Annotated in this window: 57 protein-coding genes, 5 pseudogenes and 1 other annotated feature (2 of these 63 cut by a window edge); of the genes and pseudogenes, 13 read left to right on the top strand and 49 right to left on the bottom strand. The window is 65.3% G+C overall.

Annotated features, from left to right (window positions below):
- On the bottom strand, positions 1 to 961 hold the beginning of the coding sequence (locus AC3B5T_RS20570; protein WP_068970440.1) for a DEAD/DEAH box helicase. 1,100 nt of this gene lie to the left of the window's left edge; only the first 961 of its 2,061 coding nucleotides appear in the window; it begins with the start codon at positions 959 to 961; its stop codon lies off the left edge, out of view.
- A 298-nt stretch (positions 962 to 1,259) separates the two neighbouring features.
- On the opposite strand from AC3B5T_RS20570, the gene AC3B5T_RS20565 reads away from it, so the two are divergent.
- Together AC3B5T_RS20565 and AC3B5T_RS20560 are read left to right on the top strand one after the other, a co-directional pair.
- Positions 1,260 to 2,276 carry a reprolysin-like metallopeptidase gene (locus tag AC3B5T_RS20565; protein WP_165630005.1) on the top strand — a complete coding sequence of 339 codons (1,017 nt, stop codon included), beginning with the start codon at positions 1,260 to 1,262 and terminating at the stop codon, positions 2,274 to 2,276.
- Positions 2,276 to 2,938: a hypothetical protein gene (locus AC3B5T_RS20560; protein WP_055477302.1), complete on the top strand. Its 663-nt coding sequence runs from the start codon at positions 2,276 to 2,278 to the stop codon at positions 2,936 to 2,938. Before AC3B5T_RS20565 ends, AC3B5T_RS20560 begins: the two co-directional genes overlap by 1 nt.
- A gap of 52 nt (positions 2,939 to 2,990) precedes the next feature.
- On the opposite strand, the gene AC3B5T_RS20555 is transcribed toward AC3B5T_RS20560, so the two are convergent.
- From AC3B5T_RS20555 to AC3B5T_RS20540, 4 genes are all read right to left on the bottom strand, one after another.
- A protein-coding gene (locus AC3B5T_RS20555) for an IS3 family transposase (RefSeq protein ID WP_137811086.1) occupies positions 2,991 to 4,243 on the bottom strand; the annotation gives its coding sequence in 2 pieces (ribosomal slippage) (positions 2,991 to 3,949 and positions 3,949 to 4,243; 1,254 coding nt in all).
- Positions 3,828 to 3,959: a sequence feature (AL1L pseudoknot), on the bottom strand. It overlaps the preceding gene by 132 nt.
- Positions 4,244 to 4,410: 167 nt before the next feature.
- Positions 4,411 to 4,761: a hypothetical protein gene (locus tag AC3B5T_RS20550; RefSeq protein ID WP_223258969.1), complete on the bottom strand. Its 351-nt coding sequence runs from the start codon at positions 4,759 to 4,761 to the stop codon at positions 4,411 to 4,413.
- Positions 4,746 to 4,943 carry a hypothetical protein gene (locus tag AC3B5T_RS20545; protein WP_055476435.1) on the bottom strand — a complete coding sequence of 66 codons (198 nt, stop codon included), beginning with the start codon at positions 4,941 to 4,943 and terminating at the stop codon, positions 4,746 to 4,748. Before AC3B5T_RS20545 ends, AC3B5T_RS20550 begins: the two co-directional genes overlap by 16 nt.
- A gap of 190 nt (positions 4,944 to 5,133) precedes the next feature.
- Positions 5,134 to 5,805 carry an 8-oxoguanine DNA glycosylase OGG fold protein gene (locus AC3B5T_RS20540; protein WP_055476436.1) on the bottom strand — a complete coding sequence of 224 codons (672 nt, stop codon included), beginning with the start codon at positions 5,803 to 5,805 and terminating at the stop codon, positions 5,134 to 5,136.
- Between the two features lie 192 nt (positions 5,806 to 5,997).
- Between AC3B5T_RS20540 and AC3B5T_RS20535 the strand changes: the two genes are divergently transcribed.
- Together AC3B5T_RS20535 and AC3B5T_RS20530 are read left to right on the top strand one after the other, a co-directional pair.
- Positions 5,998 to 6,429, top strand: coding sequence for an STAS domain-containing protein (locus tag AC3B5T_RS20535; RefSeq protein WP_055476437.1), 432 nt, complete (start codon positions 5,998 to 6,000; stop codon positions 6,427 to 6,429).
- A gap of 10 nt (positions 6,430 to 6,439) precedes the next feature.
- Positions 6,440 to 6,874 (top strand): ATP-binding protein, encoded by a 435-nt coding sequence (locus AC3B5T_RS20530; protein ID WP_055476438.1) that lies wholly within the window; start codon positions 6,440 to 6,442, stop codon positions 6,872 to 6,874.
- A gap of 67 nt (positions 6,875 to 6,941) precedes the next feature.
- Here AC3B5T_RS20530 and AC3B5T_RS20525 read toward each other — a convergent pair whose 3' ends face one another.
- From AC3B5T_RS20525 to phnC, 6 genes are all read right to left on the bottom strand, one after another.
- Positions 6,942 to 7,502, bottom strand: a complete 561-nt coding sequence (locus AC3B5T_RS20525; RefSeq protein ID WP_171011585.1) for a hypothetical protein — start codon at positions 7,500 to 7,502, stop codon at positions 6,942 to 6,944.
- A 234-nt stretch (positions 7,503 to 7,736) separates the two neighbouring features.
- Positions 7,737 to 8,495: a GntR family transcriptional regulator gene (locus AC3B5T_RS20520; RefSeq protein ID WP_055476439.1), complete on the bottom strand. Its 759-nt coding sequence runs from the start codon at positions 8,493 to 8,495 to the stop codon at positions 7,737 to 7,739.
- On the bottom strand, positions 8,492 to 9,526 hold the full coding sequence (locus AC3B5T_RS20515) for a phosphonate dehydrogenase (RefSeq protein ID WP_055476440.1): 1,035 nt from the start codon (positions 9,524 to 9,526) through the stop codon (positions 8,492 to 8,494). The genes AC3B5T_RS20520 and AC3B5T_RS20515 overlap by 4 nt, the downstream gene beginning before the upstream one ends.
- Complete coding sequence (gene phnE, locus AC3B5T_RS20510; RefSeq protein ID WP_055476441.1) at positions 9,523 to 10,359, bottom strand: phosphonate ABC transporter, permease protein PhnE; 837 nt, start codon at positions 10,357 to 10,359, stop codon at positions 9,523 to 9,525. The genes AC3B5T_RS20515 and phnE overlap by 4 nt, the downstream gene beginning before the upstream one ends.
- Positions 10,356 to 11,264, bottom strand: coding sequence for a phosphate/phosphite/phosphonate ABC transporter substrate-binding protein (phnD, locus tag AC3B5T_RS20505; protein ID WP_055476442.1), 909 nt, complete (start codon positions 11,262 to 11,264; stop codon positions 10,356 to 10,358). The genes phnE and phnD overlap by 4 nt, the downstream gene beginning before the upstream one ends.
- 56 nt (positions 11,265 to 11,320) lie before the next feature.
- The gene (gene phnC / locus AC3B5T_RS20500) at positions 11,321 to 12,130 is read right to left on the bottom strand and encodes a phosphonate ABC transporter ATP-binding protein (RefSeq protein ID WP_055476443.1); all 810 of its coding nucleotides are present in this window, start codon (positions 12,128 to 12,130) and stop codon (positions 11,321 to 11,323) included.
- Positions 12,131 to 12,306: 176 nt separating this feature from the next.
- On the opposite strand from phnC, the gene AC3B5T_RS20495 reads away from it, so the two are divergent.
- Positions 12,307 to 13,551 carry an alpha-D-ribose 1-methylphosphonate 5-triphosphate diphosphatase gene (locus AC3B5T_RS20495; protein ID WP_055476444.1) on the top strand — a complete coding sequence of 415 codons (1,245 nt, stop codon included), beginning with the start codon at positions 12,307 to 12,309 and terminating at the stop codon, positions 13,549 to 13,551.
- A gap of 307 nt (positions 13,552 to 13,858) precedes the next feature.
- On the opposite strand, the gene AC3B5T_RS20490 is transcribed toward AC3B5T_RS20495, so the two are convergent.
- Positions 13,859 to 14,818, bottom strand: coding sequence for a TIR domain-containing protein (locus AC3B5T_RS20490; protein WP_083229418.1), 960 nt, complete (start codon positions 14,816 to 14,818; stop codon positions 13,859 to 13,861).
- Between the two features lie 205 nt (positions 14,819 to 15,023).
- Here AC3B5T_RS20490 and AC3B5T_RS20485 point away from each other — a divergent pair, with 205 nt between their 5' ends.
- Complete coding sequence (locus tag AC3B5T_RS20485) at positions 15,024 to 15,800, top strand: recombinase family protein (protein WP_020171242.1); 777 nt, start codon at positions 15,024 to 15,026, stop codon at positions 15,798 to 15,800.
- Between the two features lie 368 nt (positions 15,801 to 16,168).
- Here the strand turns inward: AC3B5T_RS20485 and pcaDC are convergent, their stop codons facing one another.
- From pcaDC to pcaH, 4 genes are read right to left on the bottom strand one after another with little or no spacing between them, the layout of a single operon-like run.
- Positions 16,169 to 17,368: a bifunctional 3-oxoadipate enol-lactonase/4-carboxymuconolactone decarboxylase PcaDC gene (pcaDC, locus tag AC3B5T_RS20480; RefSeq protein WP_016895384.1), complete on the bottom strand. Its 1,200-nt coding sequence runs from the start codon at positions 17,366 to 17,368 to the stop codon at positions 16,169 to 16,171.
- Positions 17,365 to 18,609, bottom strand: coding sequence for a lyase family protein (locus tag AC3B5T_RS20475; RefSeq protein WP_016895385.1), 1,245 nt, complete (start codon positions 18,607 to 18,609; stop codon positions 17,365 to 17,367). The genes pcaDC and AC3B5T_RS20475 overlap by 4 nt, the downstream gene beginning before the upstream one ends.
- Positions 18,610 to 18,614: 5 nt before the next feature.
- Positions 18,615 to 19,184 carry a protocatechuate 3,4-dioxygenase subunit alpha gene (gene pcaG / locus AC3B5T_RS20470; protein WP_006898355.1) on the bottom strand — a complete coding sequence of 190 codons (570 nt, stop codon included), beginning with the start codon at positions 19,182 to 19,184 and terminating at the stop codon, positions 18,615 to 18,617.
- Positions 19,181 to 19,948 carry a protocatechuate 3,4-dioxygenase subunit beta gene (gene pcaH / locus AC3B5T_RS20465; RefSeq protein ID WP_006898356.1) on the bottom strand — a complete coding sequence of 256 codons (768 nt, stop codon included), beginning with the start codon at positions 19,946 to 19,948 and terminating at the stop codon, positions 19,181 to 19,183. The genes pcaG and pcaH overlap by 4 nt, the downstream gene beginning before the upstream one ends.
- 69 nt (positions 19,949 to 20,017) lie before the next feature.
- Here pcaH and AC3B5T_RS20460 point away from each other — a divergent pair, with 69 nt between their 5' ends.
- Both AC3B5T_RS20460 and AC3B5T_RS20455 read left to right on the top strand, forming a co-directional pair.
- Positions 20,018 to 20,773, top strand: a complete 756-nt coding sequence (locus AC3B5T_RS20460; RefSeq protein WP_016895386.1) for an IclR family transcriptional regulator — start codon at positions 20,018 to 20,020, stop codon at positions 20,771 to 20,773.
- A gap of 335 nt (positions 20,774 to 21,108) precedes the next feature.
- Positions 21,109 to 22,215, top strand: a complete 1,107-nt coding sequence (locus AC3B5T_RS20455) for an MFS transporter (RefSeq protein ID WP_327037320.1) — start codon at positions 21,109 to 21,111, stop codon at positions 22,213 to 22,215.
- A 98-nt stretch (positions 22,216 to 22,313) separates the two neighbouring features.
- Here the strand turns inward: AC3B5T_RS20455 and AC3B5T_RS20450 are convergent, their stop codons facing one another.
- The 11 genes from AC3B5T_RS20450 to AC3B5T_RS20400 form a co-directional block, all read right to left on the bottom strand.
- Entirely contained in the window at positions 22,314 to 23,717 is a 1,404-nt protein-coding gene (locus tag AC3B5T_RS20450; RefSeq protein WP_006897051.1) for an IS1380 family transposase, read from the bottom strand.
- Between the two features lie 292 nt (positions 23,718 to 24,009).
- On the bottom strand, positions 24,010 to 24,810 hold the full coding sequence (locus AC3B5T_RS20445; protein WP_016895390.1) for an IclR family transcriptional regulator: 801 nt from the start codon (positions 24,808 to 24,810) through the stop codon (positions 24,010 to 24,012).
- A 46-nt stretch (positions 24,811 to 24,856) separates the two neighbouring features.
- Positions 24,857 to 25,606: a 3,4-dihydroxyphthalate decarboxylase gene (phtC, locus tag AC3B5T_RS20440; protein WP_006897053.1), complete on the bottom strand. Its 750-nt coding sequence runs from the start codon at positions 25,604 to 25,606 to the stop codon at positions 24,857 to 24,859.
- A complete protein-coding gene (locus AC3B5T_RS20435) occupies positions 25,603 to 26,838 on the bottom strand; it encodes an NAD(P)/FAD-dependent oxidoreductase (protein WP_006897054.1) in 1,236 nt (411 codons plus the stop codon). Before AC3B5T_RS20435 ends, phtC begins: the two co-directional genes overlap by 4 nt.
- Positions 26,835 to 27,032: a ferredoxin gene (locus AC3B5T_RS20430; RefSeq protein ID WP_006897055.1), complete on the bottom strand. Its 198-nt coding sequence runs from the start codon at positions 27,030 to 27,032 to the stop codon at positions 26,835 to 26,837. The genes AC3B5T_RS20435 and AC3B5T_RS20430 overlap by 4 nt, the downstream gene beginning before the upstream one ends.
- Before the next feature lie 48 nt (positions 27,033 to 27,080).
- Entirely contained in the window at positions 27,081 to 27,386 is a 306-nt protein-coding gene (locus AC3B5T_RS20425) for a hypothetical protein (protein WP_006897056.1), read from the bottom strand.
- The gene (locus tag AC3B5T_RS20420) at positions 27,383 to 27,994 is read right to left on the bottom strand and encodes a 3-phenylpropionate/cinnamic acid dioxygenase subunit beta (protein WP_006897057.1); all 612 of its coding nucleotides are present in this window, start codon (positions 27,992 to 27,994) and stop codon (positions 27,383 to 27,385) included. The genes AC3B5T_RS20425 and AC3B5T_RS20420 overlap by 4 nt, the downstream gene beginning before the upstream one ends.
- 2 nt (positions 27,995 to 27,996) lie before the next feature.
- Complete coding sequence (locus tag AC3B5T_RS20415) at positions 27,997 to 29,460, bottom strand: aromatic-ring-hydroxylating dioxygenase subunit alpha (RefSeq protein WP_006897058.1); 1,464 nt, start codon at positions 29,458 to 29,460, stop codon at positions 27,997 to 27,999.
- Between the two features lie 138 nt (positions 29,461 to 29,598).
- The gene (locus tag AC3B5T_RS20410; protein WP_006897059.1) at positions 29,599 to 30,465 is read right to left on the bottom strand and encodes an aldo/keto reductase; all 867 of its coding nucleotides are present in this window, start codon (positions 30,463 to 30,465) and stop codon (positions 29,599 to 29,601) included.
- A gap of 75 nt (positions 30,466 to 30,540) precedes the next feature.
- The gene (locus tag AC3B5T_RS20405; RefSeq protein WP_182374543.1) at positions 30,541 to 31,698 is read right to left on the bottom strand and encodes an MFS transporter; all 1,158 of its coding nucleotides are present in this window, start codon (positions 31,696 to 31,698) and stop codon (positions 30,541 to 30,543) included.
- Between the two features lie 101 nt (positions 31,699 to 31,799).
- Positions 31,800 to 32,456 carry an N-carbamoylsarcosine amidohydrolase gene (locus tag AC3B5T_RS20400; protein WP_055476446.1) on the bottom strand — a complete coding sequence of 219 codons (657 nt, stop codon included), beginning with the start codon at positions 32,454 to 32,456 and terminating at the stop codon, positions 31,800 to 31,802.
- A gap of 28 nt (positions 32,457 to 32,484) precedes the next feature.
- Here AC3B5T_RS20400 and AC3B5T_RS20395 point away from each other — a divergent pair.
- Positions 32,485 to 33,258 (top strand): annotated as a pseudogene (locus AC3B5T_RS20395) (IS630 family transposase); the annotation flags it as partial.
- Here the strand turns inward: AC3B5T_RS20395 and AC3B5T_RS20390 are convergent.
- From AC3B5T_RS20390 to AC3B5T_RS20335, 12 genes and pseudogenes are all read right to left on the bottom strand, one after another.
- A complete protein-coding gene (locus AC3B5T_RS20390; RefSeq protein ID WP_231632758.1) occupies positions 33,255 to 34,037 on the bottom strand; it encodes a polysaccharide deacetylase family protein in 783 nt (260 codons plus the stop codon). The pseudogene AC3B5T_RS20395 and the gene AC3B5T_RS20390 overlap by 4 nt on opposite strands.
- Positions 34,038 to 34,211: 174 nt before the next feature.
- Positions 34,212 to 35,126, bottom strand: coding sequence for an alpha/beta fold hydrolase (locus AC3B5T_RS20385; RefSeq protein ID WP_231632759.1), 915 nt, complete (start codon positions 35,124 to 35,126; stop codon positions 34,212 to 34,214).
- Between the two features lie 134 nt (positions 35,127 to 35,260).
- Positions 35,261 to 35,962: pseudogene (locus tag AC3B5T_RS20380) on the bottom strand (ISL3 family transposase); the annotation flags it as partial.
- Positions 35,962 to 36,468 (bottom strand): annotated as a pseudogene (locus tag AC3B5T_RS20375) (helix-turn-helix domain-containing protein); the annotation flags it as partial. The pseudogenes AC3B5T_RS20375 and AC3B5T_RS20380, both read right to left, overlap by 1 nt.
- A 483-nt stretch (positions 36,469 to 36,951) precedes the next feature.
- The gene (locus AC3B5T_RS20370) at positions 36,952 to 37,197 is read right to left on the bottom strand and encodes a ferredoxin (protein ID WP_006897064.1); all 246 of its coding nucleotides are present in this window, start codon (positions 37,195 to 37,197) and stop codon (positions 36,952 to 36,954) included.
- Complete coding sequence (locus AC3B5T_RS20365) at positions 37,194 to 37,466, bottom strand: hypothetical protein (protein ID WP_006897065.1); 273 nt, start codon at positions 37,464 to 37,466, stop codon at positions 37,194 to 37,196. Before AC3B5T_RS20365 ends, AC3B5T_RS20370 begins: the two co-directional genes overlap by 4 nt.
- Positions 37,463 to 38,335, bottom strand: a complete 873-nt coding sequence (locus AC3B5T_RS20360; RefSeq protein WP_006897066.1) for a DODA-type extradiol aromatic ring-opening family dioxygenase — start codon at positions 38,333 to 38,335, stop codon at positions 37,463 to 37,465. Before AC3B5T_RS20360 ends, AC3B5T_RS20365 begins: the two co-directional genes overlap by 4 nt.
- Positions 38,335 to 39,321, bottom strand: coding sequence for an alpha/beta fold hydrolase (locus tag AC3B5T_RS20355; RefSeq protein WP_137809379.1), 987 nt, complete (start codon positions 39,319 to 39,321; stop codon positions 38,335 to 38,337). The genes AC3B5T_RS20360 and AC3B5T_RS20355 overlap by 1 nt, the downstream gene beginning before the upstream one ends.
- A gap of 48 nt (positions 39,322 to 39,369) precedes the next feature.
- Positions 39,370 to 39,681, bottom strand: coding sequence for a hypothetical protein (locus tag AC3B5T_RS20350; RefSeq protein WP_006897068.1), 312 nt, complete (start codon positions 39,679 to 39,681; stop codon positions 39,370 to 39,372).
- Positions 39,659 to 40,162 carry an aromatic-ring-hydroxylating dioxygenase subunit beta gene (locus tag AC3B5T_RS20345; protein WP_006897069.1) on the bottom strand — a complete coding sequence of 168 codons (504 nt, stop codon included), beginning with the start codon at positions 40,160 to 40,162 and terminating at the stop codon, positions 39,659 to 39,661. The genes AC3B5T_RS20350 and AC3B5T_RS20345 overlap by 23 nt, the downstream gene beginning before the upstream one ends.
- Positions 40,159 to 41,490: an aromatic ring-hydroxylating dioxygenase subunit alpha gene (locus AC3B5T_RS20340; protein ID WP_006897070.1), complete on the bottom strand. Its 1,332-nt coding sequence runs from the start codon at positions 41,488 to 41,490 to the stop codon at positions 40,159 to 40,161. Before AC3B5T_RS20340 ends, AC3B5T_RS20345 begins: the two co-directional genes overlap by 4 nt.
- Before the next feature lie 99 nt (positions 41,491 to 41,589).
- Positions 41,590 to 42,639: an SDR family NAD(P)-dependent oxidoreductase gene (locus AC3B5T_RS20335; RefSeq protein WP_020674403.1), complete on the bottom strand. Its 1,050-nt coding sequence runs from the start codon at positions 42,637 to 42,639 to the stop codon at positions 41,590 to 41,592.
- A gap of 151 nt (positions 42,640 to 42,790) precedes the next feature.
- On the opposite strand from AC3B5T_RS20335, the gene AC3B5T_RS20330 reads away from it, so the two are divergent.
- Positions 42,791 to 43,705 carry a LysR family transcriptional regulator gene (locus AC3B5T_RS20330; protein WP_006897072.1) on the top strand — a complete coding sequence of 305 codons (915 nt, stop codon included), beginning with the start codon at positions 42,791 to 42,793 and terminating at the stop codon, positions 43,703 to 43,705.
- A gap of 31 nt (positions 43,706 to 43,736) precedes the next feature.
- Here AC3B5T_RS20330 and AC3B5T_RS20325 read toward each other — a convergent pair.
- Positions 43,737 to 43,961: pseudogene (locus AC3B5T_RS20325) on the bottom strand (IclR family transcriptional regulator domain-containing protein); the annotation flags it as partial.
- A 17-nt stretch (positions 43,962 to 43,978) separates the two neighbouring features.
- Between AC3B5T_RS20325 and AC3B5T_RS20320 the strand changes: the two are divergent.
- Positions 43,979 to 44,200 (top strand): annotated as a pseudogene (locus AC3B5T_RS20320) (ATP-binding protein); the annotation flags it as partial.
- A gap of 419 nt (positions 44,201 to 44,619) precedes the next feature.
- Here AC3B5T_RS20320 and AC3B5T_RS20315 read toward each other — a convergent pair.
- From AC3B5T_RS20315 to AC3B5T_RS20275, 9 genes are all read right to left on the bottom strand, one after another.
- The gene (locus tag AC3B5T_RS20315; RefSeq protein WP_006897076.1) at positions 44,620 to 44,961 is read right to left on the bottom strand and encodes a helix-turn-helix domain-containing protein; all 342 of its coding nucleotides are present in this window, start codon (positions 44,959 to 44,961) and stop codon (positions 44,620 to 44,622) included.
- Entirely contained in the window at positions 44,958 to 45,863 is a 906-nt protein-coding gene (locus AC3B5T_RS20310; RefSeq protein ID WP_006897077.1) for a tyrosine-type recombinase/integrase, read from the bottom strand. Before AC3B5T_RS20310 ends, AC3B5T_RS20315 begins: the two co-directional genes overlap by 4 nt.
- Positions 45,800 to 46,087 (bottom strand): hypothetical protein, encoded by a 288-nt coding sequence (locus AC3B5T_RS20305; RefSeq protein ID WP_006897078.1) that lies wholly within the window; start codon positions 46,085 to 46,087, stop codon positions 45,800 to 45,802. Before AC3B5T_RS20305 ends, AC3B5T_RS20310 begins: the two co-directional genes overlap by 64 nt.
- A 521-nt stretch (positions 46,088 to 46,608) precedes the next feature.
- On the bottom strand, positions 46,609 to 47,094 hold the full coding sequence (locus tag AC3B5T_RS20300; RefSeq protein ID WP_055476448.1) for a MaoC/PaaZ C-terminal domain-containing protein: 486 nt from the start codon (positions 47,092 to 47,094) through the stop codon (positions 46,609 to 46,611).
- Positions 47,091 to 48,254, bottom strand: coding sequence for an acyl-CoA dehydrogenase family protein (locus tag AC3B5T_RS20295; RefSeq protein WP_008382198.1), 1,164 nt, complete (start codon positions 48,252 to 48,254; stop codon positions 47,091 to 47,093). The genes AC3B5T_RS20300 and AC3B5T_RS20295 overlap by 4 nt, the downstream gene beginning before the upstream one ends.
- Positions 48,255 to 48,277: 23 nt before the next feature.
- Positions 48,278 to 49,075: an enoyl-CoA hydratase/isomerase family protein gene (locus AC3B5T_RS20290; RefSeq protein WP_008382197.1), complete on the bottom strand. Its 798-nt coding sequence runs from the start codon at positions 49,073 to 49,075 to the stop codon at positions 48,278 to 48,280.
- Positions 49,072 to 50,745, bottom strand: coding sequence for a long-chain-fatty-acid--CoA ligase (locus tag AC3B5T_RS20285; RefSeq protein ID WP_006897082.1), 1,674 nt, complete (start codon positions 50,743 to 50,745; stop codon positions 49,072 to 49,074). The genes AC3B5T_RS20290 and AC3B5T_RS20285 overlap by 4 nt, the downstream gene beginning before the upstream one ends.
- Positions 50,746 to 50,797: 52 nt before the next feature.
- Positions 50,798 to 52,003 (bottom strand): thiolase family protein, encoded by a 1,206-nt coding sequence (locus AC3B5T_RS20280; protein ID WP_055476449.1) that lies wholly within the window; start codon positions 52,001 to 52,003, stop codon positions 50,798 to 50,800.
- A 23-nt stretch (positions 52,004 to 52,026) separates the two neighbouring features.
- The gene (locus AC3B5T_RS20275) at positions 52,027 to 52,914 is read right to left on the bottom strand and encodes a CoA transferase (RefSeq protein ID WP_055476450.1); all 888 of its coding nucleotides are present in this window, start codon (positions 52,912 to 52,914) and stop codon (positions 52,027 to 52,029) included.
- A gap of 98 nt (positions 52,915 to 53,012) precedes the next feature.
- Between AC3B5T_RS20275 and AC3B5T_RS20270 the strand changes: the two genes are divergently transcribed.
- On the top strand, positions 53,013 to 53,651 hold the full coding sequence (locus AC3B5T_RS20270) for a TetR/AcrR family transcriptional regulator (RefSeq protein ID WP_055476451.1): 639 nt from the start codon (positions 53,013 to 53,015) through the stop codon (positions 53,649 to 53,651).
- A gap of 115 nt (positions 53,652 to 53,766) precedes the next feature.
- Positions 53,767 to 54,847 carry the 5' portion of an acyl-CoA synthetase gene (locus tag AC3B5T_RS20265; RefSeq protein WP_055476452.1) on the top strand. Its footprint extends 455 nt past the window's final position, so the window shows 1,081 of its 1,536 coding nt (coding positions 1–1,081); it begins with the start codon at positions 53,767 to 53,769; the stop codon falls past the right edge of the window.

Raw genomic sequence — 54,847 nt, 5'->3', positions numbered from 1 at the left:
CGCCGCGGCGGAACCAGGCCTCCTCGCGCAGTTCCAGGACTTCGTCGAGGGTGTGGCGGCGGGTGTCGTCACGGTAGGTGAAGTACAGCTCGGCGGGGGCGACGTTGCGGGAGTGGATCTGCTTGATGTAGCCGGTGATCATCGCCCGGGTGAACGGGTACCGGTAGACGATGTCGCCGTGCAGCTGCTGCTGGTCGGAGCGAAACGGGGTGGCGGTCAGGCTGACGACCTTGGCATTGGGGAAGCGCCGGAACACCTTCTGCCAGCTTTCGGCGGCAGCGTGATGGCCCTCATCGACCAGGATCATGTCAAAAAAGTCCTCCGGGAACTGCGGAAGCCACCGGTCGGCCTGGCTGGCCAGCTGCTGGATGTTGCAGACCACGAAGTCACTTTCGATCGCGTCGTGGACGTTGGCGTTTGGCCCGTCCAGGACGGCCATCCACGGCCCTGCGGTGAAATCCGACAACACCCGACACTTGGTCCAGAAACACTGCGGGCTGGTGATGTCCACGGCATCGGCGACCCCCTTACGGATCGTCAAGTTCGGCGTGATCACCAGCGTGCGACCACGGGCGATGCCGAAGGGCAGAGTCGCCATGATGCCGGTCTTGCCGCACCCGACTGGAATCTGCACGATCGCCGGGGTGGCGTTCTCAGCGAAGTGCTCGCGCACAGCACGGTGGGCCTCGCGCTGTGGCTCCCGCAACGCCGCGTTGGCCTCGACGTCCGCGTTGGCGGTGACGAACACACTGCTGTTGGCGCCAGCCGCGGCGGCCTCCTGGGCACGGCGATACTCCAGCCGGAACGGCTCCAGGTCGGCGCGCCGGTAATACCGGTAATCACTGCCGGGGCGCCGCAGCGCAGGCAAGGTGCCGTCACGATCCCATCGCCGCAGCGTCTGGGCGGACACCCCGAGATAAGCAGCCGCCTCCGCGACTCGCAGAAAACCTTGTTCAGCCATGATTAAAACTATACAACATTATACAACTCTAACAAGTATCCACTGCGTATATTGCCGCGCGCAAATGAGCTTCAACCTCGACACACTCTCCCGCTCACACGTCAGGTCACCTGGACGGGCCGGGCCCTCGAGGCCGACAAAGTCACCACAGCGTCCCGCTACATCAGTCGGGCAGGTAGGTGCGAGGCAGGAGTGCCGAAGTGATCTGCGGTACCCGATTTTCGTTGACGTAGATCACACATTGCAGATAGCGTGTCCACCACTTGCTGGTCTTGGGGGGCGAGTGAAGGTGGTGACGGTGCGTAGGTTTGGTATTGCCCTGGCCTCGTTAGTAATTGCCGCATTAATGTGGATCGGCGCAGGCGCGGTACGCGCGGACGTCTTCCATGGTTACTGGATCTACGGGAAGATCCACGAGGAATACGAACAAGCCGGTGGTTACAACTTCTTCGGCAACGCCACCATCCCCGAGTCAAACACCCAGAACGGCGGCAAGTTTCAGAAGTTCGTCAAGAACAGCTCGATCTACTGGCACTCCGCCGTGGCCGGCGGGCATGCCAACCAGATCGGTGGACTTATTCGCGATGCGTGGGGCCGAGTAGGTTGGGAGACTGGGTATCTGGGCTATCCGATCACCCGCGAGTTCGGCGTCAACGGCGGGCGCGCGAATCACATGGTGGCCGGGTCGATCTACTACTCGGCCACGACCGGAGCTAAAAACGTGTGGCTGGGAATCCGCGACGTCTGGGCCGATTCAGGCTGGGAGAACGGGCGATTCAAGTTTCCCACTGAAGACACCCGCACCACCACCTGCTCGGTCTGGGCGCAAGACTTCCAGGGCGGCACTGTGCTCTACAAGGACACGGGCGTCGGCGGCTACTTCCTACCCAACAACGACGTCGATGGGCAGCGCCTCGCCTACAGCACCGGCGGCGGTTTCCTCTACGGCGCCGAGCTGCAATCTGCGGTGAACTCCTGGAACCAACTCAGTCCTATCACGGTCGCGCCGGTAGGTGTGTTCGAGGTTGCCGATGTGGCGATCTCGACGGAAAACCGATCCGATGTGAGCTGGTCTGGGCTGCACACGCGCTACAACGCGCCGCTGACCAGCACTATCCAGATCAACATGCACTACGTGCAGGGCTACTCATCGGCGAGGAGAGCGGGGGTGATCGCCCACGAGATTGGGCACGCACTGGGACTGTTCCACACCTGCTCCAACGACCTGATGGCAGATAATGACGGGGCCCGCGGAACGTCCTACACGCCCACTGGGCTCACCCGCGACCTCTACCACAACAAGTGGGGATTCTGATGACCACCAACCACCGAGCAACACGACCGGCGGCCCTCACGCTCGGCATCGTCGGCATCTTCGCCGCTGCCACCCTGGCCGCGTGCGGCGAACAAACCGTCAATGAGGGCATCCCTCCCCTCGAATCGGCCACGGCCACCTCGACCGCCCATGCGGACTCGATCACCGACACCTCTGACCTACGCAACCTGATGGCGATCTCGACGCACGTCTTCACCGGCCGCGTCGAATCAGCCGCCGGCACCAAGGCACTCGGGCCACTCCCCGAAACTCAGTACAGCGTGCTCACCAAAACGGCGATCAAAGGTGAAGTCCCCGAGAGCGTGGTAGTCAACCAGCAAGGCGGAGTCAAAGACGGTGTCTACATTTCCGTCAACGGCGACAGACCTCTCAAGGTCGGCCAGTGGTACCTGTTCGCCACCCGCTACCTCGAGTCAGAGAAGTGGTACACCCTCGTCCCTGTCGACGGCCGCAAGCCTGTGACTGAACAACAAGCCCGCGACAGAGCCTCCGCGCCCCTAGCCGCAGCTGAGGCCGCGTTGCGCGCCAACCCCCAAAACCGGCTCGCACCACCGGCCCCACCGAGCCCGTCGATGACCTTTCCGATACCCCAACCCGGCGACCGCAACCCGCCACCACCCTCACCGGCGCCAACCGGTTAATCATCCGGTGGTCAGGGTGTATGAACCGTCCTGGATCGGATGGAGACCTCGTTTAGGCCACCGCCATCTCGGAGGTGGCTGTCTCACGGTAGCGCCTCTCGTACTCAATGGGCGGGCAGTAGCCGATCGATGAGTGCAGCCGCTCGGTGTTGTACCAGTGCACCCAGGCGGCGGTCTCGCGCTCGACTTCTGCGCGCCCGGTCCACGATCGCTGGCGCTCGATCAGTTCGGTCTTGTACAACCCGATGGCTGATTCCATCAACGCATTGTCGAGTGCATCGCCGACCGACCCGATCGATCCGGCCAAGCCGGAGTCGCGTAATGCTTCGGTGAACGCCAGCGCTGTGTACTGACTTCCGGCATCGCTGTGATGAATCAAACCTGTTGCAGTGAACGAGAAGTCGGTTCTACGTCGGGTGAACAAGGCCTGTTCGAGAACGCTGGTCACCAACGGTGTCGACTTGCTCGTCATCACCCGCCACCCGAGGATTCGACGCGAGTACACATCGACGAGAAACGCGGTGTAAACGAACCCTGCCAGGGTCCAGCAGTAGGTGAAATCAGCCACCCACCACTGATCTGGCCTGGCCGGCAATGACCACTTGCGCTCCACCAGATCAGGATGCCGCGGCGCGCGATCATCGCGCTGGGTCGTGATCGTGCGATGTTTTCCGCGGGTGACTCCGGCGATCCCGCAGATCCCCATCAGTCGGCCCACCTGATCACGGCCCATCTCACGGCCCTCGCGGCGCATCGTGTGCCAGATTTTGCGGACGCCGTACACGCCACGATTGCGATGAAACGCCTGGTAGACCGCGTGAGCGTCGTACGCCTCGGCCAATCGTGTCACCGAGACCGGACCCGCTTGCGTGCGGGCGTAGTAGGTGGACGGGGCGATCTGCACGCCGTGCTCAGTGAGCACTCGGCAGATCGGGGCGACCCCGAACCGACCCTTGTGAGCGTCGATGTAATCAACGATCACCGCAGTCGGCGGTCGACCTCCGCCGCGGCGAAAAACGCCGACGCTGTCTTCAAAATCTCATTGGCCCTTCGCAATTCAGCGTTCTCCTTGCGAAGCGCCGCCAACTCGGCGTCCTGCTCGCCCACCGTCATCGTTCCCCGCGCAGTCACGATCGGCCGGTCCTTCTCGATCCAGTTCCGCAACGTCGCCTGGTTGATATCGAGCAATGCGCCCACGTGTTTCCGGGCGGCGAGCTTTCCGCCGCCATGCTCGGCGAGGTGGTCGTGATACATCCTCACAGCCCGCTCACGCGTCTCTGGATCAAACTTCCTCAGTGCACCCATACCGGCATTCTCCTGGTGAGATCACGGTCTCCACCAGACCCAGGACGGTTCAGTAGAACCTGGCGTGCGGCCCGGTCGGTTATGGCCGTACCACAGGTCGTTGACCCTTTCGATCAAACGCTCATGCACGACCAGGGCGAGTTGACGACGGGCGCCCGCTCACTGTCTCAGGCACTTCTCGCGGTCGCCCGCAGCGACAATCCCTGGTCGAAGGGGCCCCACTCTAAGTCGGGTTCGGCGTTCAGGCCATCGTCCTCGGAGCCGCGGGACAGGGTGTCGATCTTGATGATCGCTGGGCTGGGGGCGTCGACCAGGTACACCATGATGTCGCCGGCAGCATACGTTCGTGGGGTCAGCCAGACGAGATCGTCAACATCCGGGTCGTCGTCGTCGCCAGGGAAGAAGCTATTTACGGCTTGCCGCCACGGCTGAAGCAGGCATAACTGCACTCGTCGGCCGTCCGCATTGCCGGTGCCGGCGACCCGTGGGGTTCTCCTGCGGGCTACGATTCGGCCCATTCAGCGAATTCCTTCCACGAGATCGGAATACGCTTCTGCCCGTGCTTGGGTCGCCACTGCAGATTGCCCTCAGAAACGTAAAGGGTGCCGAGAGTTCTCCCGTCGATCGCGACATCGAACTCGAAGTCGATGCCAGCAACGCGCACCCTACTGGCGCTGAATCGCACGTCGTGATCAGCCACGATGATCCTCCCAACAACGGCACAGTCTGGTGTCGATCCCTCTCGCGAACGTAGCGAACGACCATGTCTCGGGCAATGATCTGCCCGGAACCGATGCCAGCTCACCGGGCCAGCGATCGCCGGTTGCTTCCAGACCTGACCAGACCCCCCGGGGCGGATTGCTCATGTAAAAGGAGTGCGGTGAGGGCTGTCAGCGGCCGAACAGTGCTCGTTCGATCACATCCGGGGTGGTGTCGAAGTCGTGGGCCCACTCCGCAGCCAAATCAAGGTAACGGCCGTACATGTCAGCCGGGCCGTCGATCTCCCACTCTTCGGTGGTCACTCGACGCAGACTGTCTACAACCCTGCTGTCATAGATCAGTGGGCGGCCTGTCAACGCATTGGCGTCGTACCCGCCGAAGTAGAGGAACTTGGTGAAGAAGCCCGCCGCCAGTCCGGTGATTTTCAACCGGTTGCGCCCGCTGAGGGCTTTGTAGGCGCTGACCGGCCCCTCGGTCCGCACGACAGCCAGAGCCTTGGCGAGCTTCTCCGCGGCGTCGGGCTGGCTGAGGGGACGCAGCGCCCGCACCATCGTCAGGCCCGGACTCGTACCCCACACCACACACGCCACGTGCAGTTGCGCCGCTACGATCGGCGACCCGTCCTGCACCGCTCGGGCTGCGACCTCAAAGACATCGCGGCGCGAAACCACTCGATAGCGACCACTGCCCGCCGACACACTGTCGAGCTCGTCAGGCCACATCGCAGCATCCGGCAAGCGTGCGCGCACCGCAGCCGGATCGAACCGAATTGACTGGCCCAAGACCCATTCGCGATCGGGAACAGAACCGTCGGGAAACAAGGTAGTCAACGCGATCGGCATTCCTTCACGCTACCGGCAGATAACCGGAGGTACGCGAACGATGTGTGACATAAGGTCACTTCACCCTTCGCGCGCCGTCGGTGGCGGCGGACTAGGTTTGGATGGCGTTGAGATAGCCGTGATCATGTAGTCGGTCGGGACCGGGTCACTCAGCAAGTCGTGTGACCCCCTTCCGTGAAAGTGAGAGTCACCGTGCAGCCAGACAACCCCGATGCCGTGTTCGTTGACGACAGCGGAGACACCGCCGGCCGGGCATTGATGACCATCGTCTCCGCGCAGCACGAAGAACTGGTGATCCTGACCGTCCAAGGCAGCATCGACGTTCTCACCGCACCACAACTGTCCGAGGAGGTGACGAACGCGCTGCACGGACAACCACGAGGCCTGATCATCGATCTGACCACCACCGACTTCCTGGCCTCGGCCGGCATGGCCGCACTCGTCGCCGCCCACGAGGCGATCGCACCGACCGGACTGTTCGGAGTCGTGGCCGCCGCACCCGCAACGTCGCGGCCGCTGACGCTCATGGGCCTGGACCAGACAATCGTCCTCTACCCCACCCTCGCCCACGCCGTCACCGCCATGACCAGACCCACCGGAATGAGCGGCAGCCCGACTGGGTAAACACGACGGCGTGGACTCATCACAGCACCTCGATGGCGACTCCACCGGTGACTTCGAACGATCGGTCGAGGCCACCGCCGAGGCCGCCCACAGACTGCGCGAACTGTTCACCGTGTGGGTGACAGCAACCGTCGAGGCCGACACCGAACGCCGCGCCGACATCGTCTTGGCCGTCTACGAAGCGATTGCCAACGCCACCGAACACGCCTACAAAGACGCTCGAGAGCCAGGCGCGGTCACCGTGCGCAGCCGCCGCCGCCCCAGCGGCACCCTCGAAATCACTGTCACCGACACCGGCACCTGGGACCTCAGCCCCGCACAGCGCTTCCGCGGCCGCGGACTCGCACTCATCACTGCGCTCAGCGACACCCATGCGCTTACCACCGGACCCGACGGCACCACCGTCACCATGTGCTGGCAGCCGACGCCCGTCCTGACGACATGATATCTAGTATCAGATTTCGAAACTACCTGCGGCAGAATCGAATTAGACGATACTCGCCCGGCAGCACTCACGTGCGGTCTTTCCAGCGCTCGTTGGCTGATTGTCGGGTCATGCCGGTCGCCGCGCCGATGTCGGCCCACGAGCGACCCAGCCGGCGGGCCTTGGCCACCGCGGCGTCGAGCAGTGCGTCGGCGTCCCTGCGGGCCTCCACGGCCGCCCGGATCTCGTCGTCGATGTCGATCGAATCGAGATGCTCACGCCGCCACAATGCTTGGGCGGCCGCCGCGACATCGGGCCGCACGTTGACGTCGAGGTCGATGTCGGGGGCGAACACCTGGTGGCGGGCCAGGTCCTCGAGGGACGCTGAGGGCACCCGCGTCCACTGGACGGGATCGGTCCAGGTCGACACATCAGAGCTGGTTCGCCGGGCGCAATTGCAGGACAACAGCCAGCCGACGATCTCGGCCGACGGCCGCCGACGATCCTCGTCCGGGTGCCGGCCGGTCCCGACGATCTCGTAGTCAACGCCGTCGACCATGGTCGACCCGTGGCTCTCGGCCCCGTCCTCGAAGAACGGCACCAACGCCGCCTCGTGCAAGTGCGTGGCGCTCTCGTGTACCCAGCCCATGCCGATAGGGTAGACCCGCTGTGTCAGGATAACCAGACACAAGAGTCGGGTCGCGTCAGGAGTACCTGACATAACGCAACATTATCGGCGTTAACATGACGGAAGTATCAGTAGCTGCGGTTACTGCCGTTTACCTGCGATAATTCCGCGGGTGTGGCGCGACGGTGAGGTCGTCCTGCTCCGCGCTGAGGACCTGGCGGCTATTCGGGGCGGGCGATGGGTTTGTCGTCCTGATTAGGTGGTGTCGAAGTCGACCTCGACTCGGAACACGTCGGCTCGAAGCCAGGAGATCGTGAGTTCCACGGGGCGGTGGTTGCGTGCGGCGGCATCGGTGCGGGACCGGATAGAGATGACCGGTGGGCGGCCGCTCAGTTCGAGGTGCTCGGCGACGTGGGGTGGCGCGGGGTCGATGGAGACGCCGAACCATCCGCGCTCGGGTTCCAGTTTGTAGTGGGTGGCCAGGGTGTCGTGCAATGAGTCGGCTGGGCCGAGGATCTGGGGTAGGTCGGGGACGAGTTGGGGGTCGAGGTAGGTGTCTGCGTAGCCGACGAGCTCGTGGTTGATGTATCGGTTCCGGGAGAGTGCGAGCAGTTGTCTGCGTGCTCCGACTTTCATGCGGCCACGGATCTCGGTTGGGGGGGTCTCGAGTCGCCATCCGGTGGTGCGAACGTCTGGGGTGAATCCGGCTTTGCGGACGCTTGCGCTCCAGGACGGTGGGATGTGTCGACTGATGGTGTAGTCGATGCGTTGGGACACGAAGGTGCCGCTGCCCTGTCGGCGGCGCACCAGGTAGCGCCTCTCCAGCTCGGTCAGTACTGCTCGGGCGGTGAGCGGGCTGACGCCCAGGATGCGGGCTAGTTCGTCTTCTGAGGGGAGCCGAGTGCCGACGGGCTGGTTGGCAATTGTCTCGGCGAGCGCGTCGGCGGCGGAAAGGTACACCGGTACCCGAGGACTGGTTTTGGTGGGTGCGGCGTCGCTGATGGGCGTGATCATACTGCGGGAACGGAGGAGGTCGACGGTTTCCGCGGGTCGTTGACGGCTCCGTCGGGCATTTTGCCTGCGAGTGATTGCAGGATGGATCTCGCCGCGTGTTCCTCGATCGCCAAGCGTGCCGTCGCGACCGCAGATCCGAGGTGCGGGGTGAAGAGGGTATGGCTCGTCAGTTCCATCAGGTCCGGGTGCAGGCCGCTGGGGCGGTCGGGTCGGGAGAGGTCCTCGAACTCGAACACGTCTGCGGCATATCCGCCGAGGTGTCCGCTGCGCAGGAGCTCGGCCACTGCGCCTTCGTTCACCACTGAGCCTCGTCCGACGTTGACCAGCAGCGCTCCGGGTCGCATCGATGTCATCGCCTCGTGGTCGAGCAGGTGCAGTGTGTCCGCCGTCAGGGGGGCGCAGACCACCACGGAGTCGCTGTGCTGCAGAAGCTCGGCGAGTTCCACCCGTTCCATACCGATCGACGCCGCGGTTGCGGACGGCACCGGATCGGGGTCGTGGTAGAGAAGTCGGGGATTGAATCCGGAGAGCATTTGCGCCACGGCCCGGCCGAGTACGCCGGCGCCCACGATGCCAATCGTGGAGCCGACGAGTGTGCGTCCGTAGAGCACCGGCCGCCAGCCGCGGAAACCGGCTCGCACGGTGCGGTCACCGGTCGCGACGTGTCGAGCGAGGCCGATCAGCAGCCCGACTGCCAATTCCGCGGTGGGTTCGGTGAGTAAGTCCTCGACTCGGGTGAGCCAGATGCCGCGCTCGGTGCAGGCGCGAACGTCGATGTTGTCGTAGCCCTTGAGTGCGCCGGCGACCACCTGCAGTCGCGGGCAACCGTCGAGGAACTGCGCGGTGATCTGGTCGGGCATGAACGCCATCAGCCCGTCGGCGTGTGCCACTCGGCGTTTCAGTTCGGATGCCGGGAGGCTGTCGTCTTGCTGGTTCGGCACCACGTCGCACTCGCGGCCGAGCATGTCGAGGATCTGGGGATGCACCCGGTGGGTGAGAACGACCACCGGGCGCGCGGACGCGTTTGTCATTGGAACCTTCTTCGTAATGCTCCGCCGAGGGCGTCGACCACGGTGACGGTGGCGAGGATGACGAGCAGGATTGCGGAGACTTCCTGGTACTGGAGGGTGCGGAGGGCGGCGATCAGCTCGAATCCGATGCCGCCGGCGCCGACGACGCCGACGACTACCGAGGCGCGGAAGTTGAGCTCCCACCGGTAGACGGTGACGTCGGCCATTTGGGGCAGCACCTGCGGCAGGATGCCGTGCAGGATCACTTGTGCCCGGGTGGCTCCGGCGGCGCGGGCGACCTCGACGGATGCTTGATCGGCGCGTTCGATCGAGTCGGCGAAGAACTTTCCGACCATGCCGGCGGAGTGGATACCCAGCGCCAGTGCGCCGGGAAGGGCGCCGAAGCCGACGGCGGCGACGAACACGATCGCCATGATCAGCTCGGGCACCGATCGCAGGGTGTTGAGGACCAGGCGCGCGACCGCGTAGACGGTGGGGTGCGGGGAGGTGTTACGGGCCCCGAGCAGCGCGAGTGGGACCGACAGCAGGACCGCCAGTGCGGTGGCCGCGATACTCATCGACATCGAATCCCACAGTGGGCCCCACCACCGGTTGATGTGGGTGAAGTCCGGGGGCCACATGTCGCCCAGGAGGTCGGCGATGTCGGCCAGCCCGGTGATCATCCGTTCGCCGTCGAGTAGTCCCACCGCCCAGACGCACACCAGCACCAGGACGCCGACGACGCCCATGGCGGCGCTGTTGCGCCCCCAGCCAATCCACACCCGACGGGAGATGTCCCGGTACTGTTCTTCCCGCCGTTCCTCGACGGGGTCCGGCAAAGTGTCGGCGGTCACTGGTAGTCCGCCAGGTCGATGTCCAGCAGGGGCGCGAGGTCGCGCACCGCGTCGTAGTCTTTATCGGTCACAGGTCCGAAACCGGCGGCCTCGAACGCCTCGAGCACGGCGTCGTCGTCGAGTTCTAAAAACGCCGCCCGCACCTTGTCCTTGAAGTCCTCGGGCAGATTCGTCTGCATAGTCCACGGGTAGTTGTAGTAGGGCTCGGACTCCTGGACGGTCACGACCACCTCAGGGTCAATGGTCCCGTCTCGGACCATGCGCTCGTAGATGGGCAGGCTCATGCCGCCCGCGTCGGCGTTGCCGTTCTGCACTGCCAGCGCCACCGCGTCGTGGGCGCCGACGTGCTGTTCTTCGTAGTCGCCGTCGTCGACGCGCAGGTCCGCTTCCTCGGCGAGCATGGCCTTGGGTATCAGGTGGCTGGAGGTGCTGGCCGGGTCTCCCCACGCGACGGTCTTGCCAGCGACGTCGTCGAGTGTGGTGATGCCGGAGTCGGCATTGGCGAGAAACACCCCTTGGTAGGTGGGGGCAGCGCCTTCTTCCTCCTGCAGCGCGGCGAAGGGCTCGATGTCGGCCTGCTCCTGGGCGAGCACGTAGGACAATGGCCCGAAGTAGGCCAGGTCCAACCGGCCGCGGGTCATCGCCTCGATCATCGAGGAGTAGTCGGTGGTGACGATGAGTTCGACCTCGACGCCCAACTCGTCCTCTAGGTATTCCTTGAGCGGTTCGTTGTCCTGGATCACTTGAGACGCGTTCTCGTCGGGCAGCAGGGCCACGCGGAGGGTCTCAGGCACCTCGCCGGCGGCAGGCTCGGAGGTGGAGCCGGAGCCGCAGCCGGTGAGAACAAGCGCGAAAGAGATCAGCGCCGCCAGGGCGGCAACTGTGGAACGGGCTGGTCTGGTCATTGTGAAGAACTCCAGGATCTGGTGAATGTGATTCGGGTGATGCGAACAGCTTCCGGTCAGCGGACACCAGCAGCGAGGTGGCCGGTGACAGTACTGGTGACGGCGTCGCCGTCGGATTCCCCGTTGGGTTCCTCAGTGACGCCTTCGTAGATGAGTCGGATGGCGTCATCGGTGACATCGGACGCGGGGCTGTCATGCACGATCTCGCCGTGTGCGAGGCCGACGATGCGGTCGGCGTGCTCAAGGGCCAGGTCGACCTGGTGGAGGCTGGCGACGAGTGTGATGCCGTTGTCGTGACAGACACGGCGCAACAGCGCCATCACTCGGCCTGCGGTGGCCGGGTCGAGGCTGGCAACCGGTTCGTCGGCGAGGATCAGCTGCGGCTGTTGGGCGAGTGCGCGGGCGATGCCGACGCGCTGCTGCATGCCGCCGCTGAGATTGTCGACCCGGGTGAGCGCGTTGTCGAGCAGACCCACCTGGTCGAGCGCCTCGAGGGCGATGCGCTCGTCGGCGCGACCAGCGGGCAGGAGACCGTGCCAGAAACTGTGGTAGCCGACTCGGCCGAGCAGCACGTTGCGCAGCGCGGTGTACCGCGGGACCAAATGGTGGTGCTGGAAAACCATGCCAGTGCGCCGGCGATGCCGTCGTAATGCACGGCGCGAGTCCAGTGCCGGGAGACCGGCGGCACGCACAGTCCCGGTGGTGGGCTGCACGAGCAAATTTATGCACCGCAGCAGCGTCGACTTGCCGGCTCCCGAAGGACCGAGCAGCACGGTCACCTGCCCGGCCTCGATCGTCAGGTCGGTTCGGCGCAGCGCCTGCACGCCCCCCTTGTAGGTCTTGCTCACCTCGACGAGCTCGATCATGGAAACCCCTCTATAGGACTTGGTCGAACACCCCGAAACCTATAGAGGACTTACGAACGGGCGATTAGGGTTGAGAGAACGGTGAGTGAACCCCGTCCGACCATCCGATGCCGGTGAACGGCCGATGGCTTCCGCGTTCATGCGACGGCCATAGGGCCCTGTCAGAATGTGTCGTCATGACCTTTGGGAACTCGTGTTGGACGCCGACAGATTTTGTGATCGGCCACGTCACAGCGGTGCTGCCCCATCGGGTGGTGGATAACGCAAGAGTGGTGGTGCGCGAGGGTCGGATCGCCGAGGTGGGCCCACACCCGCCGGGTGCCGGCTGCACCCTGGACGCCCACGGCGCCCACTTGCTGCCGGGCCTGGTCGATGTCCACACCGACATCCTCGCGCGGGAGACCCGGCCGCGACCGGGCGTCGTCCTAGACCCTGCCTTCGCACTGATGTCGGCGGGCGGCCGTCTACGCGCGGCAGGTATCACGACCGCCTTCCATGGCCTTGCGTTCCAGGAGCGCTCCATCGTGGGAACGACGATCGGTTCCCCCGCTGCGGCAGAATTGTCCGATTCGCTGCGTCACGCTGACGACACCCAGGTCGACCACCAAGTCTTGCACCGGTTGGACGCCCGCTGCGAGTACGGCCGGACGCTGCTCGCAACGGAGCTGGCCGCATTCGACGACTCCGCGGATTCTGAAACGCGTCGGAGCATCACCACACCGAATGATCCCCCACACGCACGGGTACCGATCGTCTCTCACGAGGACCACACACCGGGGCAGGGGCAGTTCGCCGACCCCACGACCATGCAGCGGTGGCTGATCACCAACGAGGGCATGGCCGAGGCTGCTGCGGTCGACCACGTCGACCGGTGGCGTTGCACCCGCGCCGAACGTCTCGCCGTGCGCGACCGCACCCTCACGTGGCTGGGCGACCTGGCCCGGACCGGACACATCCGGCTCTTCGGCCACGACCTGGCCACCCCGGAAGACGTCGCGGCTGCCGCCGACCGCGGCTGCACCGTGGCGGAGTTCCCAACGACCCTGGACGCCGCCCGTGCCGCCCGCGACCGAGGCATGCTCGTCGTTGCTGGCGCCCCGAACGTCGTCCGTGGCGGCTCCCACACCGGGAACGTCTCGGCAGCCGAGCTCGTCGTCGCCGGTGTGGCCGACTCCCTGGCCAGCGACTACCTTCCCTCCTCGATGCTCCCAGCCGCAGTGCGACTTGTGCGCGACGGTGTCCTCTCACTCCCGCACGCCGTGCGGCTGATCACCTCAGGCCCGGCCGCCTGTGTCGGTCTCAACGACCGTGGCGTGCTGACCGAAGGCTTCCGAGCCGACCTGGTCCTGACCGACCTCAGCAAGACGTGGCCCGTCGCCCACGTCATTTCGACTCAGTCGCATACCGCTGCCCGCGAGTAGCTCGGATTCAGCGGCAGTAGGCCACGAGGACTGTCACCGCTTCGGCTGTCTCACACCAGTCCGACGGAGGTGAGCACCGATGACCTGATGCAACTCCCCGCCTGACCGCAAGCGAAGGATCAGAAACGAGTTACACCACCACACGGGGCTTGACCGGACTCTCGACTGACCACGGCGTCGAGGGGAGCGAACCTTCCTCGGACGTCACACCGAAAATGACCGCACACGCAGTCCGCGCTGTCAGCGGCAATCGGTCGCCCACTGACCAGCAAGCATGACGGAATATGACATTATCGGCGGAAGTGGACTACTGGACCATGAAGGGTCCAGCTAGCGGGTCTTGAAGGTCATATGTTCCTGCCCTAACGGAAGCGCCAGCGGTTTCTAGTCGATACTTGAGATCGAGCCGACTGTCCCACTTTCCGTCGAGCTTGATCCAGTTGAACCCGGCGATATCTGAAATTTCCCTGGACGGCCCGCTCTTGACAAATATCGTGCGCTCGGGGGCCATGGCGAATGACATTCCAGCTTCCAGAAGTACGTTCGGTCGAGCTTGACCTTGAGGGGTTCGATCCGGATCTCCGGTCTCGGAGAATTCGTCCTTAACTCGGGCGAGGTCGTCTGGGGAGAAAATTACGATCGTGGCTGAGGCATGCAGCATTCCGGCACGGACAATATCGTAAGTGTGCGGTTGGGGTTCCCCGGTCAGTTTTACTGCCTCTGACCACGAGATGTCATGAAGCCCCAGAAACAATAGATATGTTCTAAGGGCAACAAGCGGACGTGCGTCTCGGCCGTGAACTATAAATATCTTGGCGGGATCTCTATTCTCAATTGGCGTGTCAGGGGACTGTATGGCTGTAACCGGCTTAGAGACTGCGGAGCGCTCATTTTCAAGGGCGCCGTTGGATGCACGAAGGTCGTCAACGTCCCGACCATCTGGCAGGGTGTACCCGCTCTCGGTGAGCGATATGCCTCGAGGGTCCAGTACGCGCTTGCGCAAGTTGGCGTATGAAGGATTGCTGTCGGATGTGTCAGCGTAGCTGTTTTCTACGTATAGGAAGTTTAGAAGCTCAATAAGGAGTAGATCAGTGTTCGGACCGTTAAAGATGTGCTGCACTATCTTGTTGCTTCGTTCTCCTTTATTTCCCTCGGTTGTAATGCCAAGTGGCCCCTCGAACGTGTCAATTCCAGAATGGGTTGTGCCCTCGCTTAGGCTGGAAGCGAAGTAGCGGGAATCGGCGCGTTTAAATGTCGCGGAAGGCATCGAGCGATGTTACCGCAGTGGGAGGGGTGAGGCAGGCAGGTGATCCGGCCGTGAACGGGCAACGTCCTGGTGGGGTACACCCGTGCGGGACGATGCGCCGCCGGCAGTCGCTGCTGTGTCACAGGGTCTAGTTTGATACTTATGAAACGTTCTCCCGGGGGGTCTAGGATCTATTGATACAGATTCCGGGCGAAAGGGTCCCCTCATGGCTGATCGGATCGGGACGTTGCTGAATCGTTCGGGTGGCGAGGAGGTGCTCATCGTCAGCCGCGGGAAGGTGCGGACTCGGTTCCGTCGTCGGGATGAGTTGGGTTGGAACTTTCGGGTGGAGTCGACGGACTCGGAGAACGTCATCGAGGTAACGCCAAAGCCGAAGCCAGATCCGAAGCCGGCTCGCCGATCTTCGCATGCGCGTGGGCAGCGGGTGGCGTACGTGCGGGTGTCAGCCGCGGATCAGAACGAGGCGCGTCAGCTCGAGGCGGTGGGGGAGTGCGACCGGGTCTATATCGAGAAACAGTCGGCACGCTCGCGCGCTGATCGCGTAAAGCTCGAAGAGTGCATCAGGTATCTGCGGGACGGTGATGAGCTGGTTGTCGCGTCGATGGACCGACTCGCTCGTTCCCTGGTTGATCTCAAGCAGATCGTCGGCGAGGTCACCGCGAAGGGTGCGAGTGTGCGGTTCGTCCACGAGCGGGCCACCTACGCTGCCGGTGCCCAGGATCCTCGAGCCGACCTGATGCTCTCGCTGCTCGGGGCGTTCGCAGAGTTCGAGCGGGCCATCATTCGCGAACGCCAGGCCGAGGGTATCGCCATCGCCAAGGCGAAGGGCAAGTACAAGGGACGCAAACGCGTCCTGACTGAGGAGCAGATCGACAAGGCCCTTGCCCGTATCGAGGCGGGGGAGGGGCCGTCAGCTATCGCCCGGGATCTCGGGGTGGGTCGATCCACGCTCTACCGCGCACTCCAGCGAGTAAGGAAGTAGGCGCCGCCGACACGTCGCGTTAGCCCGCCCACTGCGCGACGAAGCTGGTGCGACACCCTTACATGACACCGAAGTCGTAGCCCTTGCGTCGAGATGCCGCGTTCGGAGATCCCCGCTACGGCATGGACGACGAGGGTTCGAGCACGCGTCAGTGAGTTCCGGTTGGAATGAGCTCCACCGTCTCGTTCGGCGCGACCTAGTGCGCGCCCGGGTGACCACCACTCGCCAGTGAGACCGCCGCGAAACGTCCGTAGACCACCGCCACCGCCACTTACCCGCGAAAGTCACAATCACAACCCTGCATAGCCACAGGATTTCACGCCAGCCACCACACCGGGCTCCTGCCACGAGGATTGTGCAGCAGTCTCCTAGTAAGCGGGGTGGTCCAGCTCGTCGAGCACGCGCTGGGCGATGCGGTAGGCCGCGTTGGCATCGGGCACGCCGCAGTAGATCGCCGTCTGGAGCAGCAACTCTTTGATCTCGTCGTTGGTCAGCCCATTGGTACGCGCGGCCCGCACGTGCATGGCCAGCTCCTCGTGATGGCCGCGGGCCACCAGGGCGGTCAGCGTGATGAGTGAGCGGCTGCGCCGGTCAAGACCCGGACGCGTCCACACCGACCCCCAGGCGTACTGGGTGATGAAATCCTGGAAGTCGGCGGTCAGATCGGTGATCGCCGCGGTCGCGCGGTCGACATGGGCGTCGCCCAGGACCGCCCGGCGCACCGCCATGCCGGCGTCGCGCACCCCGGCGACGGTCGTGGGAGCGGCAACCGCCTGCCCCGCGTTCGCGTGATCGCGGATGAGTTGGCCGACCTCGGACGGTTGCTCGGCCGGGGGCAGGTGCGCGACGCCGTCGAGGACGACGAGCCGCCCGTTCCGGACTCCGGAGGCGATAGCCGCGAGATCGGCCGGCGGAGTGGGGACGTCGAGCAGACCCGACACCGCCAGCACTCGCGGTTCGATCTCGCCGAGGCGGTCACGGACGTCGAAGCCCGCCAGCGCCTCGCACACCAGCGCATAGCCCTCGTCGTCGGCGTCCCGCAGGTCGTGCAGCAGGGCTGCGCCGATCTCCGGCTCCCGCTCCAGGAATCCGGGTGCGAACCAACGCTGGGCCGACCCTTCGATCATCGACGGGGTGCCCGACGCGCGCACGGACGTGGCCCGTGTCCGCCAGGCATCCGGCTCGCCGATCCGTGCGCCCGTCGACAGCAGGACAGCGGAGTCGATGCGCGCGGGTGCGTCCAGCAGCAGCTGCAGCCCGACGGCGCCTCCCACCGAGTCGCCCGCGTAGGTGAAAGTGCTGGCGAACGTGTCGCGCTGGGCCACCACGTCGTCGACCATCTCGAGGACACCGGCGGCCAGCTCGGCCATCGTGAACGGCTCGGCCGAACCGACATTGGATCCGTGCCCGGGCAGGTCCCACGCGAGGACCTCGAAGCGATCGGTGAGGCCGGCGGCGCAGCGCGCCCACAGTGACTGAGCCGACGTGCCCAACGAGGGCCCGAGGACGAGCAGGGGCATGGCGGGTGAACCGCCGAGCTGGACGGCTGTGATGCGAGGGACGGTCACTCGTTCTCCTCCAAGAAGGTCTGGGCCCGCTCCACGGCGCCCACGATGAGGTCCTCGGAGAACCCGCGGTAGGTGGTCGGGTCGGAATCGGCGGTCTTGTCCAGCAGCCCGGCGATCGTGCGGCGCTCGGCCAGCACGCTGTCGGTCGACCGGTCGAGCGTCGCGCGCATGCGCTCGGCGTCCACGTGCAGACCTTGCAGCAGCTCGGTGGTCTGGGACGCGGCGACGACGCTGCGTCGACCGAGCATGTGCAGGGTCGACCACTCGACGTGCCACGCGCCGTCCGGGCGCTGGTCGCCCGCGGTGGCGGAGGCGAGGTGCATCGTCGCGGCCAGAGCGGGGGCTCCCAGGGCTGCGCGGCGCACCAGTACGGAAAGAATCGGGTTGTTCTTGTGCGGCATCGTCGACGAGCCACCGCGGCCCTCGGCCGTCGGCTCGGCCAGCTCGCCGATCTCGGTCCGCGCCAGCGTCGCGACATCGGTCGCGACGTGTCCCCAGGCGTCCGTGCACGAGACCAGCGCGTCGGACGTCCGGGTGACCGTCGCCCGCGAGGTGTGCCACGGGCGGAGTTCCCGTAGCCCCAGGGCCGCGGCGGTGCTGGCGACCAGGTCGGCGCTGGTCCCCTGGGGATCCTCGTGCCCCCGCAGGTTCGCCAGCTCGGTGGCCGCCGACAGAGTGCCGACCGCCCCGCCGAGCTGCACCGGCAGGAGGGAGCGGGCGTCCTGGACCAGATCGGCGGCGTCGACCAGGCCGTCGAGCCAGCCTGCGGCGACGGCGCCGAACGTCGTGGGGACGGCGTGCTGGGTCAGGGTGCGACCGACCATCGGCGTGTCGGCGTGCTGCGCGGCGAGGCGTGAGAGCGCGGTCACCTGGGCGCGCAGCTCGTCGATCAGGCGATCGAGCGCATCGCGCAGCGCGAGCATGAGGGCGGTATCGAGGACGTCCTGGCTGGTGAGCCCGCGGTGCAGCCAGGTGGCGGCGGGCTGCGGCGCCCGCGAGCGGAGCAGGCCGACGAGCGGGACGACGGGGTTGCCGCTGCCCTCGGCTGCCGCCGCGATGTGCGGCAGGTCGTCGACGGTGACGAGCGGGGCGAGGTCGGTGGCGGCGGCGGACGGCGCGAGCCCGGAGGCCACGAGAGCGTCCAGCCACGCGGACTCCACCCTGACCATGGCGGCGAGCAACGCCTCAGCACTCATCAGGTCGCCGGCGCGCTCGTCGCCGGGCCAGAACAGGTCGGTCATGGCGTTCAGTGTGCCGCCCCGTGGCCCGGGAACGTCAGGAAGACGGTCTCGCCCTGGCCCTGCAGACGGATGTCGAACGCATGTCCCTGCGCATCGGCCTCCGCGACCAGCGTCGCGCGACGGTCCGGCTCGAGGCTGCTGAGAAGGGGGTCCGCAGCGAGGGCGGCCTCGTGTCCCGGCAGATATGCGCGTGTGAAGAGCCGATCGAGCAGGCCACGCGCGAACACCGTGAGCGCGAAGAACGGTGCGCCCCCGTCGACCCCACCCGGCGCGATCGTCGAGAACGAGTAGTGGCCGGCGTTGTCGGTCGACGACCGGCCCCAGCCCGTGAACGTCCAACCGTCGCGGCGCAACGAGCCCGGCTGCTGGACGATCGCGCCGGACGCGTCCGCCTGCCAGAGCTCGACCAGCGCGTCGGGGACCGGCGCACCAGAACCGTCGAGCACGCGGCCGTGGAACCGGATCGCACCCGGGCTGCTCGCAGGCACCAGTTCGGAGTCGCCGTCATAGGGGAGTGCGTAGTGGAAGAACGGGCCCACCGTCTGGCCGGGCGTGGGGTGCAGGCGGGGGCTCATGCGTGGTCCTTGTCGTCGTTGTTCTCGGTCCAGGTGCGGTGGGCTCCGGTGAGCACGATGTCCCACCGGTAGCCGGTCGACCACTCGGGTCGCGTCAGGTCATGGTCGTAGCGGGCGACGAGGCGGTCACGGGAGCCCTGGTCGGTGATCGACTGGTAGATCGGGTCCAGCGCGAACAGGGGATCGCCCGGGAAGTACATCTGCGTGACGATGCGCTGCGTGAACTCGGTGCCAAACAGGGAGAAGTGCACGTGGGCGGGACGCCACGCATTGCGGTGGTTCCGCCACGGGTACGGACCCGGTTTGATCGTCTGGAATGAGTAGCTACCGTCCGCACCGGTCAGGCACCGCCCGGCGCCGGTGAAGTTCGGGTCGAGCGGCGCAGGGTGCTGATCACGCTGGTGGATGTAGCGTCCTCCGGCGTTGGCCTGCCAGATCTCGACCAGCTGGCCCGCGACCGGGCGTCCGTCGCCGTCCACGACCCGGCCGGAGATCGTGATGCGCTCGCCGATCGGCTCGCCCGAGCGCTGAATCGTCAGATCGGCCTCGAGTGGATCGACGTCCCGGTGGCTGAAGCACGGAGACCACAACTCGACGCCTTCCGGATCGACCTGGTGCAGATCCTTGGTCGGATGCCGCAGGAGGCTGCTGCGGTACGGGGAGTAGTCGAGGCGGGGCCTGATAGCGGACGGGTCGGTGCCGGCGGACAGGTCGGCGATCTCGGCGCTGATCTCGGCTTGGGTCGATAGGTCAGGAGTGCTCACCAGCCCGACGGTAGGTGGCCGGGGCGTACGCTTCGAGCTATATCGTTCACTGAGTGAAAGAGGGCGACGATGGCCGGCAACACCTCCGACCCGGGAGCCAGTGTCGCCTCGCGCCTGCTGACCGTTCTCGGCGCCTTTGACGATGAGCACCGGGCGATGACGCTGAGCCAGATTGCGCGTCGGGCGGGTCTACCGCTGCCGACCACTCACCGATTGGTGGCCGAACTGGCCACCTGGGGCGGCTTGGTGCGGCGGCCGACCGGCGAGTACGTGGTGGGTCGCCGGATCTGGGAGCTCGCACTACTGGCGCCGACCCAGACCGGCCTGCGCCAGATCGCTGAGCCGTTCCTCCACGACGTGTACGGCGCGACGCTGGCCACCGTGCACCTCGCGGTGCGCGAGGGCGCCGAGGTGTTGTACCTCGACCGGCTGTCCGGCACGGCGTCCGTCCCGATCGTCAGCACCGTCGGCTCCCGACTGCCGCTGCACTGCACGGCGGTTGGGAAGGTGCTGCTCGCGCACGCGCCCGACGACGTGCTCGCCGAGACGCTCGGCTCGTTGACCCGGATGACGCCGTTCACGGTGACCCAGCCCGGGCTCCTGCGACAGCAGCTGGCTCGGGTGCGGCGCCATGGGTATGCGACAACGGTCGAGGAGATGTCCCTCGGGGCGTGCTCGGTGGCCGTCCCCGTGCTTCGAGACACCGCGGTCGTCGCATCCCTGGGTCTTGTGGTTCCCCGCTTGACGAGGGACAGGACCCGCCTCGCCGGAGTCCTCCAGGCCGCGGCGTTCGGTATCGGCCGGGAACTGGCGTCAGGCGGGTGATGGGAAGGAGATCTGACGCGGGCTAGAGGGACACAGGGGCCGACGCTGACCCATCTAGACCGATGTCCGGCGAAGTCGTACTTGAGGCATGAGAATTCAAAAAATCGAACCCCACGGAATCCGGGGCACACCAATGTGCCCATCAAACCCGGGGCACACCAATGTGCCCATCAAACCCGGGGCACTTCAGAAGCGGTATTGCTCGCACCACAGCCTTGACCTGGAAGGGCAGGAATGCCAGCCATGAACTTTTTACCGCCCTGCCCACGGGTGCGTAAGCGCAGCGTGCCGGAGATGGATGCGGCATCGGATGCCCCGGTGGCAGGTCACAGCGCGTGAGACATCCGGGCCGTGGATTCGCCGCTTTGGCTGTGGCCGTACTGGTGACTGTCTTAACAAACATGCCGGTGTTTCTCCTTGGGGCGCTGGCCACGGAGATCACCGCAACAATCCGCGTCCCGGCCTACGGGATCGGCCTGGCGGTAGGGGTCTACTGGGCTGCGGCCGCCCTCACCTCCGCGTGCACCGGTGTGATTGGTCGTGTGCTCAGCGAGAAAGGCATGGGCATCGCCGCCTTGCTTCTGGCGGTCGTGAGCCTGACCGGCAGCGCGTCCTGGATCTCTGCGTGGCCGTGGCTAATTGTATGGGCATCCCTGGGGGGACTCGGGAACGGTCTCGGGCACCCTTCCTCCAACCACTTGCTCGTCACGCACATCCCAGCCGCCTCGTGCGGGCTGGCCTTCGGGGTGAAACAGGCCGCGGTCCCTGTGACGGGGTTGGTCGCCGGCGTTTCGATCCCGTTGGTTGCGTTGACTCTGGGATGGTCCATGGCCTTCCTGCTGATGGCTGTACTGGGCATGCTCGTACTGGTCCCCGTGGCCCGGACCCGGACCATGCCGGTCGTTATGGGTACGACCCGGCCGGCGGGGCAATGGGATACCCAGATGCGTTCGGCGTTGGTGCTGATGGCCGCGATGACGATGTTCGCGGGCGGTGCCGTTACGTCCGCCGTGGCCTTTGCCGTGATCGGCGCGCTGGAGCGGGGGATTGCAGTCGGCCCGGCTGGTGTGATTCTGGCCGTCGGCAGCGCCTTAGGAGCCGCGACCCGTATCGTCATTGGCGGAGTCGTCGATCGAGGCGGCGTGTCAGCACTTTCTCTGATCCAGACAGCACTCATCGTCTGCGCCGTCGGGCTTTCACTCATGGCGATCCCCACCACCTGGAGCTACGTGGTAGGTGTCCTGCTAGCGGTGGGCCTGGGGTGGGGGTGGCCAGGTCTGGTGCACTTCCTCATCTCGCACATGGCGCCTGGGGCCACCGCAGCGGCCACCGGCATTGTCCAGACCGGCACGTACATCGGCAATACCATCGGCCCCGTGCTCACCGGGGTGGCCCTTAGCCCCGCTGATTCACGGGCCGGTGTGACTGCTGCTGTCGGGTGACGGCGGGATCGATTTCGTGGGTGGGCGTGCGTGTGTGCCGGCTGGCGCTGCCGGTGGGCGGGTCCCCGGGTGGTGATGTCGTGGGCGGGCATGTGAGGTCAGGCTGGTTTGGGGATCGCGGCGATCGTGTTGAACACAGCGACGATCGCGACGGCCCAGGGCCATGTTTCCGGGATCTTCACTTTTCGCCGTCGGCCGCTGCGGACCAGCCGGGCTGCCACGTGAAGGAAGCGGTAGCGCAGTGCCTTGGGCTCGCACAACGCCAGGACTGCGGCCTCGCCGGTGCAAGCGAGCATCCGCGTCCAGGCAACGAGGTCCGCTGCGATCATCACCGCGACGAGCCAGGCCTGGTTGAGCGCGAACCCCCGCGAAGGTAGCCGCCCGAGCCCGGTGTCCTTGGCGTGGCGTATCCGGTCCTCGACCCGGGCGTGAGCCCGATGCCTGGCCTCGAGGAATTGCAGCTGACCCGTGGCGGTGGTGTTGGTGACAAAAGCCTGGTAGCGCCATCCATCGATCTCCTCGAACATCGACAACTGAGCACCCGGATGGGGCCGCTCGCGGCGCACGATCACCCGCATCCCGTCTGGCCACTTGGCGAGCATCCGTTGGGAGAGGAATCCGGTCAGCTCCGCGATGTCGGCCCCGTCACGAATGTCCCCGTTGGGGTTGAGCGCTGGTCCCCACGCGGCTTCGGGGCAGGTCGCGATGGCCCGGCGAATCGGGGCAGTGATGGAGAAGCCGACCGAGTACTCCACCTGTCGACCACGGACGCGGTTCTGCTCGGTGATCCAGTCGATCAGGTCGTGGGAGGCGCCGGCACCGTCGGAGCGGATCAGCAGATCACGCCGATGACTGGCGGGGATCTGCGCGATTGCCTGGCCCAGGACGTCGATGTGGTCGGCGGCGGTGTTGGACCCGGCGTTGCCTGGGCGCAAGCTCGCGGCGAGGAACTCTTCTGTGTTGTCGCACCACACGCCGATCGGGTGGTACCCGAACGTGCGCTTATACGTCGGCGCAGCAAGCTCCTTCTCGCTGTGAGTGACCACAATGGTGGCGTCCACATCGAGCACGACCGTCGATCCCAGATCCCGCCCCGCACACGCCGATGCGGGCACTCCGCCGGGCAGGTGGGACCACACGTGCCGCCGCGTGCGAGCCCGCGCCACCTGGATCTTCTTGCGCTTGCCGGCAGTGACCTCATCGAGCGTGCGCCACACCGTCGGCGCCGACGCCACTGGGCCCAGGGCGCCGGACTGGTGGCGCAGGACGCCGATGTCGGAGATGGACTCGCCGCCATCGGCGAGCATCACCGCGGTATCGATCAACACCCGGCCGCGATCGTGGATCGGGATGAACCGGCGGCGAGCCATGGCCCCTGACAGCTCGGCGGTCAGACCGACCTGATCAGCCAGAAGTCGAGGCACGATAGCCCCGGCATGCGAGACCACCCCGACACCATCTGCAGTAACGGACAGACCGGCCGACCACGAAGTACGCTTCACCTACCGAGTGCTTTCTGCTGGAGAACATGGAACCTTAGACAAGTCCCAGTTTCCCCTGTTCAGGAAGCACTTCGGTCTATTTTCGCCCAGCGATCCGCAGATTCCCATGAATCACCCGGGTTAGCCTCGGTAACTCGACACTGACCTGGGCGATGCTCGTCACTATGGCAACCGTCGCCGTGGTCATTTCCTTCTTCTTCGGGCTCCGACTGCGGAGAATCGACTCTCTGGAATCGCCGCTGGCCTGAGGTGGTCCTGTCCACAGCACCACCGTCACCGGCCGTCGAGATCCTTAAACGAGCAAGTTCTGGATTTCTTTGGCGGCTGTCTGGAGCATAGCTCCGAGTTCTGTGCGGAGTTGTTCAGTCATGCGGTGAGCGGGCACGGATACATTGATCCCGTAGTATCCTCCGCTCGGGCTGGTGATGGGAACAGCGACTGACATGACGCCGTCTTCGCTTTCTTCCTGGCTCGTTGAGTACCCGGTTTGCCGAATCGTTTCGAGGGCACGCTCCAGATCGGAACGGGAAATGATAGATCCCTTGGTGAGACCCGGGAGCTCCTCATACGGGTACAGGGCATGCAGTTGTTCCGTGGTGAGTAGGCTCAGCATTGCTTTGCCCGTTGCAGTGCAGTTGGCAGGAAGCATCGCACCTTGACGTGAGGCAACGCGGACGGCACGTTGGCTTTCGATGGCCTCCAGAAAGTGTGCGTTCGAGCCTTTGAGCTCGGCAAAGTGCACCGTCTCTCCGGTTGCCTCGAATACCCTTTCCATTGCTGGACGAATTAGCGTTCCGATGTCGACGTGGCGCCGTATGGCGAAGGCGATGGAGCTGAGTGCTTGTCCGGGTTCGTACGCTTTGGTCTGAGGGTTCTGCCGTACGAAACCTCGGTAGAGGAGCATCCCCATGAGGCGATGGGCCGTAGATGACGCCACTCCGAGGTACTTGCTGGCATCGGTGAGCCGGATGCTCGGCCGAGTCTCGAAGAGCAGCAACAATCGGAGTGCGTTGTCGACGGATTCGATGGGGTACTGCGGAGGAGGGCCGTATCTGGAGTCGTCCTCCGCCCGTGATGCGGACATGAGCTTCATGTTACTGACCGGGGGTTCAGTCTCTGTCCGGCTAGGGCGCAGGCCATCAACGAGGCTCACCAAGTCGTGCGAGTTCATGTCTCCAAGCAGTCTCTGTGTTGAATGCTCCTCCGAGGTCGGGCAGTTCGGCCATATCGGCGTCGGGCAGATCGACGAGGTGCCCACCAGCCGAAGTCACTTGCAGTGCCAACCCGGACAGGCCGTCCACGCTGATGGCCTGGAGAACTGCTTGCTCGACGGTTTCGGCCGCGCTGGTGAGGCCGTGGCCCCGCAGCACAACAACGGGCCTTGTTCCCATAGCATCGGCCATTTCGGTGGCGAGCCGACGGTCGCGGATGAGTACTCCGCGGGGATAGACGGGCACCCCGTTGGCGGCGAGGCGGGCTCCGGGAATGTCGTACGCCCCTACGATGGGGCGTACTGCAAGCCCTGCCAGGTCGGCGGCAACCACTCGCGGGGGATGGGCGTGAACGACAGCCCGGATGTCTGGGCGGCGCCGGAAGAGCTCGGTGTGCAGCGGCAGTTCGTTGGGGACCGTGTATCCGCCCGCGAGCTCGCCGTCGGCGGCGGGATTGCCGTCGAGGTCCACCATGCGGATGTCTTCGGCTTGCGTATACGCCAGTCCGCGTTCGTACGGGCCGCGACAGCGCACCAGCAATGTGCTGTCGGTAATTTTCAGGCTGATGTGACCCAAGATTCCATCTGCAAGGCCCCGATGGGCCAAGACCCGGCAGGCGAGGGCGATACGTTCCCGGCTGACGCTCTCGGTCTGGGGCAGCAAGTTTCCGGGTGTCATGACGCCCTCCTCGGCGGTGGCTCCAACTGGGGTTCGAGCTTGGCGCGCAGATCCTGCACCGTGATGCCCCTGGCCATGCCCAGACGGCAGGCAATGAGGGCTTTGGGCCAGTTCACGATGGCTGCGCCCCGGACGGTGGTGCCGTCGATGGTGTAGAGGGCGGCGAACTTGCCGTGGACCTGCGGGTGTCCGATGAGGACGTGGTCGACATTGCCTCCGACGCGTCCCACGACCTGGATCTTCCAGTCGTGCTGGTCGCTCCACACGTATTCAATGGGCGTGTAGGCGCGCGGCTGTTCCGGATGGATGATGTTGTAGGCCACGCAGGCGGCCTGTTCCACCGCGTTAGTCCAGTGCTCGGTCCTGACGTCCTCGCCGTGCTTCTGGTGGCGCCAGCGGGCTACGTCGCCGACGGCGTACACGTTCGCAGCGTCGAGGGCTTGACAGTACTCGTTGAGCACGACCCCGTTGTCCACCAGCAGGCCGGATGCGCTAAGCCAGGAGTCATTGGGGATGACGCCAATACCGATCAGCACGGTGGCCGCCTGAACGCTCTCACCGTTGGTCAGGTGGAGGGAGAAGTTGCCCTCCTCGCCTTCGATAGCTTCCACTCCGGTGCCGAACATGGTGTCGACCCCGTTGTCCTGGTGAAGGTCTGCGAACCACTGGCCGATCTCAGGGTTAAAGAGGCGGCTCATGGGCACGGGCACCGGGTCGATGACGGTGACCTCCAATCCCAGGCCGCGGGCGGTGGCTGCCGCTTCGGCGCCGATGAACCCTGCCCCGATAACGGCCAGCGCCCCACCCCGGAGAAGGTCCCCACGTAGTTCGCGGGCGTCCTCAAGGGTGCGCAGCACGTGAATCCCTGGAGACTGGCCCCAGGGAGAGGGCCGGGGTGATGCTCCGGTGGCAATGACGAGGTTGTCGTAGCGAAGGGGGTCATGCCCTTCAAGCTTCAGCAGGTTCTCGGCGACGTCCAGATCGACAGCGCGGTGCCCCAGCAAGAGTTGGATGTCCTCGGCATCGGCCTGCTCCTGTGTCAGCAGCCGGATAGAGTCCTCGTCGGCGGATCCCGCAAGAACGGATTTCGACAATGGCGGCTTATCGTAGGGAAGTTCGGTCTCTTCTCCCACGAGGATGATCTCCCCCTTATAGCCTTCCAGCCGGAGGGACTGCGCGGTGCGCACCCCGGCAATGGAGGACCCGACGACGACGACGGTGCCCGGGCTCATGCGTCCTCTACCACCAGTGCGGAGACCGGGCAGCTGCGCGCGGCTTCGGTGACGCGGGCGCGGTCGGCTTCGGGGACTTCGGTCTGGAGCAGCACGACGATCCCGTCGTCGTCCAGGTCGAAGTAGTCAGAGGCTCCGACGACGCAGTTCGCGTATCCCTGACAGGCCTGCAGATCGGCTTTTACAACGGGCATGGTCGAACTCCTTAGCTTGAGACGGTGGTGCTCTGGCGGTTGGGGTGTTTATTCGTCTTCGGCCACGAGCGGCCCGAAAGGGTGTCCGATCATGGCCGAGAACGTGGCCGGGGCCTGCCAGGTCAGGGACTCCAGTTCCAGCGGACAGAGCGTTACCCACTGGCCCGAACGAGGAGATTGAATCATCAGCCGCGAACCGTTGCGGGTCTCGATGCGGGTGACCTGGACCTCCGAGAACTCGTTAGCGATCACGATCGGCTTGCCGGTGACGTGCTCTTCGAGCCGGCGGCGTTCCTCGGTGGCCTGGATCGCCGCGAGGCGGTCTTCCTCCTCGCCTTCCCATTCCAGTTTCACAGGAAGATCGCCAGGTTCTGCATGCGGATGACCGACTCGTCGACCATGATGGTGCGACGGGCCAGCTCCCACCCGGACCCGGATGAGGTACGGCGGAGGAGATCCTCGCGTCCTGCCGAGACAGTGGAGGACTCCCCGACGTCACCACGGCTGCGGAAGAGAAGAACCGCCGAGTCCACGATGATCTCTTGCGGGTCGGGGGTGCGGAAGGTGCGCACGTTGGTGATGTAGTGGCGCAGCCGTGATGGGGGGTCTTCGGTCCACGCGTGCTCGGTGGCGAAGCGTGCCACGCGGCGACTGAGCGAGTACTTGTTCTCGTCCCAGTGCGCCATCCCCGGTGAGGTGGAGTATCCGGCGCCCAGGGCAGTGGTGACGCGGACGGGCATGAGATAGTGCACGTCATCGGCGATCCGGGAGAGCCACTCGTCGTAGTCCTGGGCGTCCAACAGGTACGCCTCATCGACCAGCCAACGATGCGCCTCCAGGTGAAGTTCATCGTTGAAAGGCAGGGTCTGCCCCGTCCGCTGAGTACGCGGGGCGTGGGCTCCCAGCGCCGATTGTTCGGACAGCGTCAAGTTCTCGTTCTCGTGTGCCGTTCCAACACTCATGATCAGACCTCCTCGTGAAGGGTTGCTGCGGGCGCGGTCTCTGCGCTGCCGCAGGCCGGGCGGGCGGGCCCCGATCCGGCGGCCGGTGGCGCTTGCACCGGGTCCGAGCCCACGTGCACCTGCGCTGCGGCTTCTACCGGACGTTCGAGGTGATCGGCCCACCGGCGCAACAACTCCCGCTGGTTGTACTCGCTGTAGCCGACACGGGTGGCGCCGGGTCCCGAGTATTCCTCGGGGGACAGGGCCTCGACGACGTTCTCGCCGTTCTCGAGCATGCCCATCCGGCTGTTGAGCAGCAGACGCCGTGCCATGGAGCCGGCGGCAGTATTGGTGAGGGACACCCAGTTCTCGACGTCGTCCTGCTCGAACATGCCGCCACTGCCGAAGCACATGAGATACGCCTTGTAGGAAAGCGCTTTGTACTCCTCCGGCGCGTTCTTGTCGACGGCGAACCACGAGAGGACTTCCGTCTCGTTCTCGCTGATCGGCTGCCACACGCGGATAGAGATGAAGGGGAGCACCTCGTCGGAGCCCTCTTCGACCCGCGGCCAGTTATGGACGAAGCTCATGTTCGGGAACAGTGAGGCCGCCGAGATCATGAACCCGTCCTTGCCGACCACGTCGAGCTGCTCCTGGGTCCACTGCTCCTTCATCCGGGCGATCATCTCGTCCGGGTAGCCCACGTAGCGCAGGCGCTCCTCCAGGCCACCTTCGGGCAGCTTGTAAGTGGTGCCGCCACCGTTGCCAGCCCAGTACGTGGTGCCGTCCTTGCGCTTCTCCGCCTTGGGCTCGCGGAAGAGGCCGATCTCCACCACCGAGGTGTGGGTCTGGGGCGTGTGGTACATGTCCCCGGCGAAGTTCTCGGCCCCGATCTTCCAGTTCGCCTTGACCCGCCAACGCTGAGGGCCACGCAGCTCGATGCCGTCCGCGCTCTGCTTCGTGTAGTAGTCCAGGTAGAACTTGAAGTCCCCCAGGAACTCCTCCAGGGGCTCGGCATCCGGGTCCATGCTGATGAAGATCAGACCGTTGTACGTGGCCAGCGAGGGAGCAGGCAACAAGGTCTGGCCCTTCTTCTTGAAGCCTTCCTCCCCGCCGTATGCCTCCTTGTGAAACGGCAGGCCAACGAGGCGCCCGTCATTGCGGTAAGACCAACCGTGGTACGGGCAACGGAAGTGGGAGGCATTACCCATCTCCGCCCGGCACACCTGCATGCCCCGGTGGAGGCACATGTTGAACAGGGCCCGGACCTGGCCCTGTTCGTCCCGAGAGATAATGAACGAGTCCTCGAGGACCCTGCGGACCACGTAGTCACCAGCCTCGGGGACCTCCGACTCGTGGGCGACGAACAGCCAGCTGCGGCTGAAGAGACGTTCCTTCTCGAGTTCGAAGAGCTCTTTGTCGTTGTAGATATGTGCAGGGATCATGCCCCGCCGTACGTCCTCGAGGACGCCGTGATGGTCTGCCATGGGAGAGCTCCTTCTCGATCATCGATCAGTCAGTCTGTAGAGCAGAGGTCCACTCTGTCGTGAAGAGGTTTCCGCATTTTGTGATCTACGTCAACCCCTCCCACTCTTCGTGCCAGGTACGGGTGGGTGCGGCAAGGGTCAGTGGCCGTTTTCGGGGGAGTCGGAGTCGCGGGCGGCGTTCTCTCCGCGGTCCAGCCTCGCCAGGGCGGCCATTTCCTCGGCAGTCAGGGAGAAATCGAACACCGAGATGTTCTCGACCAGCCATGCGGGTTTGGCGGCCTGCGGGATCGGGACGATTCCTTGCTGGACGTGCCAGCGGAGCAGAACCTGCGCCGGACTCTTTGCTGTCCGTTGCGCGATCTGCACCACGATGGGGTGGTCACGCAGTCCCGATTCGCGACCAATAGGGCTCCAGGCCTCGGTAATGATGCCCAGGTCCTGGTGCACTGCCCGCGGGGGTAGCCGTGCGAGATCGGGGCTGAGCTGGATCTGGTTCACGTCAGGAACCACGCCGGTCGCGGCAATGACCTTCTCCAAATGGTCCGGCTTGAAATTGGAGACACCGATCGCTTTGACACGGCCTTCGTCCAAGAGCTTGACGAGGCCTCTCCATGCCTCGGTGTACTGGTCCAAGGCCGGCACGGGCCAGTGGCACATGAACATGTCCAGGTAGTCCAGGCCCAAGGCTTGGAGACTGCGGTCGTAGGCCCTCTGCACACCGTCGACGCTGTGGGACTCCTTGTTGAACTTGCTGGAGACGAACAGCTCTTCACGCGCAACGCCGGCAGTGCGGACACCGCGTCCCACCGCGTCTTCATTGCGGTACTGGAACGCGGTGTCGACGAGCCGGTAGCCGCTTTGAATGGCGTAGCGGACGGCCGTCTCGCACTCTTCCCCCACCAGTGGCCAGGTGCCCAGGCCCAGATGCGGAATGCTATGCCCGTGCCGCAGTCGGAGCCTCGGGACCGTTGCGGGGTCATCGCTCGGATGGGTTTTCGTCGTCATGGACAGCCTCTCGTCGAAACGTCTTGCTTTCTTGTCACCGGAGGCAAATAGCGCGAGCCTCGGGGTCTGTGTCGGTCAGTCGACATCTTTGTTGGATCTCCAGGTGGTTGCAGCTGGGGTGATGATGAGCAGGCCCGCGGCCAGCAGGCCCGCGGCCAGCAGGGCCGCGGTCACCGGAACGAGGGTGACCAGCCCGGCCATGCCCAGCGGTGAGAGGAAGAGCGCCGTGGCGCGGAAAGTGCCCGTCAATGCGAGGGCGTCTCCGCGTTCTTCTGGGTGCACCTTCTCCGCTGCGATGGCCGGACCGACGGTCTGCAGGACCCCGGCACCGATGCCGGAGATGGCCAGGGCAATGGCCACCGGGGCGGTCAGACCGGCGAACGGTCCCACTGCGGCCAGTCCCAGCCCTGTAGCTATCATCCCGATGACCAGAGACGCCCTGACGCCCCGGCGCCGGACCCACCCGCTGGCGGTACTACCGACGAGAACGGTGGCGTTGGCGATGGAGAGCAGGATACCGATGACTGCAGCCGGTTGGCCTGCCAGGGACAGGGCCAAAGGGACGTAGGAGTCCAGAAGGCTTTTCCAAACCCCTGCGCCCGTGTTCATCCAGCAGGCAGCGTTGACACCGGGTCGTCGCCACAGACGGACATCCCTGCCAGTGGGTGAAGAAGGCCTGGCCGCGAACGGGGGAAACCTGATCAACAAGGCCGCGGGGACGACGGCGACGGAACCTGCGACGATCCCCATCATGAGTGGCAGTTGCACCGAGGCCTCCCAGAGGTATCCGGCCACCGTGGGGCCGAGAAGCGCACCGATCCCCGCCGCCAGATTGACGTCCCGGAGGCCACTGACCGGTGCGGCGGATGTACGAACGGCGTGGGTCTGGCTGCTGGTCCAGAAGAACGCCCGGGCTATTCCCTGGACCAACTGGGACGCGACAAAAAACACGACCGCGGGAGAAATCGCGAGCAGTGCGCACGAGATCGCGATCATCAGCCCGGATCCCACGAGGAAGGACCTGTCCGGAATCCGACGCATCAACGCGCCCATGTACAGGCGGGTGATCAGCTGTGCGATGGCAGCCACGGCGACCAGCAGCCCGATCTCACTGGGGGTGTAGCCCGCATGCACACCCAAAAGAGGGACGACAACGGACAAAGTGCCCAGCGCGAAGCTGAACAAGATGATGGCCAGCGCGCTCAAGGCCCTGTCATAGTTGACGGAGTCCATGTGCTTTCCCGTGGTGGTAACTCTTTCGCATCGACGTCCTCAAGGATCCGCTGATGCGCTGGCCGATGAGCTTTCGTCACCGGTGTCCGTATTCGGCGTCTCTACTGGTGGACATGCTGGAGGTAGGCGCTGGCGTCCTCCAGGCTCACGACGTCACCGTACTTGTTGTCGATGTCGAAGAGGCTTGCCAGGTGTGGCAGCTCTGCTCTGTCTCCCACGCCCTCTTCCACAACGACTGTGTGGAATCCGTAGGAGCACGCGTCCACAGCGGTGGCGCGGATGCATCCGCTGGTCGTGCATCCGAGGAGGATCACCGTGTCCACGCCCCGGGAGATCAGACGAGCTGCCAGATCGGTACCGAAGAAACAGGACGCGTACTTTTTGACCAGCAGCATCTCGTTCTCGCGACGACCCAGTCGCTCATCCAGCTCCACCCACTCGTTTCCCTCCATCAGCCAGCTGTTGGAAGGGATCTTGCGGATCCACTTGCCGGCCTCCTGAAGGTCCGCATCGTAGGCGACCGTCGAGAAGATCACGGGCACGTCGGCATCGCGTGCGTCTGCAAGCAGTTGTTGGGTGGCCTGCAACTGAGAGTCGAGTTCGCCGGCCAGGGGGGATCTGGTGTCGGTGAACCCCCGGATCAGGTCGATGACCAGCAGCGCTGGCCGCTGCCCGAAGCCGGTCCGGCCGCCCAAACCTTTGGCTCGGAAATCTGCTCGAAGACGTTCGTATTCTTCAACGGCATTGCTGATAGACATTGTTGTCTCTTCTCTTCTCTGCTTTGTTCCTCCGCCGAAGAAGTACGGGGTGACGCACTGGTCCTCACGCCTGCTGGCGGATCATCTGAAGATCGGTAACGCCACCGTGGCCAGGGCGTGGCGCAAGTTCGGCGTGCAGCCTTGGCGGGCCGGAACGTTCAAGTTCTCCACCGATCCCGAACTGGTCGCGAAGGTCACCGACGTGGTGGGGTTGTACTTGGCGCCACCGGACAACGCGATCGTGTTGTGTGTTGACGAGAAGAGTCAGATCCAGGCGCTGGATAGGACCGCGCCGATGCTGCCGATGCGCACCGGCAGCATCGAAAGGCACACCCACGATTACAAGCGGCACGGCACGACGACTCTGTTCGCCGCGTTGGACATTGCGACCGGGCACGTCACCGGCGCGGTCAAGCCGAAGCATCGCCATCAGGAGTTCCTGGCGTTCCTGCGTCAGCTCGACCGCGCCTACCCGGAGGTGGACCTGCACCTGGTGATGGACAACTACGCCACCCACAAAACCCCGGCGGTGAAGGTGTGGCTGGCACAGCATCCGCGGTTCCACGTGCACTTCACCCCGACGTCCGGGTCCTGGCTCAACCTCGTGGAAGTCTGGTTCGGCATCATCGACCGGCAGGCCATCCGCCGCGGTGTCTTTACATCCGTCAAGGACCTCAATGCCAAGATTCGCCAGTTCATCACGGGCTGGAACGACCGCAAACACCCATTCGTCTGGACCAAAACTCCCGAACAGATCCTCGCGAAAGCCAACCCTAAACCAACTTCAGAAACGCGACACTAGGCCGCAGGACGATCCGCAACATTATTCTTGAAGTGAGCCGCGATATCATCCGACGTAGTAATCCAAACATCGTCCTGTTCGGCGATGAAATCCAGGGCCAGGTCAAGGTACTTCTGACGGAACGGCTGGTTGATGATGAACGGGTGAAGGCCAATGCCCATTACTCGCACATGGTCATCCGCTTCCTTAGACAGCTGCTCATACTGGTCCTTAATCAGCTGGACAAAGCCCTCACCGCTGAGACCGTTTCCGCCGAACAGCATCACATCATTCAAAACGGTCGAGTACGGAACACTGAGCATCGGCTTCTCGCCATTGAGATAGAACGGCTGGTCGTCGGCGCACCAGTCCAGCACATATTCCAGCCCCAGTTCGGCGAGAATCTGAGGTGTCTCAAATGTCTCGGTAAGCGCGGGACCGATCCAACCAGTCGGACGAGTCCCCGTGTGCCGCTCGATTTCGTCCACGACCTCTTCAAGATATTTTCTCTCTACGCTCTTCTCCATCCCGTTCTGGAAGGTCGAATTGTCGCGACCATGAGCCACCCACGACCAGTTGCGCTCGTTTCCGGCCGCGATGACCTGGGGATAAAGCGAACATGCGTCAGAGTTCACAAAGGCGGTCGCCCGCATTCCGTGACGATCGAGCGATTCGATCATCCGCCAGATCCCCACCCGCATTCCATAGTCTCGCCACCCATAGTTGAGGGGGTCCGGGGTCAGCCCAGCTGTTCCGGCAAAAATTGATGTCGACGGCTTGTCGACCGGATAGTGTTCCACCGCGACGCCCGCGTAGAAGGCGACCTTCTTCCCGCCCGGCCACTCGAATCGTGGACGCTCAGTAATGGTGAATAGTCGTAAAGCGAGTTGTGCATTAGATTCCAGCTTCCTCTTCGAAGTTGTTTGTATCAGACATCTGGTCTTTCGAGCACGAAAGACCGACGAAGGGTTCTGCTAAAGCGAGATGAACGCACCAACCGCGGCGTTGAACTTTTCGCGCTGGTCACTGAACACATGATGACCAGCGTTGTTGATGAGATAGAGCGAGCTATCCAGGGTGTTGGCAGCGATCAGATCGAAGAGCCCCTTACCCATCGACACCGGCGCCGATCGATCATTGACTCCCCACACAACCAGCGTCGGCACCGGGATTCCTGCGTCGGCAAGCCGTTCCTGAACCCAGCGCCTGCCCTCGCTGAGGCTAGGCAACCAGTGCTCCTCCGCATTGCGTGCATATCCGGCGACAGCGTCGAGCTGCTTTTCGCTCTCGAGCCACTTTGTGGCGATCCCGATGTAGTCCTCGGGCAGATCTCCCTCATTAACCGCCTGGGCAGCATGATAGTGACGGATCAACTCGGCCGAACCTCCGGGGGCAGTCCTTTCGACTCGCTCGTAGAAGTCCATGTCGGTTCCGACGGGCGGCGCCGGTGCCGCAGTCGCACTGCTGATGATGACCAGCTTCTTTACCATCTCAGGGTACTTCAACGCGAGAAGGACCGCCGTCATGCCGCCGCGCGAGTGACCCACCAGGGTCAGGTTCTTGAGCCCCAACTGAGTTGCAAAGTTCGCAACGTGTTCGGCGACCGCGTCGACAGTCCAGTCTTCGTCATTCAGCGGGAGACCAGTCTCGCCCTGACCGAGTTTGTCGACCGCGAGGACACGGCCGTACTCGCCGAAATCCTCTAGAACGTTGCCCCAGGATTCGATTCCGACCGGTATGAAGAACCCGAAATGCCCCCCATGGATGAGGAGGATCGGATCCTTGTCCTGGCCGTCGTCGAAATAACGCGTCTGAACCCCTCTCACATCGACGGTATGGAACTTCTGGGTGATTGAAGAGCTTGGCACGGATAACGCCTTTCTGTGCACGATAACGATTGAACAATTCATCGCAGTTCGACCCCTACCGACGTGGTAGTTCTGGCCAGTAGAAATCTCTTCTGCGTGTGCCTGAAAGCTACGCGCCTCCGCATCGACTGTCAATAGAAAGGGCCCTTCCGGATTCAGAGTGCATTGATCCGATCCTGAAGCTGTCCGGAGTGGATCAGTGACCGCAAGATGTAGTGCTTGAGGTTGCGGAAGCCCAGGGCGATTCCGCGGAGGTGTTCGAGCCTGCCGTTGATGGCCTCGACGGGGCCGTTGGAGGCACCCACGTCGAAGTAGGCGAGGATCTCGCGGTGCCGCTTCCATAGCGACCGGCCGAGCTGGGCGAGCTCGGGCAGCTCGGTGGGCACCCCGGTCCGGATCGAGCGCAGGAGCTTGTACATCGCGATCTTGCCCTCCCGCTTGCCCGAGGCCTCGTAGGCGGCGATGAGTCGCTGGTAGACGCCGTAGGTGACCTCCACCGCCGCGTGCGCATCGTTGGCGGTGAACGCCTTGAACAAGCGCACTTTCTGTTTGTCGGTCAGCAGCCCTGCCCGGGTGTTGAGCGTCCTGCGGATGCCGTACAGCGGATCGCCGGTGCGGCCCCGGTGCCCGGTGGTGGCCTGCTGGATGCGTTGGCGGCACACGGTGAGCTTGTCGGCGGCAAGATGCACGACGTGGAACGGGTCCATCACCGTGCGTGCTGCGGGCACGGCCTTGGCTGCGGCGGAGTGGTAGCCGGCGAACCCGTCCATCGTGACCACCTTGACTCGGTCTCGAAATGCCTGGTCGCGGGCGTTGAGCCACTCGGTGAGGACCTTCGCCGAACGGCCCGGGACCATCCTTTGGCGCGGCCGAGGAACTTGTGCCCGCCGCCGTCGGGGATGCGTCCGAGCTTCTTGATGTCCACGTGCACCAGATCGCCCGGTGCGGCGTGCTCATAGCGCTGCGGGCGTCGCTTGGTGGCGCGCACCGGGGCGCCGGTGGCCGGGTCGGTGAACGCCAGGCGCACGCACCCGAAGCGGGACAGGATCTTGTGCACCGTCGAGGGGTGCATTCCCAGGTGGTAAGCGATTCGGGCTGGCCCCCACCGGCGCGATACGCGCAGGCCGATCACCCGGCGCTCCCGACGACGCGGGGTGCGGTGGGGGCAGGTGTGCGGCCGGCTGGAGCGGTCAACCATGCCGGCCTTGCCCTGCTCGCGATACCGGCTGGCCCAGCGTCGGGCCGTGGTGACCGAGACACCGAACCGTTCCGCAGCTCGGGCCGGGGGCCAGCCGTCTTCGACGACACACCGGGCCAGGCGCAGTCTTCCCGTGGGCGTCAAGGTCGCGTTAGCGTGGGACACGAAGACCTCCGTTGTGGGTGTGGTTGCTTGGTCGCTTTCACACCTCACACGGAGGTCTTCCTCATTTCATCTCGCCATGCCGACCGGAGACACAACCTCCGTGGTCAGTACATCTAGCCGACTGGGCCAGTGCCCGAGGTGCGGCAGGAAGGCAGGCCGGTATCCTCTTGGGCGTCAACGATATGCCCGCCGCGGCGACCAAATGCTGTACGCGTGGCAGCCCGGGATGCTGGCATCGAGCCCCGGATCGCGAGTCGCCCGGTCTGACAACGTGGTCGTTGACCCGCTCAGCGATCGGCCATTGCGGCTGCCACCCCTCCAACCGAGAGCGCGAGCGGAGAGAACCTGCTGAACGGCGCAGCCGGCCGCTAACGTCGGTGGTAGCACGTTCACGAACCGGGGCACAGGGCGTACCGGCCACCGCCGCCCGACGGGGTTCGTTCTCGACCGCGGTTGCCACCGCGTCCGGCGAAACTCCGTCGGTCACCGGCCGCGCCGCGGCAGCGATGGTTCGTCCACCAGGGGGTCGGAGACGGTGATGGCCCGCATCGGGCAGCTCGCGGCGGCCTCGAGCGCTAAGGCGCGGGTGCGGGGGCCACCGTCAACAGGCTCCAGAACGACGGCGACGCTTCGCTCGTCATCGAGGTCGAAGAGCTCGGGCGCGGTCACAACGCACGAGGCGAAGCCCTCACACCGCTCGAGGTCCACCGTAATGTTCATCATGTTCATCGTCCCTCCGTGGTTAAGTCATGGGCAGTCTGTTCGGCGGCGAAGCGCCGCATCGGATCGATCCTGAGCGCGCCGGCCAGCTGCATGATCAGCAGTGGGTGGGCGCCCCTTTGCTGGAGGGTGACCAGGTCGCCCTCCAGGACGGCCGCAAGATCGGCCAGCCGTACGCCTGCGAGGTCGGCCGCGAGCTGGCCCGACTCTTCCGCAATAGAACGAAACTCCGGATCCCGGACGACCCGGCGGATGACCTGGTCCAGGGGTAAGTTCACGGTTCCTCCTCGGGGGCCAACCGAGCCAGCGCGATCCCGGTCGCCCAGTCCGGGACGGACTCGTATGCCAGGACGACCCCTCTCGGCCCACGGGCCGTCCGCTCAGGCTCCGACACTCCCCAGCCCTCCTGACGGGACGCGGCGGCCATCGCGGTGACCCAGTTGCAGATCTCCGGGGCACCATTGCCGGCCTCAGCGAGGACGTCGGCGGTCTTCATGGCGAGGATCGCGCCGAGGTCCCCTGCGCGCACGTGCTGCAGGAATCGCTCGTCGAAGGCGGAGTTGATCTGGCCCATCTCCGGCGTGCCGACCCAGTGGGAGAGCCCGCCGGTCCCGAGCACGACCACTGTTTCGGCTGCGGGCCGCCGCGTAATGACGTCGCGCAGCAGTTCCCCCAGTTGGGCGCTGCGCCACAGGGGTGGCAGAGGCTCGGTGTTGGCGTTCTGGAACACCGGGACCACCGGGATGTCCATCTCTGGTCGGATCAGGGTCAATGGTGCCATGAACGCATGGTCGATCTTCGGGTTGGCGGAGAACGCGAGGTCGAATCCGGCGGCCACCCCTTCGGAGAGCAGCTGGGCAGCGAAGGCGCCAGCAAGTGGGACCTCGGCGCTGGCCACTCCTCCATCGCCCCAACCGGTGGCTATCTCTCCGATTCCGACGCATATCTGCGGAAAGCTGTCGTAGCTGAAGGATGCTAGGTGCTCGCTGCTGACGACGACGAGCACGTCAGGGGACAGCCGGTCAATTTCCGCACGCACCTGAGCGAAGGCCTGATGGACTGCGGCGTGCACGTCGTTGTCCGGTTGGAGCTTTCGGATCATCATCGCCGTGTGGGACGTCGCGTACGCACCTACCAGCCTGCCCATCAGCGGGCCGCCCGTTGCCGGTTGGTGGCCGGATCCGTGGGGCCGCCGTCGCCGTCGCCGTCGGTGCGCCCACCTCGGCGCCCCGCGGTGACCGAACGCACGAAACCGCCGACGACAGCGTGGAATTCCGCCGGCTTCTCGAACTGCGGCCAGTGACCGGCGTCCTCCATCAGACGGAACGTTGCATCGGGAATGATCCGGCTGGCCGCCTCCCCCACCGTCCACGGCATGGTCGGGTTCTGCCGGGTCCACAGCACGAGCGTCGGGCAGTTGATCGTCGCGAGCCGCTCGGCGGTCAGCAGTTCCTCCGGCCGGGGCCGGGAGGTGAATGCGGCGACCATGTCACCGGCGGTGGCGGCGAAGTCCGGGCTGGCGTAGATCCGGTACCGGGTCTCCACCAGTTCGTCGGTGACCACGGACGGGTCATGGACCAGCCATTCCAGCCGAGTCCGGACCTTCTCCCGGGTCGGGGTGTCCAGAGCCTTGGTGGTAGCCTCCGCGACCTGCCGGCCGACGTTCTCGGTCAGCGTGGCACCGTCGGCGTCCACCTGCAGCCCCGCCCCGGTGACGCTGACGAGCGAGGCGACCCGCTCGGGGTGGTGGACGGCGAGAAACGCCGCGACCCAGCCACCGAGAGACTGCCCGACCAGGTGGGCTCGCGAGGCGCCGATCTCGTCGAGGAAGCCGAGCACGTGCTCGGCGAGCGCGCGGATCGAGTACTCGATCTGCGGCTTGTCGGTGAAGCCATGACCCAGCATGTCAATGGCATGCACGCGGAAGTCCCGGCCGAGGACGGCGACGTTGCGCACCCAGGTCTCGGCGTGCCCGCTCACGCCGTGCAGCAGGACTACCGGCTCACCGGCGCCTGCCTCGATGCTGCGGGTGCGGTAAGAGCTCGCCTGGCGGTACCGGACCTCGGTTCCCAGCAGGTCCACCCAGAACGAGTTCCCCTGGGGCTGGGCCATTCCCCCTTCAGTGCTCGTCACGTTGAAGCTCCTCTCTGTTCGGCCGTGCGGCCGGTGCGGGATGGTCGGTCACTCCGGTCCGAACGGCTCGGAGAGCAATGTCGTGTAGGCCCTCTCGTCGAGCCAGGTGAGGCTCTCCAGCTGCAGCGCGTCAAGGAAGACCTCGCGGCCGGTGCGCAGGCTACGGATGGCCAGGCGAAGGTCGTTGCCGTCTCGGTCGGCGCGTACCCGCACCCGGGCGAACTCGTTGCGGACTACGAGCTCGCCGTCGGCAGAGCCGATGCGCAGCCAAGAACTCGGCTCTGGTGCGCCATCAGCCCCGACGTCCCGACTGCCGTCGAGGTCAGCCGCCTGGGCCTCAGAAGAAGATGGAGATGGCACGGGGCAACACCCGGTGGTCGAGGAGCACGGTCCGTTCGGCGATCTTCCAGCTCTCACCGGAGGTCACGATCCGGTCGCGACGGGAGCCGACGAAGAACTGCTCGGAGTTGGCTCGCCGGGACTGGAAGATGATGAAGTTGCACTCCGCTACCAGGTCGCCGTCCGGCCCGGGGGTGACCAGGACGTTGCTGATGAACCGGCGCGTCCGCGACCGCGGCTGCTCCGCGTGGGCAAGGCCACCGGCCAAGCGCTCCATCCGCTTGGCGAGGAAACGGGCGTCCTCCTCCATGAGCGACCACTCGCCGGGGACGTGGTCCCGGTGCTGCCGCACCTCACGGGTCTCCGTGATCGGCATCCAGTAATGGACATCCTCAGTGAACAGGTCGAGCCACTCGTCGTAGCGTTGCTCGTCGAGCATCTTGGCCTCGCTGTAGAGGAAGTCCTCGACGTCGCGGCGCAGATCGGTGAGGGAATTGGTCATTTCTGCTCTCCCGGGGTGGTCATGAGTTCGAGCCAGTAGCGATAGAAGTTGCGGTGGTTCTGCTCCGAATAGTGGGGCCCCAAATGGCCGGGGTATCCCTCCTCGTGGATCTCGCCCTCGTGCCCCAGGCCCATCGCGTAGTTGAAATCCCGGGTCTGGGAGACCACCCCTCGGGCGGACTCGGTGATTTGCTCGAAGTTCTCGCCATCGTCCTGGCCAAAGATCCCGGCCGCGGCGTTCTCCTGGGACATCTGGGTGCGGGCGAAGTCCTTGACCGACTGCGGCGCGTCGCGGTCGAAGAGCGCCGTCTGCCAGACCTCGATCTCACCCGGTCCCCTCGGGTGCCATTGGAAGAGCCCGAAGACGTGGAAGACGCCGAACTTGATCCATGACAGGTTCGGGAAGATATTGCCCTGACCGAGCCCGTGCATCTCCGCCTGCAGCGGGGAGACCCGGGCCTTGAGCCGCTCGTGCACGGCGTTGACGTACTCGATCGCCTCCGGCCCGAGGAGCTGAGCCATCCCGACGTCGTTCTGATAGGCCCGGCCGGGCTTGCTGATGTCGCCCATCCCGTGGCCGTGGTCGAAGTATGCGATGTAGTCGCCGAGCGTGTCGTAATCGGGGAGGAAGCCGATCTGGAAGGCCGACCCATGTGTGTAGAGCACGTGGTAGTCGTCGCCGGCGAAGTTCTCCGCCGCCAGCTTCCAGTTGGCCTTGATCCGGAACTTCATCGTGGGGCCGATCACCTCGAGCCCGCCGAGCGGCGCCTCGAAGGCCAGGTCCAGATACCAGAGCTGGTCAGCGCCGAGGTAGTCTACCAGCGGGATGGCGTCCTCGTCCCAATTGGCGAAGATGAAGCCCTTGTAGTTCTCCACCCGCGGAACGGCCTTCAGACCTAGGCGCGGCTTGTCCAGCTCGCCATGGTAGACGGTATCTGCGCGCGGTGCACCGATCAGATCGCCGTTGTTGCTGTAGGTCCAGCCGTGGTAGGGGCAGCGGAAGAACTTCGAGGACCCGGCGTCGGTGCTACACACGGCCATGCCCCGGTGGGCGCAGGAGTTGAGCATCACCCGGATCACTCCGTCCGCACCGCGAGTGGCGATCACAGGGTCCTCGCCCATGAAGTTCGTCAGGTAGTCGCCCGGCTCACTCAACTGGGACTCGTGGCCGATGAACAACCACGTCTTGGTGAATACCCGGTCCAATTCCTTGCGGTAGGTTGCCTCGTCGACGAAGACTGTTCTGCTGACGGCACCCTCGTCGGGCTTCACCAGGTCGTGCAGTCTTGCGGCGGCCACGTCAACGGGGCGTTCGCTAATGCTGGTCATGATCGGGTCCTCTCGGGGTCTGACGGGTTGCGTGAGGTGAGATGGGAGGGCGGACCCGAACGGCCCACCTGTAGGCGGATCGTCTGGGCGTCTGCGGTATCACTGAGCGCTGTCATTGCTGGTCCAACTGTTCTGGGCCCCGAGGTTTGCCATGCCCGCGGCGTACAGGGCACCCTGCGCGTCGAAGGGGAGGTGGGCCACGCCGGCCCGCTCGTATGACGGGGTCGCGGCTTCCAGCCGGCTGTAGATCTCCTCCATGTCCGGAGGCAGCTCATGGTCCTGCCAGGCGGCGTAGTCCTCGTAGCCGTGGTCGTAGTTCCACTCCGGCACGTAGTAGAGGCGCCCGGACGTCCCCGCGCTGTCCTGGGCGGCGAGGAAGAGCGAGATCGGCAGCAGGTGCTCGGGAATCGCCGGGCGCATGAAGTAGGCAATGCCCTGCTCGTTGAAGGCCCGGGCGGTGGCGTCGAACCACGACGCTCGGGTGTGCCCCGGCATGATCGCGTTAACCGCGACCCCGTCGCCGCGCACTTCCTCGGCGAGGTAGAAGGTCAGCGCCATCACGGCGGCCTTGGTGGCCTGGTAAGGCATCTCGACCGTCCACGGGCGCAGCCCGTGGTAGCCGCCGCCGGCGGCGACGGCCAGGACGCCACTGCTGACGACGTTGACGATGCTGCCCCGCTGCTGGGCCCGCATCGGCTCGATGAACCGGCGGATGGCCTTCAGCGTGCCGAACACGTTGACGCCGAACATCACCTCCCAGTCGCGGTCGGTCGTGTCAAGGGTGTTCCGGTGGCCTGTGGGCGGGAAGAGGGTTTCGGAGACCAGAGACGCGTTGTTCACTAGGACGTCGACGGTCCCGAACCTGTCGATTACAGCGTCTCGGGCGGCGTCGAGGGCGTCGTCGTCGGTGATGTCCATGTCGACGGCCATGCCGCTGCCGTCCGACTCCAGCTGCTTGCGGAAGTCGTCAGCGTCGTCCCACGTCAGGTCCGCTGCAACGACCTTGGCGCCGGCGCGCAACAGTCCCTCGCAGAGGGAACGGCCGATGCCGCGGGCTCCACCGGTGACAACGATGACTCGACCCGCCGCCTCGCCCTGCCACTCACCGAGTGCCCGCTCGACCAGCTGACGCTGCCGCGCAGTGGCCACGGTTTCTCCACCAGACTCCGACATCCAATTCTCCTCAAGTTAGGACGGCTTTCTGCATTGCAGTACACATAAAAGAGTATGACCTTCATCACAGGCTGTCTATGGGCTATTTTGGTATCGAGCTATTCACTGGTGAAACTAGGAGCCGTGCGTGGAGCTGCGTCAACTCAGGTATCTCGTTGCGGTGGCCCGCGAGGGGTCGTTCCTCCGCGCCGCCGCCACCCTCGATGTGCCGCAGCCCTCGCTGTGGCGTTCGATCAAGGCGCTGGAGGCGGAGCTGGGCATCGCCCTCTTCGAGAGGTCCGGCCGCGGAGTACAGCTCACCGGTGCCGGGAATCAATTGCTGCCCCGCGCCCATTACCTGCTGAATCGAGCGGAGTCGGTCTCCCAGTTTGCCCACGAACTCGCTCGCGGTCGAGCGGGCGTCGTCACGGTGGCCTGCGCATATCCGCACGTGTCACGGTTCCTCGCGCCCCTGATCGGCACCTTCCGGTCGGCGCATCCCGCTATCCACGTCGCCGTCCACGAGTACTCGGGCCTGCCCGCGATCGAACAGGTGCTTAACGGGGACGTCGATCTCGTGACGGGCCTCGGGCAGGCCGACCAGCGTCTTGCGGGCCACCAGCTCGGCGACGTGCGGCTGGCGGTGGTGACCTCCGACGACCACCCGTGGCGGGGCCGGAGCCACGTCTTGGTCGCTGAATTGCGTGGCCAGCCGGTGCTCACCGGGCACGCCGATAGCCTCACCCGGCGCCTGCTGGAGCCGGCGCTGCGGGCAGGGGGCTTCGGGCTCGACATCACGTCGGAGAGCGTCAACGCCACCACCATCGTTGCGCTCGCCCGGGCAGGGCTGGGCGTGGCCGTCATCGCCGACGACAACCTCAGTGCCGACGACTCGGCCAGATGGCCAGTGCTGGTCGACGAGCACACCCCGATGAGCGCCCCGCTGTGGATCTACTGGTCACGCGAAGGAGGCATCGCCCCGGCGGTACGGTCCTTCGTGCGCCACGTCCAGGGGACCGGCAACCGGCTGGACCGGGACGGCGGGCAGCCCAGTCCAGCCTGAGGCCCAGCCGACTTCGGCCTGACCACGCCGATCAGAGCAGGAGATGGTCGATCTCCTCCGCCGCAGCTACCAGCCGAGTGAGGATGTCCTGCTCGGTCGCCGAGCTCATGCGACTGAGCGGCAGCGAGGCCTTGACAGCCAACCGCGGAGAGCGGGTCGAGGCCAGTGCGACGGCGAGGGAGGCGACATCCTCCTCGCTCTCCTCCTTGCTCGACGCGAACCCCCGGGAACGGATCGTGCGCACCGCGTCGAGAAGTTCGGTCCGGGTGCCTAGCGAATGGGCTTTACCGCCTGGTGGACGCCGCCTACGAGAAACGTGCCATCGCGATCAGCTCGAACCTGCACCCGGCCGGTTTCGACGAACTCATGCCCAAGACCATCGCCACCGCGACAGTGGATCGGCTACTGCACCGCGCCCACGTCTGCCAGACCAGCGGCGACTCCGTCCGCCTCTCCGAAGCACTCGCAGGCCAGGGAGTGAAGCCCTTGTCCTGACAACCCGAAAACCCGAGATGGCCAACTTCTGGGCAGATCCCATTGAAGTGCCCCGGGTAATCGATGTCTCCATCAAACCCGGGGCACTTCAGCGGTCAGGTCGTCGGTGAGGCAGCATCGTGCGCACAGTCCTCGGCGGTGGGGTTCGTCCTGGTCTCCGCAGCGGGTGCAGGTCAGTCGGGGGTCGTCGATTCCGGCACAGTCAGTGCAGATGGGCTGGTCGTTGGCGAGGCCAGGCAGCAGTCGATCCGGGCGTTGGCAGCGGGGGCAGGTGCCGCGTCGGCGGGTGGCCTGTTGGTAGCAGCGGCGGCAGACGAAGCCCTCGGGCCAGCGCACTCCGCGATGCTGCTGCTCGTCGTTGCACCGTGTGCAGTGGTACTTCGATGTGTCAGCCATGTGTCCGCCGCCTGCCTGGGGGTCTACGCCGTCGGTCCGGGTCGGTGGATGTGTGCCCGCTTCGGTCGCAGTGGCACGTCGGTTGCGGGGGAGGCGTCGGTGGCTGTGGCGGTGCGTCTGGAGGGGGAGGTGTCGACGTGGAAGACGCAGAGGTCTTCGACGGTGCAGTCCAGGACGTGGCACAGCGCTCCGAGTAGGGCCAGGGGCAGTCGCTCAGGGGTGCGTCCCAGGAGGCGGTAGAGCTGGGAGGCGGAGAGTTCGATTCCCACGTCGTGCAATGGCGTGATCAGGTCGGACAGGGTGTGCATATCTCGGTCGGTCATGACCTGGCGTAGTCGCCACTGGTAGGCGATCCGGTGTTTCATTGCTGGTCGGTCCTTTCGGGCAGGCGTTTGGCCGCGGCGCGAAGTGCGGCGGCCACGACACGGCTGCGGTAGTCGGGGGAGACGAAGGTGTAGAGCGAGGTGGTTGAGGCGTACTTGTGTCCGACTTGTTCCTGGATGAAGCGGGTGTCGTATCCGGACTCGACCAGCAGCGTGACGTAGCTGCGGCGCAGGGAGTGAAAATCCAGTCCGGGATCGGTCAGGCCGGCGGTGTCGCAGAGGTCGGCGAAGCTATGGGACAACGCGCCGTTCGAGATGCGCTCGGATCGCTCGGTCGGGAACAATGCGGTCCCGACCGGGTGGTCAAAGGTGGTGCGGCCCTGGTCGATCCATCGTTTGAGGCAGTCGATCGCCCAGGCGGTCTCCGGGACCGTCAGGACGCCACGCCGCTTGGCCGCAGATCCCTTGCCGGGTTTGCCGTGGCGGACGTAGCAGAACCCGAACTGGCCGAACTGTGGTGCTCGAGGGTTCGGTCCGAAGTCTGTCAGATCCAGCATGCGGACTTCGTTGCGACGCAGGCCCCACGCGTAGGCGACCTTGATGATCGTCGCGGTCCGCAGGGCCACCATCGCGCCCTTCGAGCCAGCCTCGAAACGGTGGTTGACCTGATCGTCCGCGAAATCGCAAAGGTCCTGCAGTTCATCGGTGGTGTAGGCCCGTTTGAGTGGATTGTCGGGGCCCTCGTAGGTGTGGCGGGCCGAGTTGGCCTCGGTGATGATCTGTATCGGATGCGTGTCGAATCGGTCCTGGCATTGCTGGGTCCACTCGTAGGCCGGATCGAGCAGGTAGTCCATGAAATGCCGCAGTGCACCCTGGTAGCTCAGCACCGTGCCCAGGGCCAGGCCGTGGACCCCGCGCAGTTCGGTGAACCAGTCATCGACCATCGGGGCGTCCAGTGCCAGGGGCCGGCGACACCGCAGAAGTCCTGGAACCGCCGGATCGTGGCGACCTGGGCCGCGATCGTGCCAACGGACAGGTTCCGGGCCATCTGCTGGTGCGACCACCCGGTGACCATCGCCTCGAACACCGCGGCTTCCGGCCGCAGGACAGCGATGCCGTCGGCCAATTGCAGCCGCGCCGACCCCGGCGGAGGATCCTGATCTGCCATCTCGCACCACCCAAACATGGTTCGCGATATATGCGAAAGTATCGCACTTTGCGCGAATCAACACAAGAGGTCGCAGGTAGCGGCATTGCCAGTCAGTCCGCGGAGGTTGGGCCACTGCACTCAGAGGCGGCCCCGGGAAGCGGTCCGTCACGTGACGACGTGCAGGTCAGTCGGGGTGCCGGACAGGGCGGGCGAGAGAATGTCCGGGAGGTGTCGAGTTCGCAGAACTTACAACTCAGCACCCGCTACTTGTCATAACGTCTGGTTACCGGTGCTCGATGTGGGTGGCAAGGCGACACGAGTTTTCGGACACTGCTGCCCTGCGGAAACGACTGGTTCTGTGAGTGTCGCGAAATCGATCGCTAGCTAGCGGACGCGCTCGGACGGGGGTTTGACTACCTTGAGCCACCGTCGTGAGGTGGGGTCGTCACGTCCCACGCTGACTTGCGGATACGAGATGAAGGTCGCTTCGTCGATGTAGGGCGGGACCGTGGCTCTTTCTGGTGACGTCCTGCCGTGTGTCAGTTGAAGCCTCCGGACGGTGTCGTGGCCTGCTCTCTTTGCCACATGACGATGGTCAGTTCGGCGTAGAGGACGGTGTGGTCGTCCTGATCGGTCAGCCGCATCTCCATCTTCACTCGCCCGCGTGTTCCGTCGAGAGTGACCTCGGCAATCCGGACGGTTCCGGTGAGAACGTTCCCGGGTCGGACGGGCACCGGGAACCGGACCCGGTCGAATCCGAGCCCGGCGATCACTGCCCATTGGTTGAGCACTGTTTGTGTGAGCAGCCGTTGAGCGATGGCGATGGTGTGTACCCCGCTGGCGATGAGTCCGCGGAAGTGTCCCTGATCGGCCGCTTCCTCATCGATGTGAAACCACTGTGCGTCCCAGCGTGTGGCGAAATCCACCAGTTCGGCCTTGGAGACGGTGTGATCGCCCAGTTCGAGGATCTGGCCCGGGGTGAAGTCTTCGGCGTAGACGGACGGACTTGGGGGAGTGGCGTTCACAGCGACCTGGCTACGAGCAGCTTCATGATCTCGTTGGTGCCGCCGTAGATCCGCTGCACGCGGGAGGCGGTGTACATCTGGGCGATGGGGTACTCCATCATGTAGCCGTAGCCACCGAACAGCTGTAGGCACTTGTCCACCACGCGGCACTGCATGTCGGTGGCCCACAGCTTGATCATCGAGGCGCCGGCGGCGTCGAGGGTGCCGTCGATCTGGCGGCGGATGCCGTCGTCGATCAGCGCCTTGCCGGCGTAGACGTCGGCCTTGCACTCGGCTAGTACGAACTGGGTGTTCTGGAAGTCCAGGAGTTTCTTGCCGAACGCATCGCGCTCTTTGACGTACCGGATGGTCTCGATCACCGCGGCCTCGGCCACTGCCACGCCGGCGACTCCGATGATGAGTCGCTCCCGCGGCAACTGGGTCATGAGTTCGGCGAAGCCGGAGCCCTCCTCGCCAAGGATGTTCTCCACCGGTACCCGCATGTCGTCAAAGAAGAGTTCGCGGGTGTCCCATCCGTGCATGCCGATCTTCTCGAGGACGGCGCCGCGGGAGAAGCCCGCGACGTTATTGTCGACCTCGGCGACTAGTAGGGAGATGCCCTTGCCGCCGGCCGCTGGATCGGTCTTGGCCACGATGACAACCAAGTCGCAGTGGGTGCCGTTGGAGATGAAGGTCTTGGCGCCGTTGACCACGTAGTGGTCGCCGTCGCGGATCGCTGTGGTCTTGACGTTCTGCAGGTCTGAGCCGGTACCAGGCTCGGTCATGGCGACGGCCACCACTTTCTCGCCGGAGGCGAGCCCGGGTAGCCAGCGGCGCTTTTGCTCCTCGGTCCCGTAGGCGTTGATGTAGTGGCTGACGATCGTGGAGTGCACGGTGAAGCCGAACGCGCTGTCGTGCGCGTACGCCAGTTCCTGGGCCACTACAGCCTCGTGGCCGAAGTCGCCTCCCCCGCCGCCGTCCTTTTCGGCGATGTCGGTGAGCAGTAGGCCTGCCGCTCCGGCTCTGTTCCAGAGTTCGCGGTCGACGTGGCCCTGCCGGGCCCAGTCCGCCTGGCGGGGGGTGACTTCTCTGGCGAAGAAGGCGCGGGCGTGGTCCCGTAGCAACTCGTGGGACTCGGTTTGCCAGGTGGGGCGGTGGTCGGGGAACAGGGTGGTGGTCATGATCTTGTCCTTGTCGGGCCGGGTCAGCGGCCGGTGAAGTTCGGCGAACGCTTGGCCACGAAGGCGGCCTGGCCCTCGTGGCTGTCGTCTGAGGCGAGTGAATAGACGAAGTTGCGCTTTTCGTGCTCGAGCCCTGCGGCTATCGACCCGGTCTGCGCGGCCAGGGCGGCGTCTTTGGCCAGGGCCACGGCCAGCGGGGAATTAGCCGAGATCCGCTGCGCCAGGGCGATCGCCTGTTCGACGACCTCGTCGTCGTCGACCACCTTTCCCACCAGGCCGAGGGTGGCGGCCTCGGTCCCGGTGACCAGGTCGCCGCTGAGCAGCAGTGCCATGGCGCGAGGTTTGCCGAGCGCCCGGATGAGTCGTTGGGTGCCGCCGCCGCCGGGGATGACGCCGAGCTTGACCTCGGGTAATCCAAGGCGGGCACCCTGGCCGACGATGCTGGTGTCGCAGGCCAGGACGAGTTCGAGCCCGCCCCCCAGGGCCAGGCCCTCGACGGCTGCGATCACCGGTTTGGGGAAGTTCTCCAGGTCGGCCCATAGAGTCCCCCCGGAGGCCCGCCGCTGCCCGATCAACGGATCGGCCCGCAGGGCGTCGAACGCGGTGATGTCTGCTCCAGCGCAGAACACGCCGCTCGCGCCGGCCAAAACTATGGCGCGCACGGAGTCATCGGTCCGCAGCTCGGCTAGGTGCCCGTTCAAGGCTGCGAACACCGCGGCGTTCAGTGCATTCCGGGCCTCGGGTCGGTTGATGCGCAGGATCGCGACCGCTCCGCGTCGTTCGCTGCGCACCACATCATCGTGTCCGCTCCGGTTGTTCATTCCTCGGCTCCCCGGTAGAGATCGGCGTGGTCGGTGCGTAGCGTCTTTTTGTCCAACTTGCCGACGCTGGTGCGCGGCAGCGCGTCGGCGAAGATGACGATGTCGGGCAGTTGCCACTTGGCGAACTTGTCTTCCAACACGGCGTGGATGTCGTCGACGTCAAGATCGGCACCGTCTTCTTGGACGACGATCGCAACCGGGCGCTCTTGCCACTTGGGATGCTCGATCCCCACCACGGCGGCTTCGCGGACCTGTGGGTGGGCGACGATCGCGTTTTCCATGTCGATCGAGGAGATCCATTCGCCGCCGCTTTTGACCACGTCCTTGATGCGGTCGGTCAGCTTGAGGTAGCCGTCGGGGCGGATCGTGCCGGCATCGCCGCTGCGCCACCACCCATCGGCGAACGCGCCGCCTTTGTCTTCCATCTTGTGGTAGCGCTCGATGATCCACGGGCCGCGCATGAGCACCTCGCCCTGGGAGACACCGTCGTGGGGTAGTTCGGTTCCGTCCGGTCCGACGACCTTGATGTCGATCCCGTTGACCAGCAGACCCTGGGCCCGCTTGAGATCCCACTTCTCCTTCTCACTGAGCACGTCCCGCAGCGTGTGCTTCAGGCCTGCGTTGACGGTGACCAGCGGAGTGGTCTCCGTGGCGCCGTAGGCGTGGATGATGTCGGCGCCGGTGAGGTCATGGAAGCCGCGCATGAGCGTCAACGACGGTTCGGTCGCCCCGGACAGCAGACGGGCGCGGCTGAAGTCCGGGCGCGTCTTGAGTGTGCGGATGTAGTCGAGCATCGGCTCGAAGATCGCGGGGGCACCGTTGGCTACGGTGACGGACTCGGAGATCATCGCGTCAACCAGCACAGAGGTGTCCTCGGCCGTATACCGTCCGGGCAGCACGACCTTGGCGGCCGAGTAGATGGCCGACTGCGGCAGTCCCCAGCCCTGGCCGTGGAACATCGGGGTGATGACCATGACGGTGTCGTCGTCGCCCATCTTCAACTGCGCTGCCTCGGCAAGAGTGTGGAGGTAGATCCCGCGATGGGAGTAGTACACGCCCTTGGGGCGGCCGGTGGTGCCGGTGGTGTAGCACGCGCTGTACGCCGAGGTTTCGTCGATCATCGGCCAGTCGAAGGTCGATTCCGCGGCCGTCAGCGCGTCTTCCCAGTGGACGACCCCGGGCAGGGTGGTGGAGATCTCCGAGAGTGGCTTGTCCGTCATGACCACCCAGGTCTTCACCCCGACGCCCTGCTCGACCAGCGCCTCGGCCACGGGCAGCAGGGACTCGTCGACCAGCACGATCGAGGCTTCGGCGTGGTCGGTGACATAGGCCAGGTCCACCGGGGCGAGCCGCAGGTTCATCTGCAGCATCACCGATGCGATACCGGGAATCGCCCAGTACAGCTCCATATGGCGTTTGGAGTTCCAATCCAGGATTCCCACCACCGTTCCGGGGCCGGCCCCCAGCCCGGTGAGCGCGTGGGCTGACTTCCCGACCCGCTCGAACATGTCTGCGTAGGTGTAGCGGTCCCAGCCCCCGTCGATGGTGCGGAATACGATCTCCTGCTCGGGGTAGGTCCGGGCGGAGTGCCGCAGCAGGGTGGTGGTGTTGAGCTGGTAACTGTCACCGTGTGTCGACGGCAGACCGGTGACGATGGGGTGGGACGTCATGTTGGTGCTCCTGAAGTGGGGTTGGGACGGTGGCTGGGACGGAGGGGGCTCGTCAGAGGCGTTCGATGATGGTGGTGTTAGCGGTGCCGTGGGCTTCGCAGATGGTCTGTAGCCCGTATCGGCTGCCGGTGCGTTCGAGCTCGGTCAGCAGGTCCGTCATCATGCGGGCGCCGGTGGATCCGAGGGGATGGCCCACGGCCACCGAGCCGCCGTTGACGTTGAGTTTGTCGTCGGGGACGCCGAACTCTTTTTGGAACATCAGCGGTACTCCCGCGAACGCTTCGTTGACCTCGAACAGGTCGATATCGTCCACCGTGAGCCCCGACCGGACCAGGGCCTTGCGGGTGGACTCGAGGATCGCGGTGAACTGGATGATCGGATCGGCCGCGGCGACCGCGTGGACCACGAAGCGGGCGCGGGGGGTGAGCCCGTGGGCCTCGGCGAACTCACGGTCGGCGATGAGTAGTGCGGCGGCACCGTCGCTGAGCTGGGAGGAGTTGGCTGCGGTGGTCTTGCCGTCCTCGGCGAACACCGCCCGCAGGGACGCCATCTTCTCCGGGTCGAGCTCGGCCCGGATCCCCTCATCCGCGGTCACGGGCTCGCTGGAGTCATCGAGCGGGTCGCGGCGCAACGGAACCAGCTGGGTCTCGAAGCGGCCGTCGCGGGTGGCAGCCAGCGCCCGCTCATGGCTCCGGCGGCTGAACGCGTCGAGTTCCTCCCGGCTGAGGTCGAAGCGGGTGTTCATCAGCTCACTGGACGGGCCCTGCACCAGCAGTCCGCCGTCGTAGCGGGCCAGCTCCCGGGGGGAGTACTGCGGGCCGAGCGGGGCGCCGGGTTGTAGTGAGGATGGCAGCGCCACCTGTGACATCGACTCCACGCCGCATGCGATGGCGAGGTCGTAGGACCCCGCCTCCACACCGTGGGCGGCAAATGCGACAGCTTGCTGCCCCGAGCCGCACTGTCGGTCCACGGTCACGGCCGGCACCGAATCGGGCAGGCCGGAGGAGAGTACAGCATGGCGGGCGATGTTGGAGCTCTGCTGGTCGTGCGTCATCACACAGCCAGCGATCACGTCGTCGATTTTCTCCGGCGCCACATCACTGCGGCGAACCAGTTCACTGAGGGTGGCCCCCAGCAGATCGGCGGGATGCCAGGCGGCCAGCGCCCCGCCGCGCTTGCCGACCGGGGTCCGGACGGCATCGACGATCACCGCCTCGCGGGTGGCTCGGGAACTACGGGGCTGGGGGGAGTCGGTCATGACTGGGTCCTTCCTCAAGGTGGTCAGGCGGTAGTCGCCGTGAGCGCGTGAGTGGTCTGCGCTGTGGCCGGGTGGGCATCGCGAACGGCGCTGAGCGGGATGTCGTGGCGCGCGGCCAGATCCTCCCAGTGGGCCGTGGTGCGCGCGGCGAAGGCGCGGGTGTAGGCGGCGGATGTGCCGTCGCAATCGAGTACCTCTCTGGTGCGGGCCTCGAAGTGCGGCTCGAGTGCCCCCAGGGCGATATGGCCGTCGGCGGTGGCATAGATGTTGTAGGAGGGCAGAGCCCCGCCCAGTGGTGCTCCATTGCCAAACAGGCCGTGCCGGAGGGCAGCCGCGGAGTCGTACGCGGCCGCGTCGAGAGTGATGCGTTGATGTCCACCGGAGTCGTGCTGTCCCCGCGCCAGCAGCAGTGCCAGGGCGGCCGAGATGGCCCGCTCCCCACCGACGGTGTCGGCGACCGGGACCAGCGGCAGGTGCGGCGGCCGGATGGTGCCGTATCTCGCCTGATAGGTCAGGTCGTGGCCCGCGACCTCCTCGTCGGCGCCGTCGTAGCCCACGATCTCCACATGGCACAACCGCGGGTAGCGGTCGCTGAGATCGCCGAGGCCGAGTCGGCAGAACGCTGACGGGCGCATGGCGGTCACCAACACGTCCGCCGTATCGAGCAGCCTGGTCAGCTCCTCCAGGCCGCTACGACTCTTGAGGTCGGCCCGACGAACCTCCACCCCCTGTGTCAGTTCTGCGTACCAGGAGGGCGCGGCCACGGCCAAGGCGTCACCCACCGGCGGCTCCACTTTGATCACCGCTGCGCCGAGGTCACGAAGGCCTGCCACGGCCAGCGGACCGGGCAGGTTGGTAGCCAAAGAGACGACCTGTATGCCGGCCAGGGGTCGGAGCGATCGAAGACTCATTCCAGCGACTATACAAGTAGTCAGTAAACTTAGCCACTGTATAGCTTTAGCGATTGGCGCGTCCCCGTAGACTCGTTTGTCGACCGAAGGGAGACCGCGTGGACCGCCCCGCCCAGCACTCCGGCGACCAAGATCTCACCGCCAAAGCGCGAATCCGCAACGCCGCTCTCGAGCTTTACGCGGCCAACGGCGAGGACCGCACACCGATGCGGGCGGTCGCGGCCGCCGCCGGGGTGACTGTCGGGCTGGTGGTCCATCACTACGGGTCCAAAGACGGCCTCCGCGAGGCCGTGGAGCAGATCGTCGTGGAGCGTTTTGCGTCGGCCCTTGCTTCGGCGCCGACCGACGGGGCCGGCGAAGAAATCGCTCGCGTCCGGAATGAATCCGTCGCGGAAATGCTGTTCAGAAACCCGGAGGTGGTCAACTACCTCCGCCGGGCGCTACTCGAACCCGGCGGCCAGCGGGGGCAACTGCTGGAGCGGCTCACCGAACTCACCCACCGGGAGGTCGTTGCGATGCGCGAGACCGGCGCGGCCTCGCGAGGTCGCGCCGACTCCGTCCAGGTGGTCGACGTGATCATCAACCAGATGGGCCGACTGTTCCTGCAGCCGCTGGTGGATGCCGTCTGGACCCACCTCGGGACCTTCACCCACACCGAGGGGCACAGCAAGCCCGAACTCGGCGTGAGCGTGTCCGGGGGAGGAGCTGTCGATCGTTCCCACGGGTCAGCCACCTGACCCGAGTTTCACTTTCACTGAACATCTGTACAAGCATCACGCTGGCGGTTACTGTTCCTGCTGTGTCCGGGGTCACATACCCGATCCCGGAGTCATCGACACCTCAGGAGTCACCATGGCCACTCTCGGAGGCGCCCTCGCGCTCAATGCCCGCCGGCACCCGGACAAGACCGCACTGATCTTCGGCGAGAGCACCTACTCGTACGAGCAGCTCGCGGCCCGGATCAATCAGTATGCGCACGCGTTGGCGTCGCTCGGAGTCGGCAAGGGCGACAGGGTGGCACTGCTGAGTCCGAACTCCGACGCGTACATCCTGGGCCTGTACGGAGCGTTCCGACTGGGGGCCGTCGCCGTGCCTCTCAACCCTCGCGTGCCGGCCCGCGAACTTCGCTACCTGCTCGAGGACTCCGGTGCGACGGTGCTGCTGTACTCCGAGGGGCTCGCGGTGGTGGTGGCCGGCCTCGACGAACTCGATCCGCTGCCGTCCGCGCCGCAAAGTCTGGTGCTGGACGAGCCCGCCGCGCAGGGCATCGCGCGGCTCGCAGACACCATGCCGACCACCGCGCCGGAAGTGGAGGTCATCGAGGACGACGACTGCATTATCCTCTACACCTCGGGCACGACCGGGCGTCCCAAGGGAGCGTTGTTCGACCATCACCGCATGCTGTGGGTGGGGAACTCGGTTTCCGCACTCGGTATGAATATCTTCGACCGGAATCTGCACGTCGCGCCGATGTACCACTGCGCGGAGCTGGTCCTGTTCGTTATGTCAGGGTTCAGCCTGGGCACCACTCACGTGGTGCTGCCAGCGTTCGAGCCCAAGGCGGTCCTGGATGCGCTGGAGAAGCACCGCATCACCGTGTTCCTGGGCGTGCCCACCATGTACCAGATACTGCTGCAGCACCCCGAGCTCGGCACGCGCGATCTGTCCGCGTGGCGGCTGGGCTTCTTCGGCGCCGCACCAATGCCGCCGAGCGCGGCGACCAGCTTGCTCGCCACCCTGCCGCACGTGCAGTTCTTCCAGCTGTGCGGCCAAACCGAAGGCGGCCCGACCGGCATCTTCCTCACTCCGGACGAAGTACGCGCCCGCCCAGATGCCACCGGACGGGCGTCCATCACTAACGCCGAGACGCGGATCGTCGACGACGAGGGCAACGACACCGCGGTCGGCGAGCCCGGGGAGATCATTTACCGAG

The sequence above is a fragment of the Gordonia sp. G4 genome (genome assembly GCF_057770005.1).
The sequence above is the reverse complement of the archived record's forward strand: the minus strand, read 5'-3'. Positions and strand labels throughout refer to the sequence as shown.

Excerpts from the sequence above, each read along its gene's own strand:
- AC3B5T_RS20560 (WP_055477302.1), top strand. The coding sequence starts at position 2,276 with ATGACCACCAACCACCGAGCAACACGACCGGCGGCCCTCACGCTCGGC.
- AC3B5T_RS20550 (WP_223258969.1), bottom strand. The coding sequence starts at position 4,761 with ATGGGCCGAATCGTAGCCCGCAGGAGAACCCCACGGGTCGCCGGCACC.
- AC3B5T_RS20540 (WP_055476436.1), bottom strand. The coding sequence starts at position 5,805 with ATGCCGATCGCGTTGACTACCTTGTTTCCCGACGGTTCTGTTCCCGAT.
- AC3B5T_RS20525 (WP_171011585.1), bottom strand. The coding sequence starts at position 7,502 with ATGGGCTGGGTACACGAGAGCGCCACGCACTTGCACGAGGCGGCGTTG.
- AC3B5T_RS20520 (WP_055476439.1), bottom strand. The coding sequence starts at position 8,495 with ATGATCACGCCCATCAGCGACGCCGCACCCACCAAAACCAGTCCTCGG.
- AC3B5T_RS20515 (WP_055476440.1), bottom strand. The coding sequence starts at position 9,526 with ATGACAAACGCGTCCGCGCGCCCGGTGGTCGTTCTCACCCACCGGGTG.
- phnD (WP_055476442.1), bottom strand. The coding sequence starts at position 11,264 with ATGACCAGACCAGCCCGTTCCACAGTTGCCGCCCTGGCGGCGCTGATC.
- phnC (WP_055476443.1), bottom strand. The coding sequence starts at position 12,130 with ATGATCGAGCTCGTCGAGGTGAGCAAGACCTACAAGGGGGGCGTGCAG.
- AC3B5T_RS20495 (WP_055476444.1), top strand. The coding sequence starts at position 12,307 with ATGACCTTTGGGAACTCGTGTTGGACGCCGACAGATTTTGTGATCGGC.
- AC3B5T_RS20490 (WP_083229418.1), bottom strand. The coding sequence starts at position 14,818 with ATGCCTTCCGCGACATTTAAACGCGCCGATTCCCGCTACTTCGCTTCC.
- AC3B5T_RS20485 (WP_020171242.1), top strand. The coding sequence starts at position 15,024 with ATGGCTGATCGGATCGGGACGTTGCTGAATCGTTCGGGTGGCGAGGAG.
- AC3B5T_RS20475 (WP_016895385.1), bottom strand. The coding sequence starts at position 18,609 with ATGACCGACCTGTTCTGGCCCGGCGACGAGCGCGCCGGCGACCTGATG.
- pcaG (WP_006898355.1), bottom strand. The coding sequence starts at position 19,184 with ATGAGCCCCCGCCTGCACCCCACGCCCGGCCAGACGGTGGGCCCGTTC.
- AC3B5T_RS20460 (WP_016895386.1), top strand. The coding sequence starts at position 20,018 with ATGGCCGGCAACACCTCCGACCCGGGAGCCAGTGTCGCCTCGCGCCTG.
- AC3B5T_RS20445 (WP_016895390.1), bottom strand. The coding sequence starts at position 24,810 with ATGAAGCTCATGTCCGCATCACGGGCGGAGGACGACTCCAGATACGGC.
- phtC (WP_006897053.1), bottom strand. The coding sequence starts at position 25,606 with ATGACACCCGGAAACTTGCTGCCCCAGACCGAGAGCGTCAGCCGGGAA.
- AC3B5T_RS20435 (WP_006897054.1), bottom strand. The coding sequence starts at position 26,838 with ATGAGCCCGGGCACCGTCGTCGTCGTCGGGTCCTCCATTGCCGGGGTG.
- AC3B5T_RS20430 (WP_006897055.1), bottom strand. The coding sequence starts at position 27,032 with ATGCCCGTTGTAAAAGCCGATCTGCAGGCCTGTCAGGGATACGCGAAC.
- AC3B5T_RS20420 (WP_006897057.1), bottom strand. The coding sequence starts at position 27,994 with ATGAGTGTTGGAACGGCACACGAGAACGAGAACTTGACGCTGTCCGAA.
- AC3B5T_RS20415 (WP_006897058.1), bottom strand. The coding sequence starts at position 29,460 with ATGGCAGACCATCACGGCGTCCTCGAGGACGTACGGCGGGGCATGATC.
- AC3B5T_RS20410 (WP_006897059.1), bottom strand. The coding sequence starts at position 30,465 with ATGACGACGAAAACCCATCCGAGCGATGACCCCGCAACGGTCCCGAGG.
- AC3B5T_RS20405 (WP_182374543.1), bottom strand. The coding sequence starts at position 31,698 with ATGGACTCCGTCAACTATGACAGGGCCTTGAGCGCGCTGGCCATCATC.
- AC3B5T_RS20400 (WP_055476446.1), bottom strand. The coding sequence starts at position 32,456 with ATGTCTATCAGCAATGCCGTTGAAGAATACGAACGTCTTCGAGCAGAT.
- AC3B5T_RS20370 (WP_006897064.1), bottom strand. The coding sequence starts at position 37,197 with ATGAACATGATGAACATTACGGTGGACCTCGAGCGGTGTGAGGGCTTC.
- AC3B5T_RS20360 (WP_006897066.1), bottom strand. The coding sequence starts at position 38,335 with ATGGGCAGGCTGGTAGGTGCGTACGCGACGTCCCACACGGCGATGATG.
- AC3B5T_RS20345 (WP_006897069.1), bottom strand. The coding sequence starts at position 40,162 with ATGACCAATTCCCTCACCGATCTGCGCCGCGACGTCGAGGACTTCCTC.
- AC3B5T_RS20340 (WP_006897070.1), bottom strand. The coding sequence starts at position 41,490 with ATGACCAGCATTAGCGAACGCCCCGTTGACGTGGCCGCCGCAAGACTG.
- AC3B5T_RS20315 (WP_006897076.1), bottom strand. The coding sequence starts at position 44,961 with ATGAAACACCGGATCGCCTACCAGTGGCGACTACGCCAGGTCATGACC.
- AC3B5T_RS20310 (WP_006897077.1), bottom strand. The coding sequence starts at position 45,863 with ATGGTCGATGACTGGTTCACCGAACTGCGCGGGGTCCACGGCCTGGCC.
- AC3B5T_RS20305 (WP_006897078.1), bottom strand. The coding sequence starts at position 46,087 with ATGGCAGATCAGGATCCTCCGCCGGGGTCGGCGCGGCTGCAATTGGCC.
- AC3B5T_RS20295 (WP_008382198.1), bottom strand. The coding sequence starts at position 48,254 with ATGACCACCACCCTGTTCCCCGACCACCGCCCCACCTGGCAAACCGAG.
- AC3B5T_RS20290 (WP_008382197.1), bottom strand. The coding sequence starts at position 49,075 with ATGAACAACCGGAGCGGACACGATGATGTGGTGCGCAGCGAACGACGC.
- AC3B5T_RS20285 (WP_006897082.1), bottom strand. The coding sequence starts at position 50,745 with ATGACGTCCCACCCCATCGTCACCGGTCTGCCGTCGACACACGGTGAC.
- AC3B5T_RS20280 (WP_055476449.1), bottom strand. The coding sequence starts at position 52,003 with ATGACCGACTCCCCCCAGCCCCGTAGTTCCCGAGCCACCCGCGAGGCG.
- AC3B5T_RS20275 (WP_055476450.1), bottom strand. The coding sequence starts at position 52,914 with ATGAGTCTTCGATCGCTCCGACCCCTGGCCGGCATACAGGTCGTCTCT.